This is a genomic window from Kribbella sp. NPDC051718 (genome assembly GCF_040681515.1).
Taxonomy (GTDB): Bacteria; Actinomycetota; Actinomycetes; order Propionibacteriales; family Kribbellaceae; genus Kribbella.
On sequence record NZ_JBFAYZ010000013.1, the window covers coordinates 56,593 to 112,658 of the forward strand.

55 protein-coding genes and 1 tRNA gene (2 of these 56 only partly in view) are annotated in these 56,066 nt (G+C 67.9%); 30 read left to right on the top strand and 26 right to left on the bottom strand.

Annotated elements, in window-relative coordinates:
* On the top strand, positions 1-68 hold the 3' portion of the coding sequence (locus AB0M15_RS36235; protein ID WP_363829329.1) for an S-adenosylmethionine:tRNA ribosyltransferase-isomerase. 964 nt of this gene lie to the left of the window's left edge; the window shows 68 of its 1,032 coding nt (coding positions 965-1,032); its start codon lies beyond the left edge, outside the window; its stop codon occupies positions 66-68.
* On the opposite strand, the gene AB0M15_RS36240 is transcribed toward AB0M15_RS36235, so the two are convergent.
* The 5 genes from AB0M15_RS36240 to AB0M15_RS36260 form a co-directional block, all read right to left on the bottom strand.
* A complete protein-coding gene (locus tag AB0M15_RS36240; RefSeq protein ID WP_363829338.1) occupies positions 46-192 on the bottom strand; it encodes a hypothetical protein in 147 nt (48 codons plus the stop codon). The genes AB0M15_RS36235 and AB0M15_RS36240 overlap by 23 nt on opposite strands.
* A gap of 86 nt (positions 193-278) precedes the next feature.
* Positions 279-911 (bottom strand): TetR/AcrR family transcriptional regulator, encoded by a 633-nt coding sequence (locus AB0M15_RS36245; RefSeq protein WP_363829345.1) that lies wholly within the window; start codon positions 909-911, stop codon positions 279-281.
* A gap of 64 nt (positions 912-975) precedes the next feature.
* Positions 976-1,764 carry a sugar phosphate isomerase/epimerase gene (locus AB0M15_RS36250; RefSeq protein WP_363829353.1) on the bottom strand — a complete coding sequence of 263 codons (789 nt, stop codon included), beginning with the start codon at positions 1,762-1,764 and terminating at the stop codon, positions 976-978.
* A 4-nt stretch (positions 1,765-1,768) separates the two neighbouring features.
* A complete protein-coding gene (locus AB0M15_RS36255) occupies positions 1,769-3,820 on the bottom strand; it encodes a DUF4328 domain-containing protein (RefSeq protein ID WP_363829356.1) in 2,052 nt (683 codons plus the stop codon).
* Between the two features lie 205 nt (positions 3,821-4,025).
* Positions 4,026-4,754, bottom strand: coding sequence for a DUF4328 domain-containing protein (locus AB0M15_RS36260; protein ID WP_363829359.1), 729 nt, complete (start codon positions 4,752-4,754; stop codon positions 4,026-4,028).
* 113 nt (positions 4,755-4,867) lie between these two features.
* On the opposite strand from AB0M15_RS36260, the gene AB0M15_RS36265 reads away from it, so the two are divergent.
* Both AB0M15_RS36265 and AB0M15_RS36270 read left to right on the top strand, forming a co-directional pair.
* Complete coding sequence (locus AB0M15_RS36265) at positions 4,868-5,347, top strand: methylated-DNA--[protein]-cysteine S-methyltransferase (RefSeq protein WP_363829362.1); 480 nt, start codon at positions 4,868-4,870, stop codon at positions 5,345-5,347.
* Between the two features lie 166 nt (positions 5,348-5,513).
* Complete coding sequence (locus AB0M15_RS36270; protein ID WP_363829367.1) at positions 5,514-5,834, top strand: hypothetical protein; 321 nt, start codon at positions 5,514-5,516, stop codon at positions 5,832-5,834.
* A gap of 75 nt (positions 5,835-5,909) precedes the next feature.
* Here AB0M15_RS36270 and AB0M15_RS36275 read toward each other — a convergent pair whose 3' ends face one another.
* On the bottom strand, positions 5,910-6,740 hold the full coding sequence (locus AB0M15_RS36275; protein WP_363829370.1) for a DUF5324 family protein: 831 nt from the start codon (positions 6,738-6,740) through the stop codon (positions 5,910-5,912).
* A gap of 141 nt (positions 6,741-6,881) precedes the next feature.
* Here AB0M15_RS36275 and AB0M15_RS36280 point away from each other — a divergent pair, with 141 nt between their 5' ends.
* Complete coding sequence (locus AB0M15_RS36280; protein ID WP_363829920.1) at positions 6,882-7,412, top strand: peptidylprolyl isomerase; 531 nt, start codon at positions 6,882-6,884, stop codon at positions 7,410-7,412.
* A gap of 85 nt (positions 7,413-7,497) precedes the next feature.
* Positions 7,498-8,238, top strand: coding sequence for a rhomboid family intramembrane serine protease (locus AB0M15_RS36285; RefSeq protein ID WP_363829373.1), 741 nt, complete (start codon positions 7,498-7,500; stop codon positions 8,236-8,238).
* On the opposite strand, the gene AB0M15_RS36290 is transcribed toward AB0M15_RS36285, so the two are convergent.
* Positions 8,228-8,833: a TetR family transcriptional regulator gene (locus AB0M15_RS36290; protein WP_363829383.1), complete on the bottom strand. Its 606-nt coding sequence runs from the start codon at positions 8,831-8,833 to the stop codon at positions 8,228-8,230. The two genes, AB0M15_RS36285 and AB0M15_RS36290, sit on opposite strands and share 11 nt — an antisense overlap.
* A gap of 105 nt (positions 8,834-8,938) precedes the next feature.
* Between AB0M15_RS36290 and AB0M15_RS36295 the strand changes: the two genes are divergently transcribed.
* Both AB0M15_RS36295 and AB0M15_RS36300 read left to right on the top strand, forming a co-directional pair.
* Positions 8,939-10,087 (top strand): NAD(P)/FAD-dependent oxidoreductase, encoded by a 1,149-nt coding sequence (locus AB0M15_RS36295; RefSeq protein WP_363829385.1) that lies wholly within the window; start codon positions 8,939-8,941, stop codon positions 10,085-10,087.
* A 178-nt stretch (positions 10,088-10,265) separates the two neighbouring features.
* Positions 10,266-11,930, top strand: coding sequence for a M14 family metallopeptidase (locus tag AB0M15_RS36300; RefSeq protein WP_363829387.1), 1,665 nt, complete (start codon positions 10,266-10,268; stop codon positions 11,928-11,930).
* On the opposite strand, the gene AB0M15_RS36305 is transcribed toward AB0M15_RS36300, so the two are convergent.
* Entirely contained in the window at positions 11,927-12,928 is a 1,002-nt protein-coding gene (locus AB0M15_RS36305) for a LacI family DNA-binding transcriptional regulator (protein ID WP_363829390.1), read from the bottom strand. The genes AB0M15_RS36300 and AB0M15_RS36305 overlap by 4 nt on opposite strands.
* 125 nt (positions 12,929-13,053) lie before the next feature.
* Between AB0M15_RS36305 and AB0M15_RS36310 the strand changes: the two genes are divergently transcribed.
* The 8 genes from AB0M15_RS36310 to AB0M15_RS36345 all read left to right on the top strand — a co-directional run bounded on the left by AB0M15_RS36310 (position 13,054) and on the right by AB0M15_RS36345 (position 22,869).
* Positions 13,054-14,556, top strand: coding sequence for an alpha-N-arabinofuranosidase (locus AB0M15_RS36310; RefSeq protein WP_363829392.1), 1,503 nt, complete (start codon positions 13,054-13,056; stop codon positions 14,554-14,556).
* A complete protein-coding gene (locus tag AB0M15_RS36315; RefSeq protein ID WP_363829395.1) occupies positions 14,553-15,878 on the top strand; it encodes an ABC transporter substrate-binding protein in 1,326 nt (441 codons plus the stop codon). Before AB0M15_RS36310 ends, AB0M15_RS36315 begins: the two co-directional genes overlap by 4 nt.
* Positions 15,875-16,756, top strand: a complete 882-nt coding sequence (locus tag AB0M15_RS36320) for a sugar ABC transporter permease (RefSeq protein ID WP_363829400.1) — start codon at positions 15,875-15,877, stop codon at positions 16,754-16,756. Before AB0M15_RS36315 ends, AB0M15_RS36320 begins: the two co-directional genes overlap by 4 nt.
* Positions 16,753-17,580: a carbohydrate ABC transporter permease gene (locus AB0M15_RS36325; RefSeq protein ID WP_363829404.1), complete on the top strand. Its 828-nt coding sequence runs from the start codon at positions 16,753-16,755 to the stop codon at positions 17,578-17,580. Before AB0M15_RS36320 ends, AB0M15_RS36325 begins: the two co-directional genes overlap by 4 nt.
* 15 nt (positions 17,581-17,595) lie before the next feature.
* Complete coding sequence (locus AB0M15_RS36330; RefSeq protein WP_363829407.1) at positions 17,596-19,818, top strand: family 43 glycosylhydrolase; 2,223 nt, start codon at positions 17,596-17,598, stop codon at positions 19,816-19,818.
* A complete protein-coding gene (locus AB0M15_RS36335) occupies positions 19,818-20,798 on the top strand; it encodes a glycoside hydrolase family 43 protein (RefSeq protein ID WP_363829410.1) in 981 nt (326 codons plus the stop codon). The genes AB0M15_RS36330 and AB0M15_RS36335 overlap by 1 nt, the downstream gene beginning before the upstream one ends.
* A 73-nt stretch (positions 20,799-20,871) precedes the next feature.
* Entirely contained in the window at positions 20,872-21,801 is a 930-nt protein-coding gene (locus AB0M15_RS36340; RefSeq protein WP_363829414.1) for a hypothetical protein, read from the top strand.
* Between the two features lie 114 nt (positions 21,802-21,915).
* Positions 21,916-22,869 carry a hypothetical protein gene (locus AB0M15_RS36345; RefSeq protein ID WP_363829417.1) on the top strand — a complete coding sequence of 318 codons (954 nt, stop codon included), beginning with the start codon at positions 21,916-21,918 and terminating at the stop codon, positions 22,867-22,869.
* On the opposite strand, the gene AB0M15_RS36350 is transcribed toward AB0M15_RS36345, so the two are convergent.
* Entirely contained in the window at positions 22,856-24,223 is a 1,368-nt protein-coding gene (locus AB0M15_RS36350; protein WP_363829420.1) for a PLP-dependent aminotransferase family protein, read from the bottom strand. The two genes, AB0M15_RS36345 and AB0M15_RS36350, sit on opposite strands and share 14 nt — an antisense overlap.
* Positions 24,224-24,289: 66 nt before the next feature.
* On the opposite strand from AB0M15_RS36350, the gene AB0M15_RS36355 reads away from it, so the two are divergent.
* Complete coding sequence (locus AB0M15_RS36355) at positions 24,290-24,976, top strand: pyridoxamine 5'-phosphate oxidase family protein (protein ID WP_363829423.1); 687 nt, start codon at positions 24,290-24,292, stop codon at positions 24,974-24,976.
* A 3-nt stretch (positions 24,977-24,979) separates the two neighbouring features.
* On the opposite strand, the gene AB0M15_RS36360 is transcribed toward AB0M15_RS36355, so the two are convergent.
* From AB0M15_RS36360 to AB0M15_RS36385, 6 genes are all read right to left on the bottom strand, one after another.
* Positions 24,980-25,621 carry a TetR/AcrR family transcriptional regulator gene (locus tag AB0M15_RS36360; protein WP_363829426.1) on the bottom strand — a complete coding sequence of 214 codons (642 nt, stop codon included), beginning with the start codon at positions 25,619-25,621 and terminating at the stop codon, positions 24,980-24,982.
* Complete coding sequence (locus AB0M15_RS36365) at positions 25,621-26,889, bottom strand: methyltransferase (RefSeq protein ID WP_363829429.1); 1,269 nt, start codon at positions 26,887-26,889, stop codon at positions 25,621-25,623. Before AB0M15_RS36365 ends, AB0M15_RS36360 begins: the two co-directional genes overlap by 1 nt.
* A complete protein-coding gene (locus AB0M15_RS36370; protein ID WP_363829432.1) occupies positions 26,886-27,818 on the bottom strand; it encodes an SRPBCC family protein in 933 nt (310 codons plus the stop codon). Before AB0M15_RS36370 ends, AB0M15_RS36365 begins: the two co-directional genes overlap by 4 nt.
* Before the next feature lie 67 nt (positions 27,819-27,885).
* On the bottom strand, positions 27,886-28,677 hold the full coding sequence (locus AB0M15_RS36375; RefSeq protein WP_363829435.1) for an ABC transporter permease: 792 nt from the start codon (positions 28,675-28,677) through the stop codon (positions 27,886-27,888).
* On the bottom strand, positions 28,674-29,660 hold the full coding sequence (locus tag AB0M15_RS36380; RefSeq protein WP_363829439.1) for an ATP-binding cassette domain-containing protein: 987 nt from the start codon (positions 29,658-29,660) through the stop codon (positions 28,674-28,676). Before AB0M15_RS36380 ends, AB0M15_RS36375 begins: the two co-directional genes overlap by 4 nt.
* A 148-nt stretch (positions 29,661-29,808) precedes the next feature.
* Positions 29,809-30,342, bottom strand: coding sequence for an EXLDI protein (locus tag AB0M15_RS36385; RefSeq protein WP_363829442.1), 534 nt, complete (start codon positions 30,340-30,342; stop codon positions 29,809-29,811).
* 74 nt (positions 30,343-30,416) lie between these two features.
* Between AB0M15_RS36385 and AB0M15_RS36390 the strand changes: the two genes are divergently transcribed.
* Positions 30,417-31,355: an alpha/beta hydrolase gene (locus tag AB0M15_RS36390; RefSeq protein WP_363829445.1), complete on the top strand. Its 939-nt coding sequence runs from the start codon at positions 30,417-30,419 to the stop codon at positions 31,353-31,355.
* Positions 31,356-31,527: 172 nt separating this feature from the next.
* Here AB0M15_RS36390 and AB0M15_RS36395 read toward each other — a convergent pair whose 3' ends face one another.
* Entirely contained in the window at positions 31,528-31,794 is a 267-nt protein-coding gene (locus AB0M15_RS36395; RefSeq protein WP_343967806.1) for a cell division protein CrgA, read from the bottom strand.
* 93 nt (positions 31,795-31,887) lie between these two features.
* On the opposite strand from AB0M15_RS36395, the gene AB0M15_RS36400 reads away from it, so the two are divergent.
* Both AB0M15_RS36400 and AB0M15_RS36405 read left to right on the top strand, forming a co-directional pair.
* Positions 31,888-32,655, top strand: coding sequence for a DUF881 domain-containing protein (locus AB0M15_RS36400; RefSeq protein WP_363829451.1), 768 nt, complete (start codon positions 31,888-31,890; stop codon positions 32,653-32,655).
* Positions 32,656-32,694: 39 nt separating this feature from the next.
* Entirely contained in the window at positions 32,695-33,312 is a 618-nt protein-coding gene (locus AB0M15_RS36405; RefSeq protein WP_363829453.1) for an aminodeoxychorismate/anthranilate synthase component II, read from the top strand.
* Positions 33,313-33,394: 82 nt separating this feature from the next.
* Here the strand turns inward: AB0M15_RS36405 and pknB are convergent, their stop codons facing one another.
* The 6 genes from pknB to AB0M15_RS36435 all read right to left on the bottom strand — a co-directional run bounded on the left by pknB (position 33,395) and on the right by AB0M15_RS36435 (position 40,955).
* Positions 33,395-35,257 carry a Stk1 family PASTA domain-containing Ser/Thr kinase gene (gene pknB, locus AB0M15_RS36410; protein ID WP_363829456.1) on the bottom strand — a complete coding sequence of 621 codons (1,863 nt, stop codon included), beginning with the start codon at positions 35,255-35,257 and terminating at the stop codon, positions 33,395-33,397.
* Positions 35,258-35,381: 124 nt separating this feature from the next.
* Positions 35,382-36,836 (bottom strand): penicillin-binding transpeptidase domain-containing protein, encoded by a 1,455-nt coding sequence (locus AB0M15_RS36415; RefSeq protein ID WP_363829459.1) that lies wholly within the window; start codon positions 36,834-36,836, stop codon positions 35,382-35,384.
* On the bottom strand, positions 36,833-38,230 hold the full coding sequence (locus AB0M15_RS36420) for an FtsW/RodA/SpoVE family cell cycle protein (RefSeq protein WP_363829461.1): 1,398 nt from the start codon (positions 38,228-38,230) through the stop codon (positions 36,833-36,835). The genes AB0M15_RS36415 and AB0M15_RS36420 overlap by 4 nt, the downstream gene beginning before the upstream one ends.
* Complete coding sequence (locus tag AB0M15_RS36425; protein ID WP_363829465.1) at positions 38,227-39,612, bottom strand: protein phosphatase 2C domain-containing protein; 1,386 nt, start codon at positions 39,610-39,612, stop codon at positions 38,227-38,229. Before AB0M15_RS36425 ends, AB0M15_RS36420 begins: the two co-directional genes overlap by 4 nt.
* Before the next feature lie 10 nt (positions 39,613-39,622).
* On the bottom strand, positions 39,623-40,111 hold the full coding sequence (locus tag AB0M15_RS36430; RefSeq protein ID WP_363829468.1) for an FHA domain-containing protein: 489 nt from the start codon (positions 40,109-40,111) through the stop codon (positions 39,623-39,625).
* Positions 40,112-40,121: 10 nt separating this feature from the next.
* On the bottom strand, positions 40,122-40,955 hold the full coding sequence (locus tag AB0M15_RS36435; protein WP_363829471.1) for a DUF3662 and FHA domain-containing protein: 834 nt from the start codon (positions 40,953-40,955) through the stop codon (positions 40,122-40,124).
* Positions 40,956-41,189: 234 nt separating this feature from the next.
* Between AB0M15_RS36435 and AB0M15_RS36440 the strand changes: the two genes are divergently transcribed.
* A tRNA-Leu gene (locus AB0M15_RS36440) sits at positions 41,190-41,273 on the top strand.
* 95 nt (positions 41,274-41,368) lie between these two features.
* Here AB0M15_RS36440 and AB0M15_RS36445 read toward each other — a convergent pair.
* On the bottom strand, positions 41,369-41,863 hold the full coding sequence (locus AB0M15_RS36445) for a hypothetical protein (protein WP_363829474.1): 495 nt from the start codon (positions 41,861-41,863) through the stop codon (positions 41,369-41,371).
* Positions 41,864-41,960: 97 nt separating this feature from the next.
* Between AB0M15_RS36445 and AB0M15_RS36450 the strand changes: the two genes are divergently transcribed.
* On the top strand, positions 41,961-42,794 hold the full coding sequence (locus AB0M15_RS36450) for a carbon-nitrogen hydrolase family protein (protein ID WP_363829477.1): 834 nt from the start codon (positions 41,961-41,963) through the stop codon (positions 42,792-42,794).
* Here the strand turns inward: AB0M15_RS36450 and AB0M15_RS36455 are convergent.
* The gene (locus tag AB0M15_RS36455; protein WP_363829480.1) at positions 42,791-43,396 is read right to left on the bottom strand and encodes a GNAT family N-acetyltransferase; all 606 of its coding nucleotides are present in this window, start codon (positions 43,394-43,396) and stop codon (positions 42,791-42,793) included. The genes AB0M15_RS36450 and AB0M15_RS36455 overlap by 4 nt on opposite strands.
* A gap of 670 nt (positions 43,397-44,066) precedes the next feature.
* Between AB0M15_RS36455 and AB0M15_RS36460 the strand changes: the two genes are divergently transcribed.
* Positions 44,067-45,044: a helix-turn-helix domain-containing protein gene (locus AB0M15_RS36460; protein ID WP_363829484.1), complete on the top strand. Its 978-nt coding sequence runs from the start codon at positions 44,067-44,069 to the stop codon at positions 45,042-45,044.
* Positions 45,045-45,080: 36 nt separating this feature from the next.
* Here AB0M15_RS36460 and AB0M15_RS36465 read toward each other — a convergent pair whose 3' ends face one another.
* Together AB0M15_RS36465 and AB0M15_RS36470 are read right to left on the bottom strand one after the other, a co-directional pair.
* Entirely contained in the window at positions 45,081-48,749 is a 3,669-nt protein-coding gene (locus AB0M15_RS36465) for a S8 family serine peptidase (protein WP_363829487.1), read from the bottom strand.
* 151 nt (positions 48,750-48,900) lie between these two features.
* Positions 48,901-49,287, bottom strand: a complete 387-nt coding sequence (locus AB0M15_RS36470; RefSeq protein ID WP_363829490.1) for a PASTA domain-containing protein — start codon at positions 49,285-49,287, stop codon at positions 48,901-48,903.
* Between the two features lie 83 nt (positions 49,288-49,370).
* Here AB0M15_RS36470 and AB0M15_RS36475 point away from each other — a divergent pair, with 83 nt between their 5' ends.
* The 8 genes from AB0M15_RS36475 to AB0M15_RS36510 form a co-directional block, all read left to right on the top strand.
* Positions 49,371-49,712: a hypothetical protein gene (locus AB0M15_RS36475; protein WP_363829493.1), complete on the top strand. Its 342-nt coding sequence runs from the start codon at positions 49,371-49,373 to the stop codon at positions 49,710-49,712.
* 6 nt (positions 49,713-49,718) lie between these two features.
* A complete protein-coding gene (locus AB0M15_RS36480) occupies positions 49,719-50,162 on the top strand; it encodes a PrsW family glutamic-type intramembrane protease (RefSeq protein WP_363829496.1) in 444 nt (147 codons plus the stop codon).
* A gap of 37 nt (positions 50,163-50,199) precedes the next feature.
* Positions 50,200-50,823 carry a PAS domain-containing protein gene (locus AB0M15_RS36485; protein WP_363829499.1) on the top strand — a complete coding sequence of 208 codons (624 nt, stop codon included), beginning with the start codon at positions 50,200-50,202 and terminating at the stop codon, positions 50,821-50,823.
* Positions 50,807-51,937, top strand: coding sequence for an aminotransferase class I/II-fold pyridoxal phosphate-dependent enzyme (locus AB0M15_RS36490; protein ID WP_363829501.1), 1,131 nt, complete (start codon positions 50,807-50,809; stop codon positions 51,935-51,937). Before AB0M15_RS36485 ends, AB0M15_RS36490 begins: the two co-directional genes overlap by 17 nt.
* Positions 51,934-52,872: a hypothetical protein gene (locus AB0M15_RS36495; RefSeq protein ID WP_363829504.1), complete on the top strand. Its 939-nt coding sequence runs from the start codon at positions 51,934-51,936 to the stop codon at positions 52,870-52,872. The genes AB0M15_RS36490 and AB0M15_RS36495 overlap by 4 nt, the downstream gene beginning before the upstream one ends.
* A gap of 95 nt (positions 52,873-52,967) precedes the next feature.
* Positions 52,968-54,074 carry a DUF4185 domain-containing protein gene (locus AB0M15_RS36500; protein ID WP_363829507.1) on the top strand — a complete coding sequence of 369 codons (1,107 nt, stop codon included), beginning with the start codon at positions 52,968-52,970 and terminating at the stop codon, positions 54,072-54,074.
* 272 nt (positions 54,075-54,346) lie between these two features.
* Positions 54,347-55,615 (top strand): extracellular solute-binding protein, encoded by a 1,269-nt coding sequence (locus tag AB0M15_RS36505; RefSeq protein ID WP_363829510.1) that lies wholly within the window; start codon positions 54,347-54,349, stop codon positions 55,613-55,615.
* A 4-nt stretch (positions 55,616-55,619) separates the two neighbouring features.
* Positions 55,620-56,066: the 5' portion of a sugar ABC transporter permease gene (locus AB0M15_RS36510; RefSeq protein ID WP_363829513.1), read on the top strand. 525 nt of this gene lie beyond the right edge of the window; the window shows 447 of its 972 coding nt (coding positions 1-447); the start codon lies at positions 55,620-55,622; its stop codon lies off the right edge, out of view.

The following is a 56,066-nucleotide window of genomic DNA, read 5'->3' on the forward strand; positions in this document are numbered from 1 at the left end:
ACGCCGCCCTCGAACACTCCTACCTGTGGCACGAATTCGGTGATGTCAGTCTTTTGCTCCGTCGGTGACCTCGACGGTCACCTCGGCCTCGGCCAGTTCCTCGAACTCCGCCGTGGTCACCGGTGGTCCGGCCGGCCCCGGGGTTGTTTCGTTCCCGGGCCGGGCCCGCTTGTCGACCGCCCGCGGGCTCACCGCGGCCGCCGTCCGCTGTTGATGGGCATCATGAATGTCCTTACCTGCAAGGTCCCCCGTTGGGACTTCACTCCTTTGACGAGTGATCAGTGCCCAATGTCATGCGCCGACGCGAAATTGTGGCCTAGGCCTTTATTAGTTCGTCTTTCAACCGTCGCCGGCCGGGCGCCACAGCCGTGCAGAAAGGTGTGTACCCCGCTGGCGACCGTCTCGCGGACTTCTCCCGAAGAGTCGGAGATCAGGAGGCAGAAGTGCAACGCTGCCTGCATCGGGTCCTCGAAGTCGAGCAGGCCGTCGTCGGCCAGCGTGTTGAAGCGGCCGGCCAGCGCGCGGCGAACCGTCAAGGTCTGCTGCCAGACGTCGATCGCGTCGTCGGGGAGGTGGCCGGCCTCGGCGCTGAGTTGGCGGGCCAGTGCGGAGTGCTCGGCGTAGTCCGGCATCGGGGTTCGCCAGGCGATGCCGAACTCGACCAGGTCCGCCTCGAGGTCGGTGATCCTGCGCAGGTACCGATCGATGATCTGCAGGTGCGCGGCGGCGACCCGCTCGGCGCTGTCCTGGATCACGGCGCGGAACAGCCCGGCCTTGTCCTGGAAGTGGTTGTAGATGGTCCGCGTCGAGACCTGCGCCTCGGCGGCGATCACGTCGATGCTCGCGCGGGCGTAGCCGTCTCGCGCGAACACGGTCAGCGCGCCCTTGAGCACTGCTTGCCGCTTGTCCATGGGAGTCAGCCTCTGGTTGGTGCAACGTACGTTGTACAACTACAACGAGCGTTGCACCTCCGGGTCATGACAACCAGGTCACCGTGGCCGGCAGAGCCTCGGCCAGCGGTGGGAGGTGAGGGTGCCACTTGAGCTCCCACTCGAGGGAGAGCCAGTAGTCGGTTCCCTGGAGGGTGTGCAGGAGGTCGGCGATCGGGTAGTCGCCCGCGCCGATCGCCACCGGCTTGTAGCCCTGGGTCGAGTCTTCGTCCTTGATCTGGATGAAGTCGATCCAGGGTTTCAGCAGGTCGAAGGCCTCGGCGGGAGTCTCGCCGTGGCTCCAGGTGTGGGCGCTGTCCCAGATCACCTTCGCGTTGTGGCCGGGCGCCTCCGCGTCGAGCAACCGGCAGAGCCGGGCCATCTTGCGGCCGGCGGAGTGCGAGTCGTGCGTCTCGAGCAGGATCCGGGAGTCCTTCGGGGCGGACGTCACCCGGTCCAGCGCGCGGATCTCGCCGGCGCTCGGACCATGCGTGGCCTCGGTGTCGTCGAAGGAGTCGTCCCCTGGGTCGTCGCCGGGGAAGACGCGGACGCCGCGGGCGCCGAGGTCAGCGGCCAGTTCGAGGTGCGCTTCGAGAGGTTGTTCCTCGACCGCGCAGAGCTTCACGTAACTGTTGACGGCGAGGATCTCCAGGCCGGCGTCCTCGATCCGGGCGCGCAGTTCGCGGCGCTCGGCCGCGGTCAGCCCGAGATGAGTGAACTCGTCGTCAGCCGTCCGGAGCTCCAGCCCGGAGATGTTGTTGCCTTTGGCAAGTTCCAGGACATGGTCGAGCGGCTCGCCGGGACAGCCGAGGGTGGAGAATCCGAGCGGGAACACTCGGTCAGACCCAGCGACGGCGCGGGTGGGTCCGGGGAGCGGTGGTCTCCGAGTCGTCCTTCTCCGGGGCAGCCGGGGTGGTCGGCTCGGCCGGCGGCTCGTACGAGTACGGGGACGACTGCTGGTAGTCCGTGGCCGGCTGGTCGGAGTAGCTCGTGCCGTAGTCCGAGGAGTAGTCGCTGGAGTAGCTCTCCTGCGAGTACGTCGGGCTGTAGGTGCTGTCGTAGCTCGAGCTGCTGTAGTCCGTGGCCGGTGCCGTGTACGAGGTCTCCGGCGTCGGGGCCGGCGTGTACAAGTCGTAGCCCGTGTTCGAGCTGTACGTGTCGTACGAGGACTCCGACGAGTAGCTGTCGTAGCTCGTGTTGCTGGTGTAGTCCGAGGTGTACGTCGGCTCCGGCGTCGTCGGCTCGGTGTACGAGTAGTTCGACGAGTAGTCGGAGGTGTAGGACGTCTCGTACTCCGGGGTGCTGACCGGGGCGGCCGGCGCTTCGTACGGCGCGTAGGTCGGGTCGGGCGTGTACGTCGGAGGCGTGTAGCTGGTCTCCGGGGCGTACGACGGCTCGGGGCCGAACGACGGCACGGTCGGCAGCGGCTTCGACGGCGTCAGGTAGTCGTCCTGCGCGGGCAGCGACGGCGCCTGCTGGTAGTAGCTGTCCGAGTCGGAGACAGCGGTCTGGACCGTCGACGGGCTGTCGACCGCGACCCGAGCGGCCCGTCGACCAGCGCGCGCAACAGGCGCGGGCTCAGGCTCGGGTGCGGGCTCCGTGGAGGTCAGGTAGTCAGAGGTGCTGGTGCTCTCGTATGAGTACGGCTCGGAGTACGAGCTCGACCAGGACGGCTCCTGCGGGGCCTGGGCGGCCGGCTGGTACGCGTACGGATCGGGCTGCGGCGGAGCCACGGTCTCGGCCTGCCAGCTCGGCAGCGGCGCGGAGAGCAGATCGTTGCTCGGGGCCGGGGTGTACGGGTTGGTGGGGCTCGACCAGGTCGGCGTCTCCAGCCCGGAGGCCGTCTGCTGGTACGACGGCAGCGCCTCGATCACCTGGCCGGTGTCCTCGCGCCAGCTCTCGATCGGGTTGAACTGCTCCGTGGCCGGACCGGCGTCCTCCCAGGACGGTGCGGCCGGGGTCTCGGCGACCGGTGCGAACGGGCTCCACTTCGGAGCCTCCTCGGCGGCCGCGGCACCGGCGGCGAGGGCCAGCGCCGGCTGACGCTGCTCCACCCGCGGCGCGGCGATCGGCTCGGAGATCGCGGGCTGCTCGGAGGTGTCGTCGTCGGCGGTGACCCGGTACGACGGAACGGCCACCAGCTTCGGCTCGCGCTGGTCCCACCAGGGCATCCACTCGCGGCTGGTCTGCATGGTGTTGATCTTGCGGATGATCAGCGTCGCGGCGACGGCGGAGACCGCGGTCAGGATCAGCGACGCCGTCCCGGCCAGGGCGATCCCGCGTAGGGAGCCGACGGTCGCCTCCATCCACATCAGCGCCCGGCGGATCACCACGTCGAACACGAGTGCGCCGACCCAGGCGACCCACCACACGTTCGTGAGGAGGGGCTTCCTGAGCCGGCGCAGGTCGTCGGCGTACACGGGGGTCTTCGGATCGCTGGCCAGCCAGATGTCGTCGACGATCTGTTTCGGATAGATCAGGTTCGGCCCGGGGCAGAACCAGCTGGCCAGCACCCAGCCGTGGCTGCGGCGATGGTCGGCCTGGCAGAAGACCTCGGAGTTGACCCGGACCCGCCACAGCCAGATCACGAAGACCACGGCGGCGGCGACGGAGATGATGACGTTCGGGATCGAGGTGATCCGGGAGATGCTGTCGGCGCGGTTCAGGTCCGCGTCGTCGACGTTGGGGCCGCCACCGAGGTAGCTGTGCACGACGCCGTAGGTGTTCCAGTCGGACCACGTACAGAGCAGATGAGTGACCGTGGACGCACCGAGCAGACCGATCGCGATCTTGCCGACCGTACCGACCTGCTGGAACTCCTCGGCGGCATGTGGCTGCCACTCATCTTTGTCTTCAACAGCAGAAAGAACTGCTCGTTGCGGGTGGCTCACGTCGTGCGTCCCTCGCGTTGCTGGAACTCCGTCTGTTCGGCGTCTCGGTCGAATCCTGCCCCCGCGTGACCGAGCCACATTGATACCACGAAGTAAGTACGCCTGTGGAGTCGATGCCAGCACGGAGGGTATCGACTTAACACGGTCTTTTCGTACGCCCATCACCAGATGTAACGAGGTACTTGACCGTGTGTAACGGTTTGGTTTACAGGGCAGGAGGTTGGTACCCCCGGTCGACCGGATATCCGGCCTGGTCCTGGGCCCACCACGGGGTCCACGGCCGGCGGAGCTGGAGTTCGTTGATGCGCTGAACCAACATCACTGCGAGTACTGCCGCGGCGGTCGTACTGACCGCGGAAATGCCGGACATCACAGCATTCGTCCGAAGTTCGGAGAGCTGCGGGGCGCCGTCCAGCACGCTGCGCTGGGCGAGGTTGTCGAGCACCAGCCCGATCACCCAGGTGATCCACCAGGCCCAGACCAGCCGGGTGCCGGGGATGCCGCGCAGGGTCGGGATGCCGGTCGGGGTGCGGGGGTCGCTGGCGGCGACGATGTCGTCGACGACCTGCTTGGGGTACCAGAGGTTCACCACCGGGCAGATCCAGCTGCCGAGCACCCAGCCGCGGGTGTACCGGTGCTCGCCGCGGCAGAACATCTCCGCGTTCCAGCGGACCCGCCACAGCCAGGTGATGAAGACCGCCGCGGCCGCGAACAGGGCGAGCGCGGCGACGATGCCGAGCGAGCCGGAGATCAGGTCGGCCTGGGCGAACTTGTGGTCGTCGTCGGGATAGCGCTCGAGGGTGCGGTAGGAGTACCAGTCGGACCACGCGGTGGCCCAGCCCAGCACGGTGACCACGCCGATCAGTACGGAGGCGGCCAGGCCCATCGCTTCCTCGGAACTGAACCACCGATCCATCGGCGGCTGACTGGTCATCTGCACCTCCTCGGGATCGGCGAGCCATCAGAAATAGCACACAGACAGTGATCGAAGCCGAACCTTGCGTCGCTGACTGACAAAGTGTCGGTGTCTGGGTGGACGATAGGACCATGCGCTGGTCCGTGTTCGATTCGCCCATCGGGGAGCTGTCCGTGGCCGTCGACGACGACGGTCTGTGCCGGTTGCGGTTCGGCGCCATCGAGCTCGGCCCGGACCGGGCGCGCGACGACCTGTTGATCGCCGCCGGGGAGCAGCTGAAGGCGTACTTCGCCGGCGAGCTGACCGAGTTCGACCTGCCGCTGTCGGTGCGTGGTGGGTCGCAGTTCGAGCGCGCAGTCTGGGAGCGACTCAAGCAGATCCCGTACGGCGAGATGGAGACGTACGGCGAGGTCGCCAAGGCCCTCGGAGACCCAGGGGCGGCCCGGGCCGTCGGGGTCGCTTGCAACCGCAACCCGATCGCGGTGATCGTGCCCTGCCACCGGGTGGTCGGCGCCGGCGGCAAGATGGTCGGCTTCGGCGGCGGCATCCCGTTGAAGCGTCATCTGCTCGAACTGGAAGCACGGGTCACGATCGAAACGCAATGGCTCTGAACACTCAGTGAAGAAGTTGCGGACGAAGCGTAAAGAAGTTTCCGCCGGGCCGTTGTGATGCCAGATATCGGACAGCCAAGCGCTAATGTCGCGGTGTGCGATCGCACTGACACAGTTTCATCACACGTTTGACTGGTTCCGCCCCGACCTGCCCGGAGACGAAGAGATGACGCAGCCCAGCTCGGCGCCCCATGACGACCTGAGCCAGTTGATGGACAAGAGCGCCGAAGAGTGGTCGGCGCCGGAGATCCAGGACGCGGCCCGGACGGCGATGCAGTTGCATGCACCGGATCGCGAACCGCTGACCTGGATCAAACGGTTCGGCGTACTGCCCTGGCTGCACCGCAACGAGGCCGTCTGCCGTGAGTGTGGCGGCAACTACCCGTGCATCACCCACCGCTACGCGACCCAGCTGCTCTCGGCCGGCCGCGTCCACATCGCCGGTGGCCGCCGCGACGACGAGCCCGGCGACGAAACACTGAACTAGCCGGACGCTGAACGGACGAAGGCCGCGACCTCCACCTGGGGGTCGCGGCCTTCGCCGTTGCGGTGTCGAGGTGGATCAGGAGTCGGTCGGCTTCGAGTCCGTCGACTTCCGCGGGGTGGTGGTCTTCTTCGCGGCACCGTTCGACGCGGCCTTCGGAGCCTCGTCGGCCTCGGCCTTCGGGTCCTCGGTCTTCGCGTCCTCGGTCTTGCCGTTGGCGGACGTGGCGTCCGTCTTGGTCTCGGCCTTCGGCGCGGCAGCGGCCGGCTTGTCGGCAGCCGTCTTGGCCTCGGCCGGGCGCGACGTCGTGCCGGCCGGGGCCGAGCTGTAGTCGCGGCCGCTGGTCGGGGTCGACTGCCAGGCCGGCTCCGGCGGGGTGAGCAGCTTCTTCACGGCCGCGGCGGCGAGTGCGCCGAAGCCGAGGAACAGCACCACCTTGCGCAGCTTGTGGCTCTTCTTCGGGACGTCGATCTCACCCTTGAGCGCGGCCTTGGTGGCCTTGCCCCGGCGTGAGCTCTCCTCGATGACCGGCTCCGCGGCCGCGGCCAGCGTGGCCAGCGCGGCGGTCACCTTCGGCAGTACGTCGTCGTTGAACCGCTCACGGGCGCGCTCGGCGGCGTGCTCGGTGGCCGGTCCGACCTTGCTCAGCGCGTCGTCGATGACCGGTCCGGCCTTCTCCACCGCGGCGTGTGCGACGGCGGCTCCACGCTCGACCGCCTTCTCGGCGTAAGGCGAGACCCGCTCCCGTGCGCTGCCCACACTGTCCCGTGCGGTGCCCACGGCCGACTCGGCCAGCGGACGGACCTTGTCCTTCGCGGTCTCGACCCGGCCCTTGGACTTCAACAAACCCACGGTTCCTCCATGGACGCTTTCGATTCGACTTCTGGACAGATCCGGCTTCTTTTGCATCGTACGACGTACCCAGCCGATAAACGTTCCGGCCACACCCTGAGATGACCCTGGGCACGTCGATGCGGCCCGAACTTGTGGTGCATGACAGGATCGATGCCGTAAGCCGTAACCGATGAGGAGTATCTCGTGGCCGAAGAACTGTTCGCGACGCTGCAGACGACGAAGGGCGACGTCGTCATCAAGCTGTTCCCCGATCACGCGCCCAAGACGGTGCAGAACTTCGTCGGCCTGGCCGAGGGCACGAAGGAGTGGACCGACCCGACGACGGGGCAGGCCAGCACCGCCCGCTTCTACGACGGCCTCGGTTTCCACCGGGTCATCGACGGATTCATGATCCAGGGCGGCTGCCCGCTCGGCACCGGCACCGGTTCGCCGGGCTACAGCTTCGACGACGAGATCCACCCGGAGCTGCAGTTCGACCGTCCGTACCTGCTGGCGATGGCGAACGCGGGCATCCAGTTCGGCAAGGGCACCAACGGGTCGCAGTTCTTCGTGACCGTGGTCCCGACCCCGCACCTGAACCGCAAGCACACCATCTTCGGCGAGGTCGTCGACGACGACTCGAAGAAGGTCGTCGACGCGATCGCGACCGCGGACACCACGGCCGGCGACCGGCCGACCGAGCCGATCGTGATCAACAGCGTCAAGATCGAGCGCAAGACCGTCTGATCCACCGCGCGAACCGGCCGCCGGCGACGGCGGCCGGTTCCCGCACCCCTTTTGCACCGACCGTCCGACTGCGGAGGACCAGGGCGTGACCGAGACCGTCTGCTACCGGCACCCGGATCGGCCCGCTGGGGTCCGTTGCCAGCGCTGCGACCGGCCGATCTGCCCGGCCTGTATGAACAGTGCCGCCGTCGGCTTCCAGTGCCCGTCGTGTTTCAACGAGGGCGTGAAGTCGATCCCGCGCACCCGGACGTCGCTGGGCGGCGTCGCGCGCGGCAACAGCCCGTACGTGACCTGGACGATGATCGCGCTCAACGTGCTGGTCTTCATCGCGGTCCGCAGCGGCAGCCCGAAGCTGCTCAACGATCTCGTGATGGTCCCGGTGCTGGTGGACTCCGAGCCGTGGCGGTTGCTCACCTCGGCCTTCACCCATGTGGCGATCTTCCACATCTTCTCGAACCTGTTCATGCTCTGGCAGGTCGGCCCGATCCTGGAACAGATGATGGGCCAGGTCCGGTACGCCGTGCTGTACCTGCTCTCCGCGCTCGGTGGTGGCGTCGCGGTCTGGCTGCTCGGCTCCCCCGGCGGCGCGACGCTGGGTGCTTCCGGCGCTGTCCTGGGACTGGTCGGCGCGCTGCTGGTGATCAGCAAGGCCCGCGGGATGGATGTCACCTGGATCATCGCGTACGTCGCGATCACCGCGGTCATCTCGTTCGCCGTCCCGAACATCTCCTGGGAAGGCCACCTCGGCGGCTTCGTCACCGGCGCCGCAGTCGCCTGGCTCTTCCTGCAGGACACCAAGCGCCGCCGCAGCAAAGTCAACCGCTGACGTCGCCCGTCAGATAACGCGTGATAGTCGGCCCCAGCCAGGCGACAGCTTCCTCGCGAGTCAGTGCGGCCACCGGCGGCAGGGCGAGGACATAGCGGCAGAGTGCAAAGCCAAGCGCCTGGGTGGCGACCAGGCCGGCGCGGGTTGCCGCGCTGGCTGACGAGACGGCGTGGTCGCCGCTGGCCGCGGTGCCTGGCCGCGCGGTGCTGAGGCTCATGATCGCGGGGCCGAGTTGGTCGGCGAAGAGTTGGCGCATGCGGGCGGCGGCTGCTTCGTTGGTGACGCTGGCGCGGAGTAGTGCCTTGAGGGACTCGTCGTCCTCCCAGCGGTCCAGGAAGTGGTTGGTGAGTGCTGCCCCGACCTCCTCCCGCGGGAGCCTGCTCAGGTCGGGTAGCCGCAGGTCGAACTCGGCCGCCGCCGCGAAGAGCTTCTCCTTGTTGCCGAAATATCGCATCACCATCGCGGGATCGATCGCCGCGTCCGCCGCGATCGCCCGGATCGTCGCCCGCTCGTAGCCGTCCGCCGCGAACCGCTCCCGCGCCGCGGCCAGGATCACCCCTCGGGTCCGATCAGCCGACCGCTTCACCTCAGTCATCCTCACACCGTAGGTCAACAGGTGTTGACTTGGCTAGCCCGGCCTGTCTACAGTGAAGTCAACAAGCGTTGGCCAACAGGTGTTGACCAAGAAGGGGTGGTCGAGATGATTCCGGAGAAGACCGAGGTGCTGGTGGTGGGGGCCGGGCCGGTGGGGCTGGCGGTGGCGGTCTCGCTGGCCGGGCACGGCCGGCAGGTGACGGTCGTCGATCGGCAGGCGGCGGGAGCGAACACCTCGCGCGCCTCCGTGGTGCACCCGCGGACGCTGGAGTTGCTGGAGCGGATCGGCGTCAGTGAGCGGCTGACCGAGCTCGGCATCCACGTCGAGCAGTTCAACATCGCCGACGGCGACCGGACGCTGGTCCCGGTCCGCTTCGACAAGCTGCCGACGGAGTACCCGTACGTCCTGATGATCCCGCAGAACCTCACCGAGCAGGTCCTGCTCGACCGGCTGACCGAGCTCGGTGGCACAGTCCACCGTCCGTACGTCGCCACCGGAGTGCTGCAGAGCGCTGACGGAGCCGAGGTCACGTTGGAGTCGGGCGAGGTGATCAAGGCGCAGTACGTCGTGGCCGCCGATGGGATGAACAGTCGGATGCGCGATCTGGCCGGGCTCGGATTCGACGGCGCCGACTCATTGCCGCTGAACTTCACGCTGGTGGATGTGCGGGTCGAGAGTGGGCTGCCGGACGACGAAGTACTGCTGTACTTCTCGAGGCCCGGCATGTTGGTGGCGGCGCCGTTGCCTGATGGGACCTTCCGGCTGGTGGCCGAGGTGGAGGAGGCGCCGGAGCACCCGGATGTCGCTTATGCCCAACGGCTCCTCAACGCGCGCGGCCCGCAGGAGGAGACGGCCCGGGTGACCGAGGTGATCTGGGGATCACGCTTCCGGATCCATGAGCGGGTGGCCGATCGCTACCGCGAAGGCCGGATCGTCCTAGCCGGCGACGCGGCCCACACCCACAGCCCAGCAGGCGGCCAAGGCATGAACCTCGGCCTCCGCGACGCCGTCGTCCTCGGCGACGCCCTCGCCGAAGCTCTGACCACCGGCAATGAAACCAAGCTCGATGAGTACGCCCAGAACAACCGCGAAGAGGCTGTCCGAGTGGTTGCCCTAGCGCATCGGCTCACCCGGCTGGCGACAGCGCCATCCGCGCTGCGCCCCGCCCGCAACGCGGGCCTCCATCTGCTGGCCCAAGTGCCCGCCTTCCGGCGAGGCCTCGCCGAGCAGCTAGCCGCCATCAGCCACCGCTGACTGCCCGGCTCCCCCCGAGCCACCGGCTCGACTCCTCGCCACCCCACCCCACCCGCGCACCGCGCGGAGCGCGGTGCGCGGGTTTCCCCGCTCTGTTCTGGGAACTGCTTCCGCCTGGGCTGCCGGGAGCCCTACCCTCCAGTTACCCATCGCAACAATCTCACTACTGGAGGTCACCGTGTTCCATCCCGCCCGATGGCACCGACTTGTCCCCCTCGCGATCGCGGCCGCCGTGGTCGTCGGCGCCGGTAGCCATGTCCAGGCTGTCGCGCCACCCGACCGCAAGGTGCAGGCCTACGAGAAGGCCGAGCTGATCCAGCTGCTCCGGATCAACACCCCGACGACGGCCGACCGCAAGCGGCTGAACACCCTGGATCTCGACCTGGCCGAGTCGGCCGGCCAGAACTACGTCGACGTGGTTGCCTACGGCAACCAGGATCGCCGGCTGCTGAAGCTGGCCGGCTTCACCTGGTCGGTGCTCGAGGACGATCTGGTCGGCGCCGACCGGGAACGCGAGCGCGCGGACGCGGCGTACGCGAAGGCGGTGAAGACTCGCGCCATCCTGGCCACGCTGCCGAGTGGGCGGACGGCGTACCGGCAACTGGCCGACTACAACAACGATCTCGCGGCGCTGGCGTCGCAGTACCCGACCAAGGTCAAGCAGATCACGCTGAAGAACACCTCGCTCGAAGGCCGGACGATCCGCGGCATCGAGATCAGCCGGGACGTCAACGTGAGCAACGGCAAGCCGGTGTTCATCATGATGGGTCTGCACCACGCGCGGGAGTGGCCGTCGGGTGAGTTGACGATGGAGTTCGCCTACGACCTGCTGAAGAACGACGGTGTGGTCCCGCGGATCACCAACATCCTGGACAAGTCGCGCGTGGTCGTCGTCCCCGTGGTGAACCCCGACGGCTTCAACCTCAGCCGCACCCTCGGCTACGAGATGAAGCGGAAGAACTGCCGCGTCACCAACGGCCAGATCCCGACCACCGGCCAGTGCGCGCAGTCGTCCAACCAGTCGCGCGGTACCGACCTGAACCGCAACTACGCCGGCTTCTGGGGCGGCCCGGGCGCGTCGACCAGCCTGACCTCGGAGACGTACCGCGGTGCGAGCGCTTTCAGCGAGCCGGAGTCACGCAACATCCAGTCGCTCGTCTCGTCGTACCAGGCGACCACCCTGATCACGAACCACACCTACTCCAACCTCGTACTGCGTGAGCCCGGGTACGCCGGTGCCGGCAACACCCCGGACGAGGCGCTCTACAAGTCGCTCGGCGACCAGATGGCCGCGCAGAACGGCTACGACAGCCAGTTCGGCTACGAGCTCTACGACACGACCGGTACCACCGAAGACTGGTCGTACTACGCGACCGGCGGACTCGGCTTCACCTTCGAGCACGGTGCGAGCAGCTTCCACCCGGCGTTCAGCAACATCGCCAACTTCTACTTCGGCTCGGGAAGCACCGCAGGCAAGGGAAACCGCGAGGCCTACCTGATCGCCGCCGAGAGCACGATCAACCCGGCCCGGCACTCGATCATCACCGGCACCGGCCCGGCCGGTGCCGTCCTGCGGCTGAAGAAGTCGTTCAACACCAAGACGTGGAACGGCACCCTCATCCCCGACGTCCTCGACACCACGATGACGGTGCCGGCCGGTGGCACGTACACGTATCACGCCAACCCGTCGACGCGGCCGATCACTGTCCAGCAAGGCGGCACGGAGTCGTGGACGCTGACCTGTGAGCGCCCGACCGGTCAGGTGCTGGAGACCCGTCAGGTCACCGTCGCCCGAGGTGCTTCCGTGACTGCGAACCTCACCACCTGCGCGGCGGCCTTCTAGCCGGCCGTCGACTCGCGAATCTGCAGTGTGTAGGGAACGGTGAGGTCGCGGCGGTCGACCTCACCGGTTCCCGCGATCCGGTCCAGCAGCAGGCCGACGGCGTTCTCCGCGAGCCATTCCTTGTCCGCCGAGATCGTCGTCAGCGACGGTGAGTGGTAGCGGCCGTCCTCGATGTCGTCGAAGCCGACCACCGCGACGTCCCCAGGCACCGACAGTCCGGCGTCGGCGAGCGTGCGCAAGGCGCCGAGCGCGAGCGAATCGTTGAAGCAGAACACGGCATCGGGCCGGTCGGGCAGTGCGAGCAGTTCTCGCATCGCCGCGGCGCCGTCCTCCCGGTGGTAACCCGTGCCGGCCAGCTCCAGCGCGGGGTCGAGCGGCAGGCCCGCGGCCTTCAGCGCCTTGCGGTATCCCTTCCGCCGTACGGCGCCGGTCCCCGCGCCGCCGCCGACCCCGATCGCTGCGATCCGGCGTCGGCCGATCGAGATCAGGTGCGTGGTCGCGTCGAAGGACGCCTGGACCGAGTCGACCGCGACGTGGTCGAGGGTGCCGCCCGCATGCCGCTCACCCAGCAGGACCAGCGGTTTCGCGTTCGCGGCGAGCTCGATCTTGGCGGGCGCGGTCGTGATCGGCGAGAAGATGATGCCGTCGATCAGTTGTCCGCGCATCCCGTCGAGGACCAGTTTCTCGGCGGCCGGTTCGCCCTCGGTCTGGTCGATCAGGACGGTGATGCCACGTTTTTTGGCCGCCCGGCTGATGGCTGCGCCGAGCTCAGCGAAGTACGGGGAGGCCATCTCCGGGATGGCCAGCGCGATGAAGTCGGAGCGGCCCTTGCGCAGCGAGCGGGCGCTGACGTTCGGGGTGTAGTCGAGCGCCTCGATCGCGGCCTCGACCTTGGCCCGGGTCTGCGCGGTGATGTGCGGGTAGTCGTTGATGACGTTGGAGACCGTCTTCACCGACACACCGGCGCGCGCCGCCACGTCGCTCAGCCTGGTCGCCATCCGTCCTCCCTTCGCCCGCTTGTCGCCTGAGTGTGCCACGGCCTGTCGGCGCCAGCTCTTTACAGCGGATGTCAATCGTTGTAAAAACTCAGGTTAATCGTTGTAGAGAATTCTGTGGAGGATCTGTGGCGCGTCTTGCGGTCGACCCCGCGTTCGTTGTCGGTGCACTGGACCGGCGGCTGTTCGGCTCGTTCGTCGAGCACATGGGGCGCTGTGTCTACACCGGGATCTACGAGCCCGGCCACGCCACCGCGGACCCGGACGGGTTCCGCGAGGACGTGCTCGCGCTGGTTCGCGAGCTGGGCGTGACCGCGGTCCGCTACCCGGGCGGCAACTTCGTCTCCAACTACCGCTGGGAGGACGGGGTCGGCCCGAAAGACCAGCGGCCGCGCAGGCTCGATCTCGCCTGGCGCGCGGTCGAGCCGAACCAGTTCGGCACCGACGAGTTCGTCGCCTGGTCCCGCAAGGCCGGCGTCGACCCGATCTGGGCGGTCAACCTCGGCACCCGCGGTATCACCGAAGCGGTCGAACTGCTCGAGTACTGCAACCTCCCGGCCGGTACGGCGACCGCCGACCGCCGGGTCGCCAACGGCACCCCCGAGCCGCACGGCATCAAGGTGTGGTGCCTGGGCAACGAGATGGACGGCCCCTGGCAGATCGGCCACAAGACCGCCGAGGAGTACGCCCGCCTCGCCGAGGAGACGGCGAACGCCATGCGCCGCGTCGATCCCGGCATCGAGTTCGTCGCCTGTGGATCGAGCAACCGGCACATGGCGACGTTCGGCGACTGGGAACGCACCGTGCTGGAGCGCACCTACGACCTGGTCGACCACATCAGCCTGCACGCGTACTACGAGCCGAAGGACGGCGACCAGCAGAGCTTCCTCGCGGCCGCCGAGGACATGGACCGGTTCATCGACTCGGTCGTCGCCACCGCGGACCACGTGAAGGCGCTCAAGCGCAGCGACAAGGAGATCACCTTGTCGTTCGACGAGTGGAACGTCTGGTACCAGGCGCGCTTCCCCGGCGAGCTCGGGCTGGACGTCCGCGAGGTCGGCCCGCTGATCGAGGACACCTACACGGTCGACGACGCGGTGGTCGTCGGCAGCCTGCTGATCACCCTGCTCCGGCACGCCGACCGGGTGAAGATCGCTTGCCTGGCGCAACTGGTCAATGTGATCGGCCCGATCCGGACCGAGCCGGACGGTCGCGCGTGGCGGCAGACGATCTTCCACCCGTTCGCGCTGACCGCGAAGTACGCGGGCTCGACGGTACTGCGCACGGAGGTGGCCGGCCCGGACGTCGACACGGCGGCGTACGGGCGGGTACCGGCTCTGTGGAGCACAGCGACGTACGAGGAATCCACCGGTGAGGTGGTGCTCTTCGTGGTGAACCGAAGCGAGACCGACAAGGTCGACCTGGAGGTGCCACTGCAGCCCGGTCTGCGAGTGGTCGAGCACCTCGCCCTGTACGACGACGACCGGAATGCGGTCAACACCGCCGAGGACCCCGACCGGGTGGTGCCGCGGAGCATCGACGGCACCGAGGTCATCAACGACAGCTGTACGGCCACGTTGCCCCCTGCCTCGTGGCACATGATCAGGCTCTCCCCTGGAGGTACACGGTGAACACCATCAACCGGCGAATGATGCTGGGCGGAATCGGCGCTCTGGGGGCGGCCGGTGTCCTGACAGCCTGCGGCTCGGGATCGGCGGGCAAGCCCGGCGCGGCCGCGACCGGCGACGGCGGCGCGAAGGGCTACGACGGACCGAACGTCGAGCTCGACTTCTGGAACGGGTTCACCGGTGGTGACGGCCCGTTCATGCGCAAGATCGTCGACGCGTTCAACGCCGAGCACCAGAACATCAAGGTCAAGATGACCGTGATGCAGTGGGCCGACTACTACACGAAGCTGCCCACCGCCGTCGGCAGCGGCCGGGGTCCCGCGGTCGCGATCATGCACGTCGACTCGCTCGCCACCAACGCCGCCCGGAACGTGATCGAGCCGCTCGACGACGTCGCCAAGGCGCTGGACCTCAAGCAGGAGGACTTCGCCGACGTGGTGTGGAAGGCCGGCGAGTACAACGGCAAGCGGTACGGCATCCCGCTGGACATGCACCCGCTGGGCTTCTTCTACAACAAGACGCTGATGACCCAGGCAGGCCTGGACCCGGCCAAGCCGCCGGCGACGGCCGACGAGTACATGGCCGCGCTGGACGCCCTGAAGGGCAAGGGGATCCAGGGCCACTGGGCGACACCGTTCCAGTTCACCGGCGTGATGACCGTGGAGTCGCTGCTCTGGCAGTTCGGCGGCCAGCTCTTCAACGAGGACTCGACCAAGACCACCTGGGCTGACGAGCCCGGCGTCAAGGCGCTGACCTGGTTCACCGACCTGGTCAAGAAGGGCTACAGCCCGAAGAACGTCGCGCAGGACGCGGACAACATCGCGGTGATGAACGGCAAGAACGCCTTCGTCTGGAACGGCATCTGGAACATCAACACGTTCAAGGAGAAGAAAGGCCTGGAGTGGGGCGTCGCCGCGCTGCCGAACATCGGCGGCAAGAAGGCGGCCTGGTCCGGCTCGCACCAATTCTGCCTGCCGAAGCTGAAGACGCCGGACGCCAACAAGTCGACGGCCGCCCGGGTGTTCGTGAACTACGTCAGCCAGAAGTCCATCGAATGGGCCCGCGGTGGTCAGGTACCGGCGCGTAAGCAGGTCCGTGAATCGGCCGACTTCAAGGCACTGCCCGAGCAGTCCGCGCTTGCGACCCAGGTCGACGATCTGCACTTCCCGCCACCAGTACCCGGCATCGGTGACGCGCTGGCCGAGCTCAACAAGGCGGTCAACGAGGCCGTCCTGCTGAAGACCGAGCCCGCCAAGGCGTTGTCGGACGCGGCCGGCCGCTCCGACAAGATCCTGGAGGCCAACCGCAAGAAGTACGGGGCATGAGAGGCTACGGCCGGGCTACGCCGTACCTCTTCCTGGCGCCGTATCTCGCGCTGTTCCTGTTGTTCGTCATCGGCCCGGCGATCTTCGGCCTGTGGATGAGCCTGCACGACTGGGACTTCCAGTTGCCGGGCAAGCCGTTCGTCGGATTGCAGAACTACAAGGACCTGTTCGACTCGCAGTCGACCACCGCCGAGCCGTTCTGGCACGGGATGCGGGCGACGGCGATCTTCACGCTCGCGTCGGTACCGTTCCTGGTGACGCTGCCGCTCGGGCTGGCGGTCGTACTCAACCGGCGGTTCCCCGGCCGGACTTTCTTCCGGGCGGTCTTCTTCGCGCCGTACGTGCTCGGGGTCGCGGTGGTCGGGCTGATGTTCCGGTACATCCTGGACACCAGCTTCGGCGTGCTGAACGCATTCCTCGGGCTGTTCGGGATCGGCGAGATCGGCTGGACCACCGAGCAGCCGTGGGCGTTCGCGTCGCTGGTCGGGATGACCGTGTGGTGGACGATCGGGTTCAACGCGATCATCTACCTGGCCGGGCTGCAGGACATCCCAGCCGACCAGTACGAGGCCGCGGAACTCGACGGGGCCAACCGCTGGCAGGCGTTCCGGCACATCACCGTGCCGGGACTGCGGCCGGTCGTCACGTTCGTCGTGACGATCACGATCCTTGCCTCCGCCAACATGTTCGGGCAGGCCCTGCTGGTGACGCAGGGCGGTCCGGGTGACACCACCCGGACCGCGTTGATGGTGATCGCGGACACCGGCCTGTCGCAGTTCCGGATGGGACAGGCGACGGCGATGAGCTACGTCCTGGCCGCTTGCCTGGCGATCGTCTCGCTGATCAATTTCGCGCTGCTGAGGGAGAAGAAGTCATGAGGCGGCGCAGGTCCCCGGGGTTCTGGGTGCTGATCGGGCTGCTGACGCTGGTGTTCGTCGCGCCCTTGCTGTGGATGTTGCTCACCTCGTTCAAGACGATCGGCGAGTCCCAGCAAGCACCGCCGACGATCATCCCGACGGACCCGACCGGGCGTGCGTACGGCGAGGTGCTCACCACCGGCGGGCAGAACCCGGTACTGCGCTGGTTCATCAACTCGCTCGTCGCGGCCACTCTGCATTCCGGGCTGGTCGTGCTGGTCGCGTCGATGGCCGGCTACGCGCTGGCGCGGATGGAGTTCCGCTTCAAGAAGCCGATCTTCGCCGTCATCCTGGCGACCCTGTTCGTGCCGGGCTTCGTCTTCCTGATGCCGAACTACCTGCTGATGGACAAGCTGGCCTGGCTGGACACGCTCTGGGCGCTCGTCGTGCCGGGCGCGGCCGGTGCCTTCGGGGTGTTCTTCATGCGGCAGTTCTTCCTCGCGCTCCCGCGCGAACTCGAGGAGGTGGCGATGATCGACGGCGCGAACGCGTGGACGGTCTTCACCCGGATCATCCTGCCGAACGCGAAACCCGCGCTCGCGACGCTGACCGTGCTGTCCTTCCTGGCAAACTGGAACGACTTCATCTGGCCGCTCTACGTGCTCTTCTCGCCCGAGCGGCTGACCCTGCCGGCCGGCCTGAAACTGCTCCAGGGCGCCTACACCACCGACTATCCGGTGATCCTGACCGGCGCGACGGTCGCGTCCGTCCCGGTCCTGATCCTCTACATCTTCGTCCAGCGCTACGTCATCGAAGGCGTCGCGCGCAGCGGCATCAAAGGTTGAGAGAGGAACCCGCCCGTGCCTCCCAGACGCTTGCTCGCAGCAGTTCTCGCCGTCGCCGCGGTAGCCACCAGTACTACGGCCGCCGCGGCGCCACCAAAACCATTGGTCACCCAGAACGCGATCTCATCGCCCTTCGCCGACACCTTCGCCGATCCGTCGATCATCCAGGGCCGCGACGGCTACTGGTACGCGTACGCCACCTCCGACCCACTCGTCGCCAACGGCCCGTTCGGCCTGATGCACATGGCCCGGACCAAGGACTTCGGCTCCTGGGAGTACCTCGGCACCGTCTTCGACGACAGCACCAAACCGGCTTGGGCCGCACCCGGTTCGTTCTTCTGGGCACCGGACATCCGGTACTTCGGTGGCCGGTACGTCATGTACTTCACCGTCACCGACACACTCGCCAACCCGGGTGGCGATCCGGGGATAGGCGTGGCCACCGCCCCGACTCCCGCCGGTCCCTGGACTGCCACCGACGGCCCGGTCGTCGCCCCGAAGCCGGACGGTAACGGTGGCTACTTCGGCACCATCGACCCGGCGATGCTGACCGCGGCCGACGGCAAGCGCTACCTCTACTCGGGTGGCTTCTACGGCGGGCTCTCCGTCACCGAGCTCTCCCCCGACGGTCTGCACTCGGTCGGCACCCCCACTCAGGTGACCGTCGGCGACCGCTACGAAGGCTCATATGTCGTCTACCGCAACGGCTGGTACTATCTGATGGGCTCGTCCAGCAACTGCTGCGCCGGTCCGACCACCGGGTACTCCGTCTTCGCCGGTCGCTCCAAGTCGCCGCGCGGGCCGTTCGTGGACGCCGACGGGGTGTCGATGAACGAGTCGCGGGTCGGCGGTACGACCGTTATCACCCAGAACGGCAACAGGTGGATCGGCCCCGGTCACCACGCCTTCATCACCGACGCGGCGGGGCAGGACCACATCGTCTACCACGCGATCGACCGCGGTACGCCGTGGCTGACCGACCCGTTCGGCATCAACCGCCGGCCGATGCTGATCGACGACATCGACTGGATCGACGGGTGGCCGCGCACTCGGGCCGGTGCCGGTCCGTCCGACACCCCGCAACCTGCTCCGACGACGGGCTCGGCGCTGGGGATCAACTCAACGGACCCAGCTGGTGGTCTGCGGGGTGCGACCAGGCTGGCTGGTGACTCGCTTGGTGGTCCGACGGCGTCGATCCGTGGAGCCGCGACGACGCGGCAGTCGGCGCCTGGCGGTTCTGTGCGAGTCGAGGCGAACGTCAAGCTCGGCAACAGCTTCGCCACCGTGGTGGGTGGCGGGGCCGTCGTGGTCACCGTTGGCGCCGGCAAGGTCAGCATCGTGGCCGGCGGTCGTCCAGCGAGTGCTCCGTTGCCTGCCGACTTCGACCGGTCGCAGTGGAACAACCTCGTCGTGGAGGTCTCCGGCAGCAAGGTGACCGCGCGGGTCAACGACGCCGGGCTGGGCGACCTCTACGCGGAGGCGCAGCTCGAGGTTCGCGGGCTCAAGGTCCGGTCGGCGCCGGTGAGTTGGCTGGGCACGGCCGAGGTGGACAACCTGACGGTGCGTCCCGTGGCGGAGCCGGTGCGCCGGGCTGCCGCAGCACCGGTTGCCGGGAAGCTGCTCGCCGCTGACGAGTTCGATGGAGCCCTCGGAGACCAGTGGTCGTGGGTGCGGCCGGACGCGCGGGCTGTTGTTGCCAATGGCAACTTGTCTTGGCCGCTGCAGGACACCGATCTGGTCGGTGGCGGCAACAACGCCGGCCTGCTCTTCCACCAGACGCCGGCCGGGGACAGCTGGATCGCGGAAACGAAGCTGCACCTCGACCTCGGTGAGGGCGACATCCGCAACTACCAGCAGGCCGGGATGATCGCGTACCTGACCGACGACGACTTCGCCCGGCTCGGCGACGTGTCGATCTGGCGGACGCGGCAGACCGAGTTCGGCCGCGAGTTGGTGGCTCGGCCGTCCGACGGTGCGACCAGCTATGGCGGGGCGGCGATCGGGCGATCAGCGCCGACCATGTGGATGCGGTTGGCCTATCACCGCAACGCGGCCGGGGAGCACGTGTACCGGGCGGGGACCAGTACCGACGGGAAGAAGTGGACCTGGGGTGCATCCTGGGTGTTGCCGGCCGGGGTGACGCCGAAGCTCGGTCTGTACGCGCATGGCGACCAGACCGGGTCCAACCCGCCGCCGGTCGCCACGTTCGACTATCTGCGCTTCTACGCGAGCAAGTGATGCTGCGCCGGTGGGGATTGCTGCTGTTGTTGTTGGCGGGGTGCAGCAACCCCACCGGCGGTACGGAAGGGACGACGATGGGTTTCACGAATCCGGTGTACGACGGCAACTTCGCCGATCCGCAGGTGATCGCGGTCGGCTCGGAGTACTACGCGTTCGCGACGAACGGGCCACTCGGCAACATCCAGACGCTCAAGTCGACCGACCTGGTCTCCTGGGAGCAGGTCGGCGACGCGCTCCCGTCGTTGCCTTCCTGGACCTCACCGGGGAAGGTCTGGGCGCCGGAGGTCGCTGTCCACGGAGACGACCGTTTCGTCTTGTATTACACGACTTCTGACGATGCCTCAGGGCGGCAGTGTGTGGGTGCCGCAGTCGCTACCGAGGCCAAAGGTCCATATGTCGACAAATCGAGGAAACCGTTGATCTGTCAGGTGGACGAGGGTGGTTCGATCGACGCGAGCCCGTTCCAGGACTCGACCGGGCAACGCTGGCTGTACTGGAAGAACGACGGCAACGCGATCGGCGTCGACACCTGGATCTACGTCTCGAAGCTCTCGGCCGACGGGCTGACGCTGGTCGGCGAGACGACCCGGCTGATCAAGCAGACGCTGCCGTGGGAGGGCAACCTGGTCGAGGCGCCGTATGTTGTCGAGCGCAACGGTAAGTTCCATCTCTTCTACTCGGCCAACGCCTACGACAAGGCGGAGTACGCCGTCGGTCATGCGCTCTGCGAAACCCCGGCCGGCCTCTGCGTGAAGTCGGGCGATCCCATCCTCACCACCTCGGCGGACGCGGCCGGCCCCGGCCACAACATGGTGCTTGTCAAGGACGACCGCTACTGGTTCGTCTACCACGCCTGGGATCCCGCCCTGGTCGGTGTCGATCCACCCGGCCGCACCATGTGGCTGTCCGAGCTCACCTGGAACGGTGACCAACCTGTCGTCCAGCCGCCACAGAAACGCAATCCGGCGACGCCCTAACCTTTCTGGTCCGCACCGCATCTAGAGGTATGAAAGCGATAGACGCGATGCAGACCTCCAAGGGGACGAAACTGTGACTGGACGAAAGCTCTTCCGTACCGGGCTCGCGCTGGCCGGAGCAGCTGCGCTGACCACCGCGGCGCTGGCGGCACCCGCGCAGGCAAAGACCACCTCCGCGACGGGCACCACCGCGGCCTGCGTGCTGAGCGCCGGATCCGCCACGCTGACCGGTGCTCAGACCACGAGCTCGGTCGGCGGTACGCCGCCGGTCAAGACCCAGGTCGTGACCACCCATGACGTGTACGACCATCCGACCAAGCTGCAGTTCACCTCCGGCTACATCAGGGAGCCGAACATCTCGGGTGCGGACATCTCCGGCTGGATGGTTCAGGACGGCAGCCTCTACTGGAACTCCTTCGCCACGGACGGCACCGGCGAGATCGACCCCAGCACCCCGAACAACGTCGAGTGGATCGGCGGCGGCTGGGCCGGCTACAAGTTGCTCGAGACGTCGGTCTACATCGCGGGCAGCACCCAGCGCCACACGGCGTACGGGCTGCGCAGCGACGGCACGCTGTACCGCTGGAACACCGGCTCGACCTGGCGCTCGACCGGCTCCACGGCCGGCTTCGGGTCGGTCAAGTCGATGGCGCTGATCGGCAAGACCGCCACCTATGACACGTTCCTGGCCAACCTGAGCGGCGGCGCCCTCTACACGATCAAGATCCCGACTGCGGTTCCGATGAAGCCGGTCGTCACCAAGGTCCGTCCCTCCGGCTGGGGCGGCTTCGAGAAGCTGATCGCCAACAAGTGCGGCGTCTCCGGCACCTTGCTGCTCGGCATCGACAAGGACGGCAAGGCCGGCTACACCTACGCGATCAGCCACGCCAACGGCGCCGCCACGGTCATCCAGAACCTGGGCAAGGTCAACGGCAGCTTCCCCGACGCGGTGAACTTCCGCTGGGGCCCCGTCTCCGACCTCGACCCGCTCACCGGCGGCTGAGCACCTGCCGCCACAACTGCACCATCGGGCAACGTTTCTAACCATCCCCGTCGGCATCGCATCTAGAGCTATGAAAACGATAGACGCGATGCCGACCTCCAAGGGGACGAAACTGTGACTGGACGAAAGCTCTTTCGAGCCGGGCTGGCGCTGGCCGGCGTGGCCGCGTTGACTACCGCGGTGCTGGTGGCACCCGCGCAGGCAAAGACCACTTCCGCGACGGGCACGACCGCGGCCTGCGAGCTGAACGCCGGGGCCATCACCGCGGCCGGTGCACAGACCAACAGTGGGGTCAGTGGCACGCCGCCGGTCAAGAGACAGATCTACAAAACCACTCATGGGGTGTACCAGCCGGGCAAGGTGCGCGTCACCTCCGTCTTCACCCGGGAGCCGAACACCTTGACCGCTTACATCGGGGGCTACCTACTCCAAGGCGACAGCCTCTACGGGATCGGCTTCGAGGTGATGGCCGACACCGGTGAGATCGATCCCGACTGGCCGCCCACGTGGACGCGAGTCGGTGGCGGTTGGAGCAACTACACCGCGCTAGAGGTCTCGGAGTACGAGGTCCCGAAGGACAGGGTCGCGCGCGGCACGGCGTACGGGCTGCGCAACGACGGCACGCTGTTCCGCTGGAAGACCTGGGGCAACAATCCCCCGGGGTCCTGGCGCAAGACCGGTTCCGCGCCGGGCTTCGGGTCGGTCAAGTCGATGGCACTGATCGGCAAGACCGCAACCTACGACACGTTCCTGGCCAACCTCAGCGGTGGTGCTCTCTACACGATCAAGATCCCGATCGCGGAGCCGATGAAGCCGATTGCCACCAAGATCCGGCCGTCGGGCTGGGGCGGCTTCGAGAAGCTGATCGCCGACAAGTGCGGCGACTCCGGCACTCTCCTGCTGGCCATCGACAATGACACGAAGTCCGGCTACACCTACGCCATGTCCCACGCCAACGGCGCGGCCACGGTCATTCAGAGCCTCGGCAAGGTCAACTCCGCTTTCCCCGACGCGGTGAACTTCCGCTGGGCCAACATCCCCCGGGGCGACCCCCTCAACGGCGGCTGAGGACGGCACAGAGAATTGTCAGGGCCTGGTGGAAGTCTTCGTCGGTGGGGGTGGCGTAGCCGATCACCAGGCCCGGCGGGCCGGAGATGGAGCGGCGGTAGTCGGAGAGGGGGGCGACGAGTACGCCGGCCGCTCTGGCCGCCGCGGCGATGGCCAGGTCGTCTGCTCCTGGGGGGAGGAGCAGGGTGATGTGCAGGCCTGCGTCCTGGCCGACGATCTGGCCGTACGGCTCCAGCACGGCGCACGTGTGGTTGCGGCGGTCGGAGTACAGGCGTTTCGAGCGGCGGATGACCTGGTCGAGGTAGCCGTCGCGGAGCATCGCCAGGAAGGCGACCTGGATCGGCCAGGCGGGCCAGTCGCTGGCTTCTTCCCGGTACGCCGCCAGCCGGTCGACCGTCTCGGCGGAGGCGACCAGCCAGCCGAGTCGCAGCGCCGGGCTGATCAGCTTGGACAGCGTGCCCAGGTGGACGACGCGATCGAGGTCGAGCTGAGCGAGTGCGGGGAGCGGCGCTACGTCGTACCGGAACTCGCTGTCGTAGTCGTCCTCGATCAGGGTCGCGCCGGTCCGCCGGGCCCACCGGATCAACTCGTTGCGTCGGGCAACGGGTAGCCGGCCGCCGAGCGGGTACTGGTGCGACGGCGTGACATAGACGGCCGCCAGGGCCGGGTCCAGCTCGGAGACCACCAGGCCGTCCTCGTCGACCGGGATGTCGACCACCTCGAGCCCGTGCTGCCGGGCGGTGATCGCCGCGCTGAGGTAGCCCGGGTCCTCGACGGCGAACCGTTCACCCGGCCGGCCGCGGACGGTCAGCAGGAGGTGGAGCCCGTGCATGGTGCCGTTGGTGATCATCACGTTCTCGGGCCCGCAGGAGATGCCGCGGACCCGACCGACATGCTCGACCAGCGCTGCCCGTAGCTCCGGCAGGCCTGCGGGATGGTCGTAGCCGCGCGCCGGTGGTTGCGACGCCACCTCTCGCCAGGCGCGCTTCCAGCCGGCATCCGACGTCGCGCCGACGAACGGGATGCCGGGGCGAAGCGTGAGGAGTTCCTCGTCCGCAGGCTCGGTCGGCCGCGCCCGCGGACGGCGTACCGGCTTCAGCGGTACTACGTCCGCCACGTACGTCCCCGAGCCGGTACGCCCCGCGATCCAGCCCTCGGCGTGCAACTGGTCGTACGCCGCCTGCGCCACCGAACGCGACACGGAAAGGTCCTTCGCCAGGTCCCGAGTCGATGGCAGCCGATGCCCCGCCTGCAGGCGCCCGTCACGAATGGCCGCGCGGAACTGTTCGGCCAACTGCAGGTGCAGCGGACCGGTGCCGTCGCGGTTCAGCACGAGCGGGAGCGAGCTCTGCAAGTGGACTACCTGACTCGGGCGGGAATGGACCGTGCCAGCATGCCACTGAGCCGTCAAGCTGGAAACATGACGACCACACCACTCTCCCCGACCACCCGGACGAAGCTGCGCCGGGAGAAGGAACGCGCCGCGACCGAACGCAGCGCCCTGCGCGAAGTCCTGCTCGACGGCATGTTCTGCCACCTCGGCGTGATCGTCGACGGAACGCCGCTCGTGCTGCCCACCGCCTACGGGGTCGATTTCGAGGCGGGCACCGACGGCACCCTCTACCTGCACGGCTCGGTGGCCGCTCGCAGCGTGGTCGCCTCCCCCGATCAGACGATCTGCGTCACGATCACCCACACCGACGGCCTGGTGCTGGCCCGGTCCGCCTTCCACCACTCGGTGAACTACCGGTCGGCGGTCATCTTCGGCGTCCCCCGGCTGCTCACCGACGCCGACGAGAAGCTGCACGGCCTGAACCGGATCGTCGACCACCTCGTTCCCGGCCGCTCCACCGAGGTCCGCCCACCGAACCGCAAGGAGCTGGCCAAGACCTCGGTGCTGGCCCTCTCCCTCACCGAGGCCTCGGTGAAGTCCCGCTCCGGCGCGGCGAACGACGACGAGGAAGACCTCGACCTCCCGCACTGGACCGGCCTCATCCCGCTCCGCGTGGTGGCCGGCCCGCCGATCACCAACCCGGACTGCAACGTGATGGTGCCCCGGCACATCGACTCGAGGGCCAACAACCTCGGCGCCGCGGCGCTCATCTGAGGCTCACGGCCGCAGCGGCCTCAGCTTCCGTCTGACGACGCGGCTGGTGACCGGGCCGAGGTTGTCCAGCTCGGTCAGCAGCGTCTCGGTCAGTACTGCGAGTTGCTCGAGCGACCCAAGCGCCCGGGTAGCGCCGGCCGGGTCGATCCCATCGAGCAGCTCGATCCCCACGAATCCGGCCGAGATCGCCCTGGCCAGCCCACCCAGGTCGATCAGCGGTAGCAACGGGCTGTCGGCGAGAACCCGGCCCAGGGTCTTCTCCACCTCGACCACCCACAGGTTGATCGCATCCGCGACCGCTGCCCCGACCACCTCGTTGCCCCGCGCACCGGCGAGCAGTTGAGCCAGTACTGCGACGTTGCCCTCGGCATGCTCGGTGATGTGTACCTGCCGGCCGACCGCGAGCAGCTCGGCGAACGTGCTCGCCTTCTCGAACTCATCGCGGTAGAGCGCGATCCGCTGCTCGGTACTGGTCCGGCAGGCCTCGGCGATCAGGTCGTTGACGGTGCCGAAGTGGTAGAACACCAGCGCCTGGTTCTGCCCGGCCGCCGTGGCGATGTGCCTGGCCGAAGCACCTGCGAAGCCGAGCTCACCGATGGTCTGCAGCGCAGCGTTCAGCAGACCAGCCCTGGTGTCCTTCGCCATCATGTCTCCCTCGCCGTCGGCAGTTGCCGCGGTCCACCACCCATCCCGTCGACCAGCAACTGCAGCATCGGACGGACCACCGGCAACCTGATCGACCAGCCTAGATACGCCCATCCCGGACCACTGTGCTCCAGCCCACGGGCCACAGCAGCCAGCCCACTGGCGTGCAGGTCGTCCGGTCCCACGTACAGAGCCCGGCGCAGCCCCGCCACCGTATATCCCTCGGCAGCACGGATGTTGAGGTCCTGTGGGTTGGTGCTCTCAACTAGAGCCTTCGTCTGGCGGCAAATGATGCACGTGTCCGATAGATAGAGCGCAGCGGGCTCTGCCCCGTAAGGCGTGCGCCTGACTCGCCACGGCTTCACCTCTGCGTCATAGGCCCGCCACTGCGGGCCCAAGCGGGTTTCCAGGTCAGTGCGCTCATGGAGATCCGCCACGAAGCGGACGAAGGCCACAGTGCCGACAGTTGCCGCCGCCAAGGACCAGCTGTGGGTGCCGACGGACAGTAGCGCCAGCATGAGTACCGCCGAGATCTGCATCGGGTTGGCTACATAGGCGTAGGGGCCGGTCGTCACCAGCTCACTCGGGGGATCCCACGGGTACGGCGTACCGCGGCCCCGGCCGGCGAACTCGGCCATCGCCGACAGGGCCGGTACTGCGGCCAGCCCCATCAACTGCAGGACGGTGGAACTCCGCCACAGCGGGTCGTCGACCAGGTGACTCCAGCTGCCGTCGCCACGGGCCATCACCGCCGACGGGAGCAGCCAGAGGGCCAGCCCGGTGAAGGTGAACAGTTGCAGGAGTACCCGACCAGTGAGCTGCCGCTGGTCGGCAGTCCATCTGCCCAGGAGCAGGGCGGGTGGGACTCCGAGCAGGAGCGCCAGCAGTTCGCCGTACAGCCAGTGGTCGTTCAGCTGGAGCAGGCTGTCGAGCCGAGGCATGAGCAGGAGGTCCAGCCAGCCGTACGCGAGCACTATGGACCAGATGGGCAGGCGACGGCGCAGGAGTAGCGGTACCGGTCCCCAGAGGATGGCCCAGCCGAGCCAGAGATCCAGCGGGATGCCCAGGAAGAGTCCGTCGGTCAGGGTGAACCGCCACCATCCAGCCGCCATCGCAACCTTGTTGGCCACCCCGACGGCGACAAAGGCGGTAAGGAGGGACAGGAGAGCCGCACCGGCAGTCCTTCGATCGGGCCGTCGCCACAGGATGAGAGCCAGCCCGATCGGAAGGGTCAGACAGAGCCAGCGCAGCAAGGCGGTCTCGGTCATAGCCCGAGCGAGTCTGCGAAGTGATCGAGACCGGCGCCCACCATCGCGTTCTCGATCGGGCCGAAGTACCAGCTCGGATCGAGCCGGCGGGTGAAGGAGAGCTCGAGCTTCACCGCTGTATCGCCGTTGGCCTGCGGAGTCAGCTGGACGACCGCTCGTTGCCAGCTGAGCCAGCGCTGCGTCTTCGACTGGTCCGAGACGACCTTGAACTCGATCCGCCGGCTGTCCCGGGCGCTGACCTCGGTGACGATCGGGCCACCCGCCATCGTGAAGATCCACCTGGTCCCGACGGCGAGCCCGTCGCCGCTCGACGCGGTCGGCGTCGGATAGCCGCTGAACCTGAGCAGAAACGGCCGCCGCGCTGAGAAGTCCGGGCCGTCTTGCAAGCTCCGCTCGACCTGCGCCGGCGACATCGCGACCACGCGCTCCGTCGTCACGGTCTGGACCGGGTCGACTCGATAGGCGGTGCCTTCCAGGCTGGCGAGCAGCAGGAGCGGTACGACGGCAAGAGCCGCGCGTCGTCGTTCGTCCGACAGTCGGTCCCGCCGGACCATCTCGGCGACGAGATGACCGATGCCGTACACGAGTGGCGCGGCCAGCAGCACGCAGGCGGCGCCCTCGTGCAGGAAGGCCGAGGTGATCAGCAGGCCGAAGGTGACCACCCGGAAGGTCAGCCCGTGCAGGCTCTTGGCCGGTGGCGACAGGGCGATGATCACCGCCAGAACCAGCGGCACCCCGACGAAGAGGGCGGCGGTGTCCAGCTGACCGGACCGGACGAGCAGAAACGGGGCGGTCACTCCGGTCACCGCGACGATGCCGAGCGCGGCAACGCGACCGCCCCGGCTCCTCGCGGGAGGAGCCGGGGCCGGTTCGGGCGCCGGGTACGGCGGTTGGGGGTCGGGCGGGTCTGCAGGCTCGGCGGGCGTCATGCTCGCCAGCATAGACCCACTTTTGAGCGATCGCTCAAAACCCGCGGATTCCTTTCCTTCCTTCCCTTCAGGCTGCGGTGCCCTTGTTGTAGCTCTTCTGGGCCCAGAAGTAGCCGACCAGCGCGATGGCCACGCACCAGGCGACCGCCAGCCAGCCGGTGCCGCTGTCCATCGGCATTCCGAGGAGCAGGTGGCGGAGGGTGTCGATGACCGCGGTGAACGGCTGGTACTCGGCGAACCAGCGGATGCCGCTCGGCATCGCGTCCAGCGGGATGAACGTGTTGCTGAGGAAGGGCAGCAGCAGGCTGATCGGCAGGACGATGTTGCTCGCGCCCTCGGCGGTCTTGCTGGTCAGGCCCAGCGCGATCGCGAACCAGGTCAGCGCGACGGTCAGGGCGATCAGCAGCCCGGCGGCCAGCAGCCAGTCGACGACCGACGCGTTCGGGCGGAATCCGATCAGGACCGCGAAGCCGACCACCAGGACCAGGCTGACGATCGTCAGGATCACGTTGCCCAGCACATGCCCGGTCAGCACGGCCGGCCGGAAGATCGCCATCGTCCGGAACCGGGCGACGATGCCGTCGGACACGTCCATCGCGGCGCCGACCGCGGGAGACATCGTCCCGGACGCGATCGACATCAGCAGAATGCCGGGGGTGAGGAAGTCGATGTAGTCGAAGCCGCTGCCGCCGCCGATCCCGGCCGAGAAGGTCTTGCCGAAGACCAGGCCGAACAGCAGCATCATGATCACCGGCATCCCGAGGGCGCCGAGAGACAGCCCGGGGTAGCGCTGGGCGTGCCGCAGGTTGCGGCGCAACATCGTGGCGGTGTCGGCCAAGGGGTAGCTCACGGTGCTCATTTGCTCATCGCCTTCTCGTCGTCGGTGCTGGTGGAGGTGCCGGTGGAGGTGTTGGTGGGCTGGCCGGTGACCGCGAAGAACACGTCATCCAGGTCAGGGGTGTGGACGGTCAGTTCGTCCACTTCGAGGGAGGCGTCGTCGAGGCGGGCCAGCAGCGAGCGCAGGGCTTGCACGCTGCCGTCGTTCGGCACCTGGAGGACCAGGGCCTCGTCGTCGCGAGTGCTTGCCTGCAGTACCTGGGCAGCGAGGGCGAACTCGTCGGGTGCGTTGAACCGGAGTCGGACGTGGCCACCCGGTGCGAGCCGCTTCAGCTGCTCGGGCGTGCCCTGGGCAACCAGCTTGCCGTGGTCCAGTACTGCGATCTGGTCCGCGAGCTGGTCTGCCTCCTCCAGGTACTGCGTGGTGAGGAGGACCGTGACGCCACCGGCGACGAGTTCGCGGATGATCTGCCACATGTTGTGCCGGCTGCGCGGGTCCAGCCCGGTCGTCGGCTCGTCCAGGAAGATGATCCGCGGGTTGCCGACCAGCGTCATCGCCAGGTCGAGCCGGCGCTTCATGCCACCGGAGTACGTCATCGCCGGCTTCTTGCCGGCCTCGACCAGGTCGAACTGTTCGAGCAGTTCCGCTGCCCGGCGGCGTCCTTCGGTGCGGCCGAGGTGGTACAGGTCGGCCATCATGATCAGGTTCTCGGCGCCGGTCAGCAGGCCGTCGACCGCGGAGAACTGGCCGGTGACGCCGATCGCCGCCCGGACCGATTCGGGGTCCTGGTTGAGATCGTGTCCGGCGACCCGGATCTGGCCGGCGTCGGCGGTGATCAGGGTGGACAGGATCTGCACCACGGTGGTCTTGCCGGCGCCGTTCGGGCCGAGCAGGGAGAAAATGGTGCCTTCGGCAACATTCAGGTCGATGCCGTCGAGCACGAGGTGGTCGCCGTAGGCCTTGCGCAGGCCGGTGACGTCGAGCGCCGGGGTTGAGCTGTTCATCGGGTCCTCGCTTGTTTTCGGGCAGGGTGAACCTGACCCGGGTGGCTTGAGAGTGTGGGAGGAGGGGATTCAGGGCGTGCGGATCCAGCCGGCCGGCCTGGTGGCCGCCGCCCTGCGGGACTGCTTCAGTTGGAGTGGGTACCGCGGATCAGATGTCGAGGTCCTCCACGGTCGGCTGCTCGGCCGCGTCCTCGACCAGGGTGTAGAGGTCGGCCGGGATCAGGTCCCGGAGCTCTTCCACCGTTTCCACGATGTGCAGCGTCGACTCGCCCTGGGCCATGCTCCAGGTCTGGTTGCTGCTGAAACTGCCGATCCAGCTGCGCCAGCCGGTGGAGTCCTGCTCCTCGCCGTTGACGGTGCTGACGTGGTCGTACAGGTTGCTCCGGTCGGCGTGCAGGACGAACTTCCCGGTCCGGCTCCGGTAGACCTTGAAGGCCTCGTAGCCGTTCTTGTTGGACCGGCCGCCCTCGGCCAGCAGGACGCCGGAGAACCGCTGCTTGCGGCCCGTCCCGCGCCCGACCCGGACGGTGATCTCGTCGAAGCCCTCGAGTCGGCCCTCTTCCATCTCGACGAACCGCCGGAGCGCGGTCGAGATGGCCTGGGACAGGTTGCCGGCGAGCTCCTGGGCCCGCTTGTAGAGCGCCAGGTCGTCGTCGGAAACGTAGATCGTCTTGTTCGGCATGGGGTATCTCCTCCTACGTAGAACTATACGCACATCTCTACGTAGACGTCTACATATATGGCAAGATCGCCTGGGTGGAGACTCCCGAGGACCGCTACGACCGCCTGACCGACCGCGTCGCAGCCCTGTACGACGAGGGCCTACAGCCGGTCGCGCTGGACCTGCTGGACGCCGCCGACCCGGACCTGGAGCCGTGGGCCGCCGAGCTCGCCCACCTGCGCGCCTGCCTCCTCGGCTCCCTCCACGAGACGACCGAAGCACTCACCAGCCTCCAGCAGGCAAGCGCCGCCGGAGCCTGGTGGGCCGAGGAGATCCTCACCGAGGACGACGACCTAGCCGCCCTCCAGTACCTACCGGCCTTCCAAAGCCTGGTGGCCCTCTCCCGCGACCGCCGCATCGCATCCGAGGATCCACCGCTCATCCAGCTCCCGGCGTGGCCGAGCGATCCCGCGCAGGCGGCCGGGGCCGGGGCGGGCCGCCGCGCGTGCGGCGTTGTTGTAGCTCTGCATGGGGCGGGGCAGCGGGCTCGGCATGCGATGCGGGACTGGGCTGGTGTGCTGGAGCTCGGCTATGCGCTGGTCGGAGTGGAGTCGTCCCAGCTGATGTCGCCGATGTACCGGACCTGGCCGGACCCTGGGGAGGCGGCGAAGGACATCGCTCGTGCCCTCGACCAGCTCCCCGTGCAGCTGCGGGACCTTCCGCTGATCGCTGCCGGGTTCTCGGCCGGTGGCCGGGTGGCGCTCAACTGGGCGGTTGAAGCCGATCCGGTGCCGGTGAGCGGTGCCGTAGTACTGGCTCCTGCCCTGCGGGGTGTGCCGGAGAAGGCGAAGAACGCCTTGTCCCCGGCGAGCATTCTGATCGGTACCGCCGACGACCTGCTGGAGGTTGTGGACGACGCCGGGGAACAGCTGGCCGGTCTGGGCTTCACCGTCGACCGCCTGCCGGGCCTCGGGCACGAGTTCCCCCAGGACCTCGCCACGCGGCTCAAGGGATTGCTCCCCAGCTGTGGATAAGCCAGTGATCAAACCTCATTTATCCACAGATTTTGGCGACCAATCCCCAGATTTGGCCTCAAAACTGTGCACAGCTGGGGATACCGATGTGGATAACCACAGCTCTGTAATTCAGTCGGACCCCAGCCGGTTGCGCCCGATCGCCGGCTGAGGCCCAGTTGTCAGACCGCGACTAGATCCACTGGGTGGAGACGACGAAACCGCCCGCGATCAGGCCCATGCCGATCAGCAGGTTCCAGTTGTTCAGGTCGCGCATCACCGGGATGTCCTGGCCCGCCACGTAGAAGACGACCAGCCAGGCGAGTCCGAGCAGCCAGCACCCCAGCATCAGCGGGGCGACCCACACCCGGCTGGTGGTACGCGGCTTCTTCGGAGTCTTCTCCACCTTGACCTTGTCGGTGGCGGACTTCTTGGTCTTGCGACTGCTCGACTCGGGCACGACTCGACTCCTCGTAACGGACACCTACTGCGGACACATAAGCTAGCTCTGGCCTCGGTTAGCGTAGTGCAGACGAGAGCAAGGGGATCACGGGTGAGCAAGCTGCGGCGTTTTTCGCTCTGGCGCGCGAGTGCGCCGGTGGCGTTGCTGTGTGCCGGGTTGCTCTTCGCGACCAGCGCAACGAACGCCCGCGGTACCGATCTGCGTCCCAGTCGTAACACTACGCTCGCGGGCCTGGTCGAGGAACAGAGCCGGCGCAGCGCCAGCCTGACCCGCCAGCACGCGGAGCTGACCCAGGACATCGAGAAATTGCAGGCTCAGCAGGGCTCGATCGAGCCCAAACTGGCCGAGCAGCTGAAGGACCTTTCCGACCAGGTCGGCACCACGCCGGTCACCGGGGCGGGCCTGACGGTCACGCTCAAGGACGCCCCGCCCGAGGTGGTCAAGGACAACCCGGATGTGGACGCCGACTGGCTGGTGATCCACCAGCAGGACATCCAGGCCGTGGTGAACGCGCTCTGGGTCGGTGGCGCCGATGCGATCTCGATCCAGAACCACCGGGTGATCTCGACCACGGGCATCAAGTGCGTCGGCAACTCGGTCGTCCTGCACGGTGTGCCCTACCTGCCGCCGTACCGGATCACCGCGATCGGCGACCGCAAGAAGCTGCAGCAGGCGCTGGACGACTCGAAGTACATCGAGAATCTGCAGGACTACGTGGTCCGGTTCCAGCTCGGCTACGAGGTGAAGAACGAGTCCTCGATCGCGATGCCCGCCTACGAGGGCACGCTGGAGCTGCAGAGCGCGACCGTGCCCGGCTTCGAGAAGTCGCCGACCACCAGTCCTTCGGCGACCGGCTGAGCAGGGCGAGCCTGGGAGCCGTCTGTGACAATGGTCCGCATGCCGCGGATCCTCGTCGTCGACAACTACGACTCCTTCGTCTACAACCTCGTCCAGTACCTGCAGCAGTTGCAGGCCGACACGACCGTGCTGCGCAACGACGAGGTCACCCCTGACCAGGTCTCGGAGTACGACGGAGTCCTGCTCTCCCCCGGCCCCGGTACGCCGGAAGAGGCCGGCGCCTGCGTCGACATCGTCAAGGAAAAGGGCGGCGAGGTGCCGATCTTCGGCGTCTGCCTCGGCCTGCAGGCGATCGGCGTCGCGTACGGCGGCGTGGTCGGTCGCGCGGACGAATTGCTGCACGGCAAGACCAGTCAGGTCTTCCACGAGGGCGCCGGCGTGCTCGCCGGACTTCCGTCGCCGTTCACCGCGACCCGCTATCACTCGCTCGCGATCGCTCAGGACAGCGTGCCGGACGAGCTGCAGGTGACCGCCCGGACCGAGGCCGGCGTGATCATGGCCGCGCGGCACCGCGACCTGCCCGTCGAGGGCGTCCAGTTCCACCCCGAGTCCGTACTGACCGAGGGCGGCCACCGGATGCTCGCCAACTGGCTGCAGATCTGCGGCGACCCCGACGCGGTCGCACGCTCCGCCGGGATGGCTCCGGTCGTCAGCTAGTTCACCCAACGCAAAGGCCGCCGGAGCAGTTGCTCCAGCGGCCTTTCGTGTCTTCGGTACTACGAGGCTGCGGTACGACGGGTCAGCCGTTGCCCTCGCCGCCGCCACCCCCGCCACCCGGGATGATCGGCGTTTCGGTGTTGCCCGGATCGGTCGGCTCGGTGCTCGGCGGCGTCGGCGGGGCCTTCACGGCGATCGACAGGGTCACCTTGGTGCCCTCCTTGACCTTCGTGTTCGCGGCCACGCTCTGCTTGGTGACCGTGCCCTCGGGCGCGGTCGGGTTGGTGTCGTCGTTGACGTACCCGACGGTCAGGCCCAGCGCCTTGAGCTGCGCGGCGGCGTCGTCCTTGCTCAGCGTGGTGACGTCGGGCACCGTGACCTGGACCTGTCCGGTCGAGATGGTCAGGGTGAACTTCGTGCCCTTGGCGTACTGGCCGTCCTGGCCCGGGTCGATCGAGAGCACGGTGCCCTTGGGCGCCTCGTTCTCGACCTCCTTGGACTTCGACGCGACCTTGAACTGGCCGGCCGCATCCTCCAGTGCCTTGCGCGCGTCGTCCTCCGACTTGCCCACCACGTTCGGCACCGCGAAGGTGTCGCGCCCGGCCGAGACCACCAGCGCCACCGACGCGCCCTTGGCCAGCTTGGTGCCCGGCGTCGGGTCCTGGCTGATGATCGTGCTCTTCCCGACCGTGTTGCTCGCCTGCGAGGTCTGCGTGTACTTGAACCCCTGATCCGTCAGCGTCTGGATGGCCTCGCTCAGCGGCAGCCCCTCGACCTTCGGTACTTCGACCTGCTCCACGGGCTGACTGGTGTTGTCGGTCGGCCCGGCCCCACCCGTGTTGTCCTTGTCGCCCATGTTGGTGATGATCGCGTAGGCGCCGACGGCGATCGCCACGATCGCCAGGCCGAGCAGGAAGTATGCGAGCCCCCGGTTGCGACGGGCGCGCGCGGTCTCCGCCTCGTCGTCCCCGTTGTCGGGCGGAAGCAGGTCATGCGTCTGCGGCTGGTAGGCCTGGGTGGCAGCGGCCGGCGCGACCTGGGTCGGCGCCATCGCGCGGGTCTCGGCGACGGCCGCCATCGGAGCAGTCACCTGCTGGCCGGCCAGTACGCGGTGGATGTCCTGGCGCATCTCGTTGGCGCTCTGGTACCGGTGCTCGCGGTTCTTCGTCAGCGCCTTCAGGACGACGGCGTCGACCTCCGGCGGGATGTCCGGGTCGAAGGACGACGGCGGCAGCGGCTCTTCCCGGACGTGCTGGTAGGCCACCGACACCGGCGACTCACCGACGAACGGCGGCCGGCCGACGAGCAGCTCGTACAACAGGCAGCCGGTCGAGTACAGGTCGGAGCGGGCGTCGACGGTCTCGCCGCGGGCCTGCTCCGGCGACAGGTACTGCGCGGTGCCGATCACGGCCGCCGTCTGGGTCATCGTTGACGAGGTGTCCGCGACGGCCCGGGCGATGCCGAAGTCCATCACCTTGACCTGGCCCTGCGGGGTCAGCATCACGTTGCCGGGCTTGATGTCGCGGTGCACGATGCCGGCCCGGTGGCTGTAGTCGAGCGCCTCGAGCACGCCGGAGGTGATCTCCAGGGCACGCTCGGGCATGATCTTGCGGCCTTCGCGGATCAGGTCGCGCAGCGTCTTGCCGGTCACCAGCTCCATCACGATGTACGGAATGGTGATGCCGGAGCCGTTCGGGTCCGGCTCCTCGCCGGTGTCGTAGACCGACACGATGGTGGGGTGGTTCAGCGAGGCAGCCGACTGGGCCTCCCGCCGGAACCGCGCCTGAAAGGTGGCGTCGCTGGCCAGGTCGACCCGCAGCCGCTTGATCGCGACGGCCCGGCCCAGACGGTTGTCGATGCCCCTTCGGACGTCTGCCATCCCCCCTCGACCGAGCGGTTCGCCTTCTTCGTAGCGCCCGCCGACGAGACGTGCCTGCGATGTCATTACTCTGCCTTCCAACCTGCGCGGATCGAACTCGGCCAAATCTTCAAAGTGCCCACGGTAGCCCGGACCATCCGCCGGCCGCCGTCGGCCGGACGCTCTGTCACCGGGTTATATCGCATCGTCATCACCGGCCCAGCACCGCTTCCATCATCTTCTTCGCGACCGGCGCGGCCAGCTTGCCGCCCGCGATGTCGTCGCGGCCGACGCCGACCGCGTCCTCGATGATCACCGCGACCGCGATCTGCGGGTCGTTGGCCGGCGCGAAGGCGGTGAACCAGGCGTACGGCGGCCGGTCCTTCGCACTCTGCGCCGTACCGGTCTTGCCGGCCACGTCGATCCCATTGATCTGACCGGGCTTGCCGGTGCCGTTCTTGACGACGTTCACCATCATCCCGGTCAGCTCGCTGGCGACCTCCGGGGTGACTGCCTGGTGCAACTCCTCCGGCTTGGTCTCCTCGACCGTCTTCAGATCCGGGGTCCGGACGTTCTGGACCAGGTACGGCTTCATCACGGTGCCCTTGTTGGCGATCCCGGCCGCCACCATCGCCATCTGCAGCGGGGTGGCCCGGACGTCGAACTGGCCGATCGCGGACTGCGCGACCTGCGGCGCGTTCGGGTCGCCGGGGAACTGGCTGGCGGCCGCGCCCAGCTCGGGCAGCTGCCGCTCGCCGAAGCCGAACTTCTCGGCCTGCTCGCGCAGCGCGTCCGCGCCGAGGTCGAGGCCGACCGAGGCGAAGGCGGTGTTGCAGGACAGCGCCAGCGCGACCGTCAGGGTGGCGTTGTCGCTGCCACCGCAGTTGCGGCCGTTCTCGTTCGGCAGCGGGGTCGTGGTCTGCGGCAGCGGCAGGCTGGCCGGCGAGTTCACCTTGGTGTCCGCCTTGTACCGGCCGCTGGACAGGGCGGCCGCCAGGGTGACCAGCTTGAAGGTCGACCCCGGCGGGTAGACCTCCTTGATCGCCCGGTTCGACATCGGCTTGTTGACGCTCGCGTTCAGCGACTTCCAGGCGTCGCTGGCCTTGTTCAGGTCGTGCGAGGCGAGCAGGTTCGGGTCGTACGACGGCTTGCTGACCAGGGCCAGGATCTTGCCGGTCTTCGGCTCGATCGCCACCGCCGCGCCCTTGTTGTCGCCCAGCGCGGTGTACGCCGCCTGCTGGGCCGCCGCGTTCAGGGTCAGGCTGACGCTCGCGCCCTGCTGTCCCTTGTCGGTCAGGACGTCGACGAACCGGCGGAACGCCAGCGCCGGGTCGGAACCGTTCAGCTCGCTGTTCTGGTTGAGCTCGATCCCACCCCGGCCGAACTGGAAGGAGTAGTACCCGGTGACCGGCGCGTAGAGCGGGCCGTTGGAGTAGGTGCGCTGGTACTTGTACTGGTCGTTGCTCTCCACGCTGCGCGCGATCAGCGTGTTGCCGATCAGGATCGGGCCGCGGTTGACCGAGAACTGCTCGTTGCGGACCCGGCGGTTGTCGTTGCGGCCGTTCAGCTCGTTGGAGCGGAAGGCCTGCAGATAGGTCGAGTTGGCGATCAGCGCGAGCATCAGGATGATCGCCGCCACGGCCAGTCGTCGGATCGCTGAGTTCACTGCTTCTGCACCGCCATGGCGATCGTTTCGTCGGAGACCGGCGCCGCAGGGGTCTGCGGCCGCCGGGCCTGGTCACTGATCCGCAGCAGCAGCGCCACGATCGCCCAGTTGGCGACCAGCGACGTACCACCCAGGGCCATGAACGGGGTGGCCAGACCGGTCAGCGGGATCAGCCCGGTGACACCGCCGACGATCACGAACACCTGCAGCGCGAACGACATCGCCAGACCGGTCGCGATCAGCTTGCCGAAGATGTCCCGGCAGCCGAGCGCGGTGCGCAGGCCGCGCTCGATGATCAGGGTGTAGATCAGCAGGATCGCGATCAGGCCGGTCAGGCCCAGCTCCTCGGCGAACGAGGAGATGATCATGTCGCTGTTGCCGTAGAGGGTCCACTCCGGATGGCCCTGGCCGAGCCCGCGGCCGAGGATGCCGCCCCAGGCCTGGCCGAGCAGGCCGCCGGCGATCTGGCCGCCGTCGATCGAGAACGGGTCCAGCCAGTCGGTGATCCGCTCGTGCACGTGCCCGAAGGCGGTGTAGGCGAAGAAGGCGCCGCCGGCGAACAGCAACCCGCCGATGATCAGCCAGCCGGCCCGCTCGGTGGCGACGTACAGCAGGAACAGGAACAGGCCGAAGAACAGCAGCGAGGAGCCGAGGTCGTTCTCGAAGACCAGCACGCCCAGGCTGACCACCCAGGCGATGCCGATCGGCCCGAGGTCGCGGGCGCGCGGCAGGTCGAGGCCGAGGAACCGGTGCCCGGCCAGCGTCAGCACGTCGCGCTTCACCACCAGGTAGCCGGCGAAGAAGACGACCAGGCACAGCTTCGCGAACTCACCGGGCTGGAAGGACATCCCGGCCAGGTGGATCCAGATCCGGGCACCGTTCAGGTTGACGCCGAGACCGGGGATCAGCGGCAGGACCAGCAGCACCAGACCGGCCAGGCCGGCCGTGTAGGTGAGGGCCTGCAGTCGCCGGTGGTCGCGGATCACCAGGATGACGACGAGGAAGAGAACCACCCCGACCGCCGTCCAGGTGATCTGCTGCGGCGCCGCGGCCGCCTTGGGGTCCAGGCCCCGGGCGAGCCGGTCCGCGGCGATGCCGAGGTCGATCCGGTGGATCATGGCGACGCCGAGGCCGTTCAGCAGTACTGCGCAGGGCAGGAGCACCGGGTCGGCGTACGGGGCGCGGTAGCGCAGGGCCAGGTGGGCGATCAGGGCGAGCAGGCCGATGCCGGCCGCGTAGTACCCGGTACTGGCCGGGACCTCGTCCTGCACGGTGAGGCCGATGTTGACGTAGGCGGCCACCGAGACGCCGACCGCCAGGATGAGCAGCATCAGCTCCACCCCGCGCCGGGTGCGCGGGATGATCTGGATGACGGACGTCGACGCGATACTCATCTGACGCCGTCGCAGTCGTCGGGGTTGACCGTGCCGTTGCTCGGGGTGGAGACCGGCGTGGAGGCCGGAGTCGAGACAGGCGTGGTCGCCGGCGGCTTGGGCGGCGTAGAGACCGGCGTACTGGGCTTGACGGTGGGCTTCGGGGTGGTGGTCGGCTTGGGCTTGGCCGCGCACTCGTCGGCCGCGTGCTGCAGCTCGGTGACGATCTGTCGCGCCGCGGCCAGGTCGTCGGCCTGGATCGTGCCCTCGACCTGCTCCCGGCTGTACGTCGGCAGCTTGTCGACCAGCAGCGTCTGCTTCTCGTAGACGGACGACAGGTCGAGTCCGGGGACGACCTGGTCGACGCCCTTGAAGATCACCACGTAGTCGCCGTCGGTACCGACGTAGTACTGCTTCTGGGTCCAGTTGTAGGCGAACCAGCCGCCACCACCGATCAACCCGAGGATGACGACCACCACTGCGAGCCGCCGCAGCCAGAGGAACCGCTTGGGCGCCTGCGGTGCGTAGCGAAGCTCCTCGGGGTCGAGACCCCGGCCACCGCCGCCGCCTCCGTCACCACCGTCGCCCTGGGCGCGCATGGTCGTGGTGGCCGGACCGGTCCCGCCCTGGGCAAGCTCGGCCGCGGCACCGACCAGCTGAGGCTGGGTGCCGCTCGCGGGCTCCGTCTCCACCACATCGGCTACGACGCAGGTGATGTTGTCGTTGGATCCCGCCTCGAGCGCGTGGGTGATCAGGTCGACCACCACGGAGTCCGGGGTGCCTTCGGCCATCGACGTGGCGATGACCTGCTCGCTCACGTAGTCGGGCAGGCCGTCGCTGCACAGCATCAGCCGGTCGCCGGCCTGGACGTCGAGGATCTCCAGGTCCGGATCCGAGTCCGGGCGGCCGTCGAGCACGCGGAGGATCAGGTTCCGGTGCGGGTGGGTGAAGGCCTCCTCCTTGGAGATCCGGCCCTCGTCCACCAGCGACTGGACGAACGTGTGGTCGTGGCTCAGCTGGTAGAGCAGCCCGTCACGCATCCGGTAGGCCCGCGAGTCACCGAGATGGGCGAGCCCGAGCTGCTGGCCGTCGAAGAGCAGTGCGGTGACGGTCGAGCCCATGCCCTCGCGCTCGGGGTCCTCCTCGACCAGTTCGGACAGCCGCTCGTTGGCCCGGTGGACGGCGCCCGCGAGCGCCTCCATCATGTCGGGGCCGGTGATCCCGGGCTTGTCCAGCCGGCGGATCACCTGGACGGCGGCCGAGCTCGCGACCTCACCGGCCGCGGCGCCACCCATCCCGTCGGCGAGCAGCAGCAGGTGCGGACCGGCGTACGCCGAGTCCTCGTTGTTGCGGCGGACCCGGCCGACATCGGACAGTGCGGCGTAGTCGAGCGATAGCGTCATGACCGGCGACCTACTTCGCGATGTTCAGCGTCGTGCGACCGATCCGGATGGAACCGCCGATCTCGGCCGGAACGGGACGGGTCACCCGCTGGCCGTCGAGGTACGTGCCGTTGGTGGACCCGAGGTCCTCCACCCACCACTCGCCCTCGGACAGGAACAGCCGGGAGTGCCGGGTGGACGAGTAGTCGTCGTCGAGGCGGATCTGGCAGTCCGAACCGCGGCCGATCACGACCGGGTCCTCGACCAGGGTCGCGCCGACGCCGGCCTGCGGACCGTCGGCGATGGTGACCGAGCCGGGCAGGCCCTTGCGCTTCTTCGTCGGCTTGGCCGGCTTCGGGGTCCGGCCGTTCGGCTGCGGCGACGACGCGGGCGCGATCGCCCGGGCGTCCACCTTGGCGCCGAACAGGTCGGAGCGAATCACGGACAGCACGGCGAGGACGAACATCCACAACAGGGCCAGGAACCCCAGTTTGATCAGGGTCAGCGTCAGTTCCGACATGGAGGTTCCGTCACCACCCGCTGCTAGGCGGCTGGGCGATCGGCTCGTCCGCTAGGCGCAGCGTCATGGTGGTGTTCCCGATCCTCACGGTCGATCCGTCGGTCAGTTCGGCCTCGGCGGCCCGGCGTCCGTTGACCAGGGTGCCGTTGGTCGACCCGAGGTCGACCAGGACCACCCTGACACCTCCGGGGCCCTCCGGCATAAGCCGGATCTCCGCATGCCGCCGGGAGACGCCCGGATCGTTGATCTGGATGTCCGCGTCGGTACCCCGGCCGAGCACGACGCCCGGCGGGTTGATCGGCCGGCGACGGCCGTTCACCTCGAGCATCACCTGCGGGTGGCCGCGGCGTACCGGCGGCGGGCCGGGCGGCGGTTGCACGGGCGCGCTCTGCAGCTGGGTCGCGTTCGGATCCGGGGCCGGCTGGTACGACGGCTGCGGTGGGGGCTGGGACACCTGGGGCGACCGTTGCTGGTTGCCGTGGGTGGCGCTGACGACGCGGAACTTCCCGGTCGGCAGGTCGTCTTCCTGGGTCAACTCGATCTCGATCGGTCCGGAGAAGGTGTAGCGCTGGATGTCCGCGTGGTCGCGGAGTTCGTTCGCGAGCTCGTGGTTGAGCGTGCGGCCGTAGGCGTTCAGCCGCTCGAAGTCGCCCGGGCCGAGCTCGATGGTGAAGTGGTTCGGCACCAGCCGGCGGTCCCTGGACAGGATCCGCGCGGTGTTGTCGATCTCACGCTTGAGGGCCGCGGCCAGCTCGATCGGCTCCACGTCTCCCTTGAACGCGCGCGCGAAGACACCACTCACGATGCCCTCGAGGCGTCGCTCGAAGCGCTGCAGCGGTCGCACGCGTCCTCCTCCACGGTCGGTCGTCGGGTGGACCCAACGATCGTGCTTGCCGTACGGCACCTTCAAGAGGCTCGCCGTACCCCGTGCCCACCGGTGCGTGGGTGGACACACTGGTACGACGATCGATCGTATCGGCAGGTTCGACCGAACCCGCAATGTCAGAGTCTGCCTGAGGCCGTGCTAGTGTTTTCTCTCGGTCGCAGATGGCAGTTTTATCAGCCCAAAGTGATCAGCGCGCGAGTGGCGGAATAGGCAGACGCGCACGGTTCAGGTCCGTGTGCCCGAAAGGGTGTGGGGGTTCAACTCCCCCCTCGCGCACAGCAACTCCCGGTCAGATCACTGACCGGGAGTTTTGTTTTCCCGGCCGTTGCGGCCGTTGATTTCCTGCGGCGTGCATCACACTCGGTGTTCGGTCAGCGGTTCCAGAGGCCGTGGGTTCGCAGCAGGTTGAGGACCTGGGTTTCGAGGTAGCGGGCGTCGGGGCCGTCGGGGGTGACGGACCAGGCGACCTCCAGGTCGAGGCGGAGGACGGCTTCCCGGGCCCAGTCCTGGGCGCGTTTGGGGCCGTGGGTGCGGAGGTCCTGGAGTTGTTGGTCCAGCCAAGTCGGGTCGGCGAGGGCGCGGTCCAGGGCCGCTTCGCCGAAACCGCTGATGGCGCCGCGGCCGTTGCTGTAGACGCGGAGCCGGCCGTACAGGCCTTGTGGCCGGCCACCGCCGGACCGCTCGCCGGCCATGCCGACGTACCGGATGATCGCGGTGACCGGCTCGCGGAGTAGGTAGACGCCGGGGTCGCGGGGTGCGGACGGGATCGCCTCGGCGAAGGGCATCCAGTCGGACCACTCGGCCAGGTCGTGGACCTCGGCGTACCGCTCCTTCAGCACGTAGTCGTGGACGGCGGACCAGCTCATACCGGCATCCTGCAGCTTGGCTCCGACATTCCGGACAGGTTCGTGACGGTCGCCGCGTCCGGGCGGGATTGTCGGTCCGGGATGGGACCGTGGGGCGATGACGGGGATTCGTATTGCTGTTGCCGAACCGATGATCACCAAGGATCCAGCGGAGAACGGTGCCAAGGTCCGGGAGTTGATGAAGGTCGCCGCCGGGCACAAGGCGCGGCTGATCCAGTTTCCGGAAGGTCACTTGTCGGGGTTTCCGAACGAGCAGTTCCAGGACTGGTCCGAGGTCGACTGGCCGCTGGTCCGGGATGAACTGGAGAAGATCCAGAAGCTCGCCGCCCGGCTGAAACTCTGGGTCGTGCTTGGTTCGGCCCATCCGCTGACCCCGCCGAACCGGCCGCACAACAGCCTGTACGTGATCTCCGACCAGGGCCGGATCGTCGACCGCTACGACAAGCGCTACTGCTCGAACACCGAGCTGACCCGCTACTTCAGCCCCGGCTTCGAGCCGATCGTCTTCGACGTCGACGGCTACCGGTTCGGCTGCGCGCTCTGCGTCGAGGTCAACTTCCCCGCCCTCTTCAGCCACTACGAACGCCTCGGCGTCGAGTGCCTGCTCCTGTCGGCCTATCCGGCCGACGCGATCTTCGAGGTCAAGGCTCGCGCCCACGCAGCCATCAACAACTACTGGGTCGCCATGTCCCTCCCCGCCCAGACCGCCGACCTGATGCCGTCGGGCCTGATCGCCCCCGACGGCACGTACGTCGCCACCGTCACCCCACCGGCCGAACTCACCGTCGCCACCATCGACCGTGACGACCCCGCCTACGAAACCCCCCTCACCAAACTCCGCCCCTGGCGAGCCCTGGCCCGCAAGGGCGACATCTACACCGCCCGCCGCATCACCGGAGACCCCCGCTCCACCAACCACACCATCAGCTAGCTCGTACTACGACCTAGGTACGTGACCACGTCGACGTCGGGGACGGAGATGTGGTGGAAGCCGAGGCGGTCGTAGAAGGCTCGGGCTGGGGTGTTGCTGGTCAGCATCGTCAGGTGGATGGCTGGGACGTTCGCGGCGGCCAGCGCTTTGAGGAGGGTCGCCATCAGGGCTCGGCCGTGGCCGGCGCGTTGGTAGGGCGGGAGTAGGTCTATGTGGAGGTGGGCGGGGTAGGCCGCCACCTCGGGGATGACCAGGCGTTCTGGGTTGTGGAGCAGGCTGATCATGTGGTCGGTGGGGGTTGTTGGCGGTGCGGTGGGTGGTGGGTAGCGGTCGGCTACTCGGGGGAGCCACTCGGTGCGGAGGCGTTTGGCGAAGGTGGGGGTGTCGGGGGCGCCGAGGATGTAGCCGACGGGGTGGTCGGCGTCGGTGAGGACGAAGGCGTAGGCCGGTTCCAGTTCGGCGTACGGGAGCGCGAAGATGCTCGGCATCAGGGCCAGGTCCGGGTAGAGCGATCGGGAGTCGCCGCCGTTGTCGGCGGTGCGGACGCAGATGTCGGCGACAGCGTCCCGATCGCTCGGCCGGTACGGCCGGATCTCAGGCATGGACCCCTCCAACAGGCGTGAGAACGCGCTTGAGAGCGCTCCCATACGGTAACCGATCGACAGGTCTGAAGGAGCAACATCCAGCAACTGCCCAAGTGGAGGCGCACGCTCGCCGGCCTGTGTCTGGGGTTCGGTGCCATCCCGCTGTTCCCGCAGGCCGTAGTACCGGCGATCTTCAAGCTGAACGGAGTCGACGCGAAGGCCTGGTTCCTCGCGCTCTACGTGGCACCGGGGCTGCAGTGGCTGGTGATCGCGGGCATGGCTGCGCTAGGCCTCGGCATGTACGCCTACGGAGGCCTTACCTACTGGAACGCGAGGCGGCCGTCAGCGGAGCCTCAAGCGGGCGAGTAGACGGTGTGCCGGGGCCCGGTGGCGGCCTGAGATCGGCCGGGCGGGGGCCGGGTTTCCGGAATGTCGTGGCGCGCCGCGGTGAGGCGTGGTGGTGTTGGTGCCCAGAAGTGAGCTCAGCAGGGTCCAGCCGGCGAGTACCGCGGCAGCAACCAGGCCGGCGAGCCCGGCGTAGTCCGTCCAGTTCATGGTGATCTCTCTCGATGGCGGCTCGGGCGGGAGGTCCGCGATTGCGTCTTTCACCGGTAGTGACGCCATGACCTGGATTTCGTGACGGCAGTTCGGTGCCACGATTGGGTGGAGTTTCGAGGAGGTGAGCACGATGCACGACGGATCGCTGCTGGACGCCGAGGAAGAGCAGGCGTACCGGCTCCTGGTCGGCCTGTCCGTGGCACGCTCGGCGGAGCTCGCCGAGGTGGCCAAGCTGCCGCAGCACGAGGCGGATGAGGTGCTCCAGCGACTACAGGCGAAGGGCCTGGTCGCGGCCCAGCCGGGTGACGACCCTGTCTTCCGCCCGCTGGCCCCAGATGTGGCGCTCGGTACAACGTTGTTACGGCGGCAGGAGTCGCTCGAGTCGGCCCGGAAGACGGTCGCATCGCTGAGCGAGGAGTTCCGCGCCAGCGCCAGCCGCCGCGACGCGCACCACCTGGTCGAGGTGATCGTCGGCGCGAACGTGCTGCGGGATCGCCTCCGCGACCTGCAGGAGTCGGCGCGGACGGAGATCCTCTGGTTCTGCCGTGCCAACCCACTGGCGATGCAGGGTGCGGAGAACACGGAGGAGTACGGCGCGCTCAGCCGCGGCGTCCGCTACCGAGCCATCTATGAGCGGGCGCTGCTGGAGACGCCGGGCGAGCTGGACACGATCGCCGAGGGCGTGAGCTGGGGCGAGGAGGCACGGACCCTCCCGACACTCCCCGTGCGGCTGGCGATCGTGGACCGCGCTACTGCGGTCTGCCCGCTGGTACGTGACGAGGAGGCGGGCATTGGCGAGCCCACTGCCGCAGTGATCGGCAGGGGTCAGCTACTGGACGCTCTGCTGGCTCTGTTCGAGAGCCATTGGGAGGCGGCGACCCCGGTGCGGCTGCAGTCCGACGAGGCGCAGGATCCGGAGGGGCTGGACGACAACGAGCGCTTCCTGCTGTCGCTGCTCGTCGCGGGCGTACCGGACAAGTCCATCGCCTCGCAGCTCGGCATCAGCCGGCGGACAGTGCAGCGTCGCCTCGATCGCATGATGGCTCTGGCCGGCGTAGACACCCGCACTGGTCTCGCCTTCCAAGCAGCTCGTCGCAATTGGCTGTAGCCGGGGTCTCCGCCCTGAGACCCCGGCTACAGGGACTTACTTGAGCCCGTAGGCCCTGATGACGGTCTGCGTCACCTTGTTGCCGGCACTGTCACCAGCAACGACCTTCAGCGACACAGTCCCCTTGCCAGCCGGTACTACAGCCACGTACTGGCCCAGTGCTCCGACAGTGATGACCCGCCGCCACGTCTTGCCCTCATCGAAGGACACCGACGCCTGCAGTGAGGTGGACCGCGCAGCAGCCGCACCCGCCTGCTGCTTGACGCTGAACCCGATCACATGCGGCCGACCACCCACGCGCCCAGTCAGATCAACCGGTACGTCGTACCCGACCTGCAGCAGCGACAGCGGTACAGCCTTGTCGCTCGGAGCCTGCTTGGACCGGAAGTCCCACACGGTGTGAGTGCTGGTGCCCCAGTTCCACTCCCCCTCCGAGTCCTTCCGCTCAGTCGACAGGTCGAGCTTGTACGCCGCATCGCCGCCACTAGTGATGACATCCGCCCACGCGTTGGGCAGCTCAGCCACCACAGCACCGTCACGGGTCAGTACGGCCGAAGCAGAGGTGGTCTCCCCGACGGTGTAGTGCCCGTCGGCGTCCACGAAGGACGGCACCCGGAGCGACAGCCGATCGCCAGTCCTCGTCGAGACGACCCCAGGTGCAGCCGCCGGCCGGACCACTGGGCCGAACCAGGTCTCGCTGGACGTACCCGGCTTGTAGGTACGCGGCAGCGACGTCATCCCACCGGCCAGCGGGTTCATGTCGTCCCAGGTGAAGAGGTGGTGCACCCGGTGCTGCCAGAGCGAGTCGCCGCTGGTGACCCACTCCTCCCGGACCTTCGGCTTCTCGACGAAACGCTGCGAGTCGTTCCAGGAGTACTCCTGCCACGGGCGCCAGCCGAACCGCTGCTCCTTGGCCCAGTTGAAGCCACCGTTGTCGGCGTACGAGGTGGTCACCCGGGCGCTGTTCGCCGGGGTCACCTTGTAGTCGATCTTCTGCGGGATCGAGCCGGTCGACACCTGCTGTACGTCGTACAGGTAAGGGCTCGAGGTGGTCAGCGTCAGGTCGACCGTCGCGCGGCCCTTGCTGATCCGGTCGAACAGCTTCTGGCCGTCGTTGCTGCCGGTCACCAGGGCCACGATCGGCTCCCGGTCGCCGGTCGGCTTCCAGACCGTCCACGCCGACCAGTCCGCCGGCCGGACCAGGATGATGCCCGCGGCACCGGCCTTGGCGACCGCGTCGATCTGCGCCTTCTCGTCGCCGTCCTCGGCCGTCCTGACGACGGCGATCGCACCCTTGACGCCGCGCAGGTCAGCACCCGGCGCGACCAATGCGAACTTCTTCTTGCCCTCGAACGACGGCGACTGGTGCAACAGGTTGATGTCCAGCGGTCCGGTGACTCCGGGGATGGACGTCTGGACCAGCGGCGCGACCAGCTGCCAGCGCGACGAGAACTCGAAGCTGCCGCCGGTGACAGGCTTGGTCGGCGTGACCAGCACCTGCTTGACCGTGCTGAAGTGCATCACGCCGTGGCTGATGCTCCGGCCGTTCGGGTACACGCGATGCACGTAGTAGCTCAGGATCGACTGCTGCTCGGACGGCTTGGGCGTCGAGATCGTGATCGGCACCGCCTTGCGGGCGTCGATGACGATCTCGGTGTCCTTGGTGATCGAGATGTTCGGGTCGGTGAAGAGGCTGACCTTCTCGTCCTGCACGTTGTAGTCCTCGACCAGCGAGTGCAGCAGGTAGGTGCCTTCCTCGACCTCTGCCGTGTACTCCTCGCCGTCCCCGATCCACGCCAGCACGTCGGACCGCGAGTTGTCGCCGAACAAGCTGATCACCGGTACGCCGGTGGGCTTGCCGTCACGTCCGACGGCGCGCAGCGTCACCTTGTGCTGCGGCCCCGCCTTCAGCGTGCCCACCGCGGTGTGAGTCACCACGCCATTCGGGCCAGTGGCAACGACCCAGCCGCTGTAGAGACCGCGACCAAGCTTCGCCGAATCGAGCGCCAGCGGTACGTCGACGCTGCTGCCGGCCGGCACGGTGACAGTGCTCGGCAGCGTGAACGCCTGGGTCTCCGGCGTCTTCGAGTCGAGGTTGTCCACATCCACGGCCAGCGACAAGGTCACCGGGGCAGCCGTGTCGTTGCGGTAGGTGATCGTCTTGGCCGAGTTGGCGCTGACCAGGCCGAAGTCAGCCGTCGCGGTCGCATAGACCTTCTGCGCAACGGCGCGGGCGACATCCACCCGGCCGGAGCCCTGGGCGTAGACGCTCAGGTCCTGGTTCGTCTTGGCCGTGCTGACCAGCGCGTTCTTGAGCTGGTCCGCCTTCCAGTCCGGGTGCGCCTGGGCGAGCAGCGCGGCCGAGCCGGCCACGTGCGGGGTCGCCATCGACGTACCGGAGGCCGCTGTGTAGAGGTCGTCGATCGGCTGGCCCATGATCGTTCCGGCCGCGCGGGCGGCGACGATGTCGACGCCGGGTGCGGTGATCTCGGGCTTCAGGCCGTTGTCGCCGAGTCGCGGTCCGCGGCTGGAGAAGTCGGCCAGCTGGTCGTTGCGGTCGACGGCGCCGACGGTAAGCGCGGACTGCGCAGTACCCGGGGTGCCGATCGACTGGTCGGCGCCGTCGTTGCCGGCGGCCACCACGAACAAGGTCCCGGTCGAGGCGGTGATCCGGTCGACCGCCTGGCTGAGCGGGTCGGTGCCGTCGGTGGGGCCGCCACCGAGGCTCATGTTGACGACCTTCGCGCCGGACGCCGCGGCCCACTCCATGCCGGCGATGATGGACGAGTCGTAGCCGTAGCCGTCGTCGCCGAGCACCTTGCCGATGAGCAGGTCGGCCTTCGGTGCGACGCCCTTGCGGGTGCCGCCTGCTCCGGCGCCGGTACCGGCGATCGTCGCGGCGACGTGGGTGCCGTGGCCGAAGTGGTCCTCCGGCCCGGTCGGGCTACCCGAGAAGTCCTCGGCCTCCTTGACCTTGCCCTGCAGATCCGGATGGTTCGCGTCGACACCGGTGTCCAGTACTGCGACCTTGATGCCGCTGCCCTCGAAGCCGGCCTGCCAGGCGGCGGGTGCGCCGATCTGCGGCACGCTCTTGTCGAGGCTCGCGTGGACCTTGCCGTCGAGCCAGATCTTCGAGATGCCACGGCTGAGCGCGCGGGCGTTCTCGGTCGGGTCGAGCGACTTCCAGAGCGCGGGCAACTCGTCCTTGTCGGCACGGACCGCCGCGGCGCCGATCGAGTCGAGGGTGCGGGTGGTCGTCGTACCGGTGAGCGACTGGGCACGGGCCGCGGACGGGTCGGCGTACCGGACGATCAGCGGCAGCGTGGTCGCGGCCGAGTCGCCGAAGCCGTCAGCGACCAGTTCGTCGACGTCGAACAGGTTGGCGTCGAGTACGCCGGTCGAGATGTAGGGGACGGCGTCGCTCGGCAGGACCCGGAGGCCACCGTCGACCTCGATGGTGTGGAACGCGATCCGCTCGCGTCCGGGTGCGGGGCGGACGGTCGCGGCTTTCTTGCCGCCACCGGCGTCGGTGAGCTCGACGACGTCACCCGTGATCAGGGTGATGACCTTCGCGCCCGGTATGCCGGTTGCGCGCGGCGTACTGGGGGTAGTTGGAGGCGGCGCGGCACCGGCGGGGATGACCGCGGCGACGCTGAGCGCCAGGACTGCCGCCAGGGTGACGGCGGGCTTCAATGGGGAGGACATGGGCAGATCTCCTCTTCGAGAGGCGTAGGGGCAGGGCACCTCTAACGAGCGAGTCTGCAACCGGAACCCGGGTCTGCGCCCTGTCCATGGCTGCCGTAGCTGCGACATGGCGCAACCGCGCCACCCCGGCGAATTCCTGGCGAACGGCCGGCTACTCGCCGATCTTCTTCGACCGGAGCACGATCTTGCTGTCCAGCGAGGCGGTCGTACCGCCCTCCGGCGACTGGCTGACGACAACCCAGTTGCGGTCGTTGATCAGCAGCCGTCCCTTGCCGCTGGCGTCCTCTTCGGTCAGGTAGTAGAAGCCCGCCGCCTGCATCGTGTCCTGGGCCAGCTGGTGGTTGAGCCCGACCACAGCCGGTACCACCGCAGCCTGCGCCGTCTGCGGCGGAGTCGGCGGCCGCGTGGGCGTCTGGGATGCCGTCGGCTGCGTTGGTTGAGTGGCAGTGACCGTGACAGTTGCCGCTGGGCGAGGCTGCTCGGAAATGCCACAAGAAACCGACAGAAGTAGCAGCGGCACGCACCAGACGATCCTCATATCGCAACCCCTCTCTCTTCGAGGTTAGCTGGACACGCGTCGTGACGAGTGCGTCCAGCGCTCCCCGGGTGCAGGATCTGGCTATGACGGCACAGCAGCTGGTGCCCAGGTGGGCCTGGGTTGGCACGTTCGTGATCGGCGGCGGGCTCTACCTGCTCGTGCTCGCCGTGCTGACGGACACCGGCAACCCGAACCTCTTCCCCACGATGATCCTGCTCGGGGCGCTCGTCGTACCGCTCACCTTCGTCATGTTCGCGGCCGGCCGCTCCGGTCGCTGGCTGATCGACGGGCCGACGCTCGGTGGCGCCCTGCTCTTCGGTGGCGTCGTCGGCGTGGTGGTCGCGGGTCTGCTCGAGTACGACGCGATGCGCAAGCTCGGGGCGCTCCCGATGCTGGGGGTCGGCCTGATCGAGGAGGCGGCCTAGCTGGTCGTGCCGGCCGTCCTGGTGCTGTTCTTCGGGCATCGCTACCGGCACTCGATCGGTGGCGGAATCGTGATCGGGGTCGCGGTCGGCACCGGCTTCGCAGTGCTCGAGACGATGGGCTACGCGTTCGTCGCGCTGCTGCAGTCGGGCGGCAACGTGGGTGCGGCCGAGCAGACCCTGTTCATCCGCGGCCTGCTCTCGCCGGCCGGGCACGCGGCCTGGACCGGCATCACCTGCTGGGGTCTGTGGCGCTTCGCCGTCGCGCCGAGCGGCAAGCGATTCCTCGGATTCCTCGGCATGTACGCCGTCGCCGTCGCGCTGCACACCACCTGGGACGGCATCGGCGGGCGGGTCACCTACGCGATCGTCGGCGCGATCAGCATCGGCCTCCTGCTCATCGGCCTGCGCCGGGCCCAGCGCGACGACGCGCGTGTGCCCGTTGTGAGCTGATTGGACAGTTTGTCCAACCTGGACGTATCGTCCAGGCATGGCTCACCACCTCGCTCCGATCTGCGACGCGATCACGCGTCTGCTGTCACCGCATGCCGAGGTCGTGCTGCACGACCCGGTGACGGACGAGGTGATCGGGATCTGGAACTCGTTCTCCGAGCGCTCGGTCGGCGATCCGTCGCTGCTCGGTGAGCTGGACGAGCAGACGACCACCGGCCCGGACGTCTACGGTCCGTACCCGAAGTCCTTGGCCGACGGTCGCCGGCTCTCCAGCGTCAGCGCCGTACTACGGGACGCTGAGGGCAAGCCCGAGGCCGTGCTCTGCATCAACGTCGACCGGACCGCCTTCGAAGAGGCGAGCCGGATGCTGGCCGCGTTCGCGTCGCCGGTCGTCGGTCAGCCGCGCGCGCTGTTCGAGCACGACTGGTCCGAGGCGTTGAACGAGATCATCGCCGACCATCTCCGTCGCCGCGGCACCACCGTCGACCGGCTGACCCGGGACGACCGGCTGGAGCTGCTCGCGAGGCTGGACAAGACCGGTGTGCTCAGCCAACGCCGCGGCGTGCCGGCGGTCGCTCGCGCCTTGCGGATCTCGCGATCCGCCCTCTATCAACTGCTCGGTCAAGTGCGTAAGGAGCCGATCGATGCCGACCCTTCCTGACTTCAAGCTGGAGACGTACTTCTCGCGCTGGGAGTTCAGCGCCCGCTATCACCTGACCGCCTCGGACGCGCAGACGATCGCGGTGTCCGAGTTGCTCGAGCTCGCCGACGATGACGGCCGGCGGCGGTGGGAGACGCTGGCGCTGGGGTATACGGAGACGCGCGGGTTGTCGGCGTTGCGGGAGGAGATCGCATCTACCTACGACGTCGTCGTCCCTGAGGACGTGCTGTGTTTCGCGGGTGCCGAAGAGGCGATCTACCTGGCGATGCACGCATTGTTGGAGCCCGGTGATCATGCGGTCGTGCTGACGCCGAACTACCAGGCCGCCGAGACGATCCCGCTGTCTCTGTGCGAAGTCACGGGCGTGGCATTGGTTGCCGAGAGCAACTGGTCGCTCGATCTCGACGCGGTCGAGCGGGCGCTCCGGCCGAACACCAAGCTGGTGTCGGTCAACTTCCCGAACAACCCGACCGGCGCGGTGCCGGATCCGGACACCTGGCTGCGGCTGGTGCGGTTGTGCGACGAGCGCGGGATCACGTTGTTCAGCGACGAGGTGTATCGCGGCCTCGAGCTCGACCGCCCGTCGTTGCCGCAGGCGGCCGACCTCTCTGAGAACGCCCTGTCGTTGAACGTGATGTCGAAGGCTTACGGCCTGCCCGGCCTGCGGATCGGCTGGATCGCCTGCCGGGACCGCGCTCTTCTGGACAAACTCGAGCGAGCCAAGCACTACACCTCGATCTGCAACTCCGCACCGAGCGAGATCCTCGCCCTGATCGGCCTCCGCGCCCGCGACCACCTGCTAGAGCGCAATCGCGGCATCATCGCGACCAACCTGCCGCTGTTCGAGGAGTTCTTCAGCAACTACCCCGACCTCTTCGACTTCACCAGGCCACAGGGCGGCTGCGTCTGCTACCCGCGCTACCTCGGCGTCGACGGTGTCGAGTCGATGTGCAACGACCTCGTAGAACAAGCCGGTGTGCTCCTTCTCCCCGCAAGCATCTACCACTCAGCTCTCACCGAGACCCCCACCGACCGCTTCCGCATCGGCGTCGGCCGCCAAGCCCCCGAAGAAGCCCTCACCGAATGGTCAACCTGGCTGGACAAGCGCCGATGACACTGCCAGTGATCGGCCTCGACGAACTCACCGCCATTGCCACGCCCGACGTCATCTTCACTGCCGTCCGAGAAGCACTGATCGCGCACGCGGACGGGCGGACGTCGGTGCCGCCGCCGATGGTGCTCGAGTTTCCGGATCACTCAGGTGATTGCCATGTGAAGGCCGGCCACGTCACCGGCACGCCGTACTTCGCCGTGAAGATTGCCAGTACGTTCGCCTCGGTCAACAACGGCCTGATCCTCGTCGTCGACGCGACCACCGGCGCACCAGCTGCAGTGCTCGCCGACGAGGGGATGCTGACGGCCTGGCGTACCGCGGCAGCCGGTGCCCTGATCACCCACGCCATGACCCCGCCGGACGTCGACGAGATCTCCGTCCTGGGCACCGGCGAACAAGCCCTCCTCCAGGTGACCTGGCTCCGCAAACTCCGCCCGATCAACCGCGTCCACGTCTGGGGCCGCCGCCCCGAAGCCGCCGACCGCCTCTGCCAAGCCTTCCAAGACGAAGGCATCACCGCCCGCCCCGACGCCCTGGAAGCTGGCGCCCCGTGCGTCATCACCACAACAGCCGCGAGATCCCCCTTGCCCCTGGAAGCCTTCCGCAACGCCGTCCACATCACCGGCGTCGGCACCGACATGCCCGGCAAACACGAGCTACCTGTCGAACTGTTCGAGCACGCCCTGATCCTCACCGACGACCACGCCCAATGCCTCCACCACGGCGACTTCGGCAACGCGGTAAGAGCAGGCACAACAGACCCCACAGCTGATCTCTCTGTAGGCGCTGTCCTCAGAGACGGCACCTCCAACCCTCACCTCCGCTCGATTGCCGACCTGACCGGCGTCGGCGCCACCGACGCAGCGGTAGCGTCCGCCGTGCTGGCCAGCCGGCTCCCGTCCCCGACCGGCCGGGAAATCGATTTTCGACCGTAGTCGAATAGGTCTGGCCGGGAGCGAGAAGGTCTGCGAGGTTCGTAGGCGACCAGTGACGCGTCGTCACCGCCCTACGACCGCTGGAAGGCCAGACCATGAAACGACGGACATTTCTCGGAAGCATCGCGGCGGCCGGAGTCGGTGCTGCCGTCGCCCCAGGGCTGATCGCACCCGCCACCGCACAAGCCGCCACCTGGAAGAAGCGGGTGACCGGAGCAGATCTGGACACCAACAGCAGGTGGCAGGTCGCCGGTACGGACCTCGGCATCCCGTATGTGCTCGAGAACGGCTCGATCGGCTACCTCTTCGGCGACACCTTCAACACCCCGTGGCCCGAGCAGCCGAACAACGACTGGCGCTCACCGGTGATGTTGCGCTCCGCCGTCCATCCAGGCTCGACGAGCGGCATCGTCTTCGACAGCGCGGCCAAGGTGGCCGGCAACGGCCGGGCGCCCGAGATCATGCACAACGGCCACAACGGGATCGGCATCGACGGCCTCTGGGAGGTCACGGTGATCCCGAACGACGGCATCAGTTTCCCCGAGACCGGCCGCCAGCTCGTCTCGTACATGAGCATCGAGAACTGGAACTCGGCCGGCCCGAACGGCCCGCAGTGGAAGTCCCGGTACGCCGGACTCGCCTACACCGACAACGGCAACGACTTCGTCCGTACCAACCTGAAGTGGTTCAACAGCGGCGACAACCTCGACCCGTTCCAGATGTGGACCATGCAGCGCGACGGCGACTGGGTCTACGTGTTCTCGGTCCGCTCCGGCCGCCAGGACGGCCCGATGATGCTGCGCCGCGTCCCCTGGGAGCGGATGTTCTCCCCGGAGGCCTACGAAGGCTGGGGCTGGAACGGCAGCAACTGGGGCTGGGGCCGGCCGTGCTCGCCGATCCTCAACGGCCGTTTCGGCGAACCGTCGGTGCGCCGGCTCGAGGACGGCACCTGGGCGATGGCCTACCTCAACTGCGCCACCGGCAACATCGTCACCCGGACCGCAGCCGGCCCGGACCAGGTCTGGACCAACGAGAAGATCCAGGTCACCTTCGCCCAGGAGCCGGCCTTGTACGGCGGTTTCATCCATCCGTGGTCGACCAAAGCGGCCAACGGCCTGCACCTGATGGTGTCCAAATGGACCCACGCCCCGAACGGCGCGAGCACCGCGTACCACGTCAGCCAGTACGCGGGCTCACTGTAGGTCAACTGTCGGAAACATCTACTGGTCCGGTAAACAACTAACCACCACGAAAAGTGGTCTATTGCGTAATTTGCAACGCAAAATGCGGAGGCTGCTCGTGAACAACAGGTTTCGAGTAGCTTTCCGCGCGCGAACGCTCTCACGACTTAGTAACGGATACTCCTGAACTATTGACTGGTCAGCGGCCTCTGGGCAATTCTCTACGCCACTGAACGACAGGTTCATACCAGTCAGCCGGAGGCCGATCCGGCTACTTCGCCCGAGGTGATCCGATGAAGTTTCGTTCCCTTGCCGTCGCCGCAGTCGCGGCTCTATCCCTGACCGCGCTTGCCGCGTGTGGAAGTTCGGACGACAAGAAAGACACCGCCGCCGACTCCGGCCCGAAGACCATCGACGTCTGGCTGATGAAGGGCAGCGTCTCCGACGACTTCCTGAAGCGGTTCGAGACCGGCTTCGCCGCCGACCACCCGGACATCAAGGCCAACGTCCAGATCCAGGAATGGAACGGGATCGGCCCGAAGATCATCGGCGCGCTGGCCAGCAAGGACGCGCCGGACGTGATCGAGGTCGGCAACACCCAGGTCGCGCAGTACTCGGCCAGCGGTGGCGTCAAGGACCTGACCGACAAGAAGTCCGACCTCAAGGGCGACGACTGGATCGAGGGCCTGGCCGGCCCGGGCCTGTACGAGGGCAAGCAGTTCGGCATTCCGTACTACGCCGCCAACCGCGTGGTGCTCTACCGCAAGGATCTGTTCCAGGCGGCCGGCATCACCGCGCCGCCGAAGACCCGCGAGGAGTGGCTGGCCGCCACCGCCAAGGTGAACACCGGCGGCAACCAGGGCATCTACCTGCCGGGCCAGAACTTCTACGTGCTGTCCGGCTTCATCTGGGACGAGGGCGGCGACCTCGCGGTCAAGGAAGGCGACCAGTGGAAGGGCGCACTGGAGACCCCCGAGGCGCTCAAGGGAATGGACTTCTACAAGCAGATCCAGGCGCTCGGCAAGGGCCCGAAGGACTCTGACGAGGCCAAGCCGACCCAGACCGACGTGTTCGCGCAGGGCAAGGTCGCGCAGATGATCGCCGTTCCGGGTGCCGCCGAGCTGATCGCCCAGGCGAACCCGGCGCTGAAGGACAAGATCGGCTTCTTCCCGATCCCGGGCAAGACCGCCGACAAGCCGGGTGCCGTCTTCACCGGTGGCTCCGACCTGATCATCCCGGAGGCCGCGGCCGAGCAGGATGCCGCCTACACCTTCATCAAGGAACTGGCCGGCGAGAAGTGGCAGACCGACCTGGCCAAGACGATGAAGTACGTGCCGAACCGGACCAGCCTCGCGTCGGCGGTCGGCTCGGACGAGGGCGTGGCGGCGATGGCGGCCGGCGCGGCCAACGGCAAGGCCACCCCGAACTCCCCGAACTGGGCCGCGGTCGAGGCGAAGAACCCGATCAAGGAGTACCAGACCAAGGTGCTGACCGGCGGTGACCCGGCCGCGGCGGCCAAGGCGGCCGACGAGATCATCACCCAGGCCCTGAACGCCAAGTAGAACTATGGCTGTGGCTGAAGCAGAGACCTCCACAGCAGCCCCCGCCCCCGAGCCCGGTACGCCGGTCTCGGTCCGGCGGGGGCGACCCCTGTGGGAACGCCTTCTCCCGTACCTGCTGGTCGCGCCGACCGTCGTCGGTACGGCGTACCTGCTGGTCTATCCACTGGTCCGCAACCTGCTGATCTCGTTCCAGAAGTTCGGGATCGCCCAGCTGATCCGCGGTGGCGCCGAGTTCGTCGGGTTCGACAACTACTCGAAGATCCTGAACGACGGGAAGTTCTGGGGCGTCGTCGGCCGGACCTTCGTGTTCACCGCCATCAACGTCGGCCTGATCATGGTGCTGGCCACCTTGGTGGCGCTGCTGATCGGCGCCCTGGGCAAGTGGATGCGGTTCGCCGTGATGGGTGGTCTGGTGGTCGCCTGGGCGATCCCGGTGATCGCCGCGACGACC

What these genes read in the sequence shown, in the direction of transcription:
- AB0M15_RS36245 (WP_363829345.1), bottom strand. Translation starts at nt 911, where the DNA reads ATGGACAAGCGGCAAGCAGTGCTCAAGGGCGCGCTGACCGTGTTCGCG.
- AB0M15_RS36260 (WP_363829359.1), bottom strand. Translation starts at nt 4,754, where the DNA reads ATGACCAGTCAGCCGCCGATGGATCGGTGGTTCAGTTCCGAGGAAGCG.
- AB0M15_RS36265 (WP_363829362.1), top strand. Translation starts at nt 4,868, where the DNA reads ATGCGCTGGTCCGTGTTCGATTCGCCCATCGGGGAGCTGTCCGTGGCC.
- AB0M15_RS36270 (WP_363829367.1), top strand. Translation starts at nt 5,514, where the DNA reads ATGACGCAGCCCAGCTCGGCGCCCCATGACGACCTGAGCCAGTTGATG.
- AB0M15_RS36275 (WP_363829370.1), bottom strand. Translation starts at nt 6,740, where the DNA reads ATGCAAAAGAAGCCGGATCTGTCCAGAAGTCGAATCGAAAGCGTCCAT.
- AB0M15_RS36290 (WP_363829383.1), bottom strand. Translation starts at nt 8,833, where the DNA reads ATGACTGAGGTGAAGCGGTCGGCTGATCGGACCCGAGGGGTGATCCTG.
- AB0M15_RS36295 (WP_363829385.1), top strand. Translation starts at nt 8,939, where the DNA reads ATGATTCCGGAGAAGACCGAGGTGCTGGTGGTGGGGGCCGGGCCGGTG.
- AB0M15_RS36305 (WP_363829390.1), bottom strand. Translation starts at nt 12,928, where the DNA reads ATGGCGACCAGGCTGAGCGACGTGGCGGCGCGCGCCGGTGTGTCGGTG.
- AB0M15_RS36320 (WP_363829400.1), top strand. Translation starts at nt 15,875, where the DNA reads ATGAGAGGCTACGGCCGGGCTACGCCGTACCTCTTCCTGGCGCCGTAT.
- AB0M15_RS36325 (WP_363829404.1), top strand. Translation starts at nt 16,753, where the DNA reads ATGAGGCGGCGCAGGTCCCCGGGGTTCTGGGTGCTGATCGGGCTGCTG.
- AB0M15_RS36335 (WP_363829410.1), top strand. Translation starts at nt 19,818, where the DNA reads ATGCTGCGCCGGTGGGGATTGCTGCTGTTGTTGTTGGCGGGGTGCAGC.
- AB0M15_RS36355 (WP_363829423.1), top strand. Translation starts at nt 24,290, where the DNA reads ATGACGACCACACCACTCTCCCCGACCACCCGGACGAAGCTGCGCCGG.
- AB0M15_RS36360 (WP_363829426.1), bottom strand. Translation starts at nt 25,621, where the DNA reads ATGGCGAAGGACACCAGGGCTGGTCTGCTGAACGCTGCGCTGCAGACC.
- AB0M15_RS36365 (WP_363829429.1), bottom strand. Translation starts at nt 26,889, where the DNA reads ATGACCGAGACCGCCTTGCTGCGCTGGCTCTGTCTGACCCTTCCGATC.
- AB0M15_RS36370 (WP_363829432.1), bottom strand. Translation starts at nt 27,818, where the DNA reads ATGACGCCCGCCGAGCCTGCAGACCCGCCCGACCCCCAACCGCCGTAC.
- AB0M15_RS36375 (WP_363829435.1), bottom strand. Translation starts at nt 28,677, where the DNA reads ATGAGCACCGTGAGCTACCCCTTGGCCGACACCGCCACGATGTTGCGC.
- AB0M15_RS36380 (WP_363829439.1), bottom strand. Translation starts at nt 29,660, where the DNA reads ATGAACAGCTCAACCCCGGCGCTCGACGTCACCGGCCTGCGCAAGGCC.
- AB0M15_RS36385 (WP_363829442.1), bottom strand. Translation starts at nt 30,342, where the DNA reads ATGCCGAACAAGACGATCTACGTTTCCGACGACGACCTGGCGCTCTAC.
- AB0M15_RS36405 (WP_363829453.1), top strand. Translation starts at nt 32,695, where the DNA reads ATGCCGCGGATCCTCGTCGTCGACAACTACGACTCCTTCGTCTACAAC.
- pknB (WP_363829456.1), bottom strand. Translation starts at nt 35,257, where the DNA reads ATGACATCGCAGGCACGTCTCGTCGGCGGGCGCTACGAAGAAGGCGAA.
- AB0M15_RS36420 (WP_363829461.1), bottom strand. Translation starts at nt 38,230, where the DNA reads ATGAGTATCGCGTCGACGTCCGTCATCCAGATCATCCCGCGCACCCGG.
- AB0M15_RS36425 (WP_363829465.1), bottom strand. Translation starts at nt 39,612, where the DNA reads ATGACGCTATCGCTCGACTACGCCGCACTGTCCGATGTCGGCCGGGTC.
- AB0M15_RS36430 (WP_363829468.1), bottom strand. Translation starts at nt 40,111, where the DNA reads ATGTCGGAACTGACGCTGACCCTGATCAAACTGGGGTTCCTGGCCCTG.
- AB0M15_RS36445 (WP_363829474.1), bottom strand. Translation starts at nt 41,863, where the DNA reads ATGAGCTGGTCCGCCGTCCACGACTACGTGCTGAAGGAGCGGTACGCC.
- AB0M15_RS36450 (WP_363829477.1), top strand. Translation starts at nt 41,961, where the DNA reads ATGACGGGGATTCGTATTGCTGTTGCCGAACCGATGATCACCAAGGAT.
- AB0M15_RS36455 (WP_363829480.1), bottom strand. Translation starts at nt 43,396, where the DNA reads ATGCCTGAGATCCGGCCGTACCGGCCGAGCGATCGGGACGCTGTCGCC.
- AB0M15_RS36460 (WP_363829484.1), top strand. Translation starts at nt 44,067, where the DNA reads ATGCACGACGGATCGCTGCTGGACGCCGAGGAAGAGCAGGCGTACCGG.
- AB0M15_RS36465 (WP_363829487.1), bottom strand. Translation starts at nt 48,749, where the DNA reads ATGTCCTCCCCATTGAAGCCCGCCGTCACCCTGGCGGCAGTCCTGGCG.
- AB0M15_RS36470 (WP_363829490.1), bottom strand. Translation starts at nt 49,287, where the DNA reads ATGAGGATCGTCTGGTGCGTGCCGCTGCTACTTCTGTCGGTTTCTTGT.
- AB0M15_RS36475 (WP_363829493.1), top strand. Translation starts at nt 49,371, where the DNA reads ATGACGGCACAGCAGCTGGTGCCCAGGTGGGCCTGGGTTGGCACGTTC.
- AB0M15_RS36485 (WP_363829499.1), top strand. Translation starts at nt 50,200, where the DNA reads ATGGCTCACCACCTCGCTCCGATCTGCGACGCGATCACGCGTCTGCTG.
- AB0M15_RS36490 (WP_363829501.1), top strand. Translation starts at nt 50,807, where the DNA reads ATGCCGACCCTTCCTGACTTCAAGCTGGAGACGTACTTCTCGCGCTGG.
- AB0M15_RS36495 (WP_363829504.1), top strand. Translation starts at nt 51,934, where the DNA reads ATGACACTGCCAGTGATCGGCCTCGACGAACTCACCGCCATTGCCACG.
- AB0M15_RS36500 (WP_363829507.1), top strand. Translation starts at nt 52,968, where the DNA reads ATGAAACGACGGACATTTCTCGGAAGCATCGCGGCGGCCGGAGTCGGT.
- AB0M15_RS36505 (WP_363829510.1), top strand. Translation starts at nt 54,347, where the DNA reads ATGAAGTTTCGTTCCCTTGCCGTCGCCGCAGTCGCGGCTCTATCCCTG.